Source organism: Aurantimonas sp. 22II-16-19i (assembly GCF_002088275.1).
In the GTDB taxonomy this organism is placed as follows: domain Bacteria; phylum Pseudomonadota; class Alphaproteobacteria; order Rhizobiales; family Rhizobiaceae; genus Jiella.
In genome coordinates this window covers 56672-109632 of the sequence record NZ_AQQS01000019.1, presented here as the reverse complement: position 1 = coordinate 109632, position 52961 = coordinate 56672, and the positions used below count along the sequence as shown (strand labels likewise).

General features: G+C 67.7%; 41 protein-coding genes, 1 tRNA gene, 1 pseudogene and 1 other annotated feature. Of the genes and pseudogenes, 23 read left to right on the top strand and 20 right to left on the bottom strand.

What is annotated here, in order from left to right; translation table 11 throughout:
* The 3 genes from ATO4_RS27775 to ATO4_RS15760 form a co-directional block, all read left to right on the top strand.
* Window positions 1–3037: hypothetical protein (locus ATO4_RS27775; protein WP_083592487.1), on the top strand; the 3037-nt coding region annotated here is incomplete at its 5' end.
* Window positions 3038–3053: 16 nt separating this feature from the next.
* Window positions 3054–4958, top strand: coding sequence for a hypothetical protein (locus ATO4_RS15765; protein ID WP_083592486.1), 1905 nt, complete (start codon window positions 3054–3056; stop codon window positions 4956–4958).
* A gap of 15 nt (window positions 4959–4973) precedes the next feature.
* Window positions 4974–5195: a hypothetical protein gene (locus ATO4_RS15760; RefSeq protein ID WP_083592485.1), complete on the top strand. Its 222-nt coding sequence runs from the start codon at window positions 4974–4976 to the stop codon at window positions 5193–5195.
* 83 nt (window positions 5196–5278) lie between these two features.
* Here the strand turns inward: ATO4_RS15760 and ATO4_RS15755 are convergent, their stop codons facing one another.
* Together ATO4_RS15755 and ATO4_RS15750 are read right to left on the bottom strand one after the other, a co-directional pair.
* On the bottom strand, window positions 5279–6148 hold the full coding sequence (locus tag ATO4_RS15755) for a hypothetical protein (RefSeq protein ID WP_083592484.1): 870 nt from the start codon (window positions 6146–6148) through the stop codon (window positions 5279–5281).
* Window positions 6149–6197: 49 nt separating this feature from the next.
* Window positions 6198–6740: a hypothetical protein gene (locus ATO4_RS15750; RefSeq protein ID WP_083592483.1), complete on the bottom strand. Its 543-nt coding sequence runs from the start codon at window positions 6738–6740 to the stop codon at window positions 6198–6200.
* 286 nt (window positions 6741–7026) lie between these two features.
* Here ATO4_RS15750 and ATO4_RS15745 point away from each other — a divergent pair.
* Together ATO4_RS15745 and ATO4_RS27195 are read left to right on the top strand one after the other, a co-directional pair.
* Window positions 7027–8255: pseudogene (locus ATO4_RS15745) on the top strand (IS3 family transposase).
* Window positions 7308–7424 (top strand) — a sequence feature (AL1L pseudoknot). It overlaps the preceding pseudogene by 117 nt.
* A gap of 885 nt (window positions 8256–9140) precedes the next feature.
* A complete protein-coding gene (locus tag ATO4_RS27195; protein ID WP_139802478.1) occupies window positions 9141–10073 on the top strand; it encodes a hypothetical protein in 933 nt (310 codons plus the stop codon).
* A 102-nt stretch (window positions 10074–10175) separates the two neighbouring features.
* Here the strand turns inward: ATO4_RS27195 and ATO4_RS15740 are convergent, their stop codons facing one another.
* From ATO4_RS15740 to ATO4_RS15730, 3 genes are all read right to left on the bottom strand, one after another.
* Window positions 10176–10862 carry a hypothetical protein gene (locus ATO4_RS15740; protein WP_139802477.1) on the bottom strand — a complete coding sequence of 229 codons (687 nt, stop codon included), beginning with the start codon at window positions 10860–10862 and terminating at the stop codon, window positions 10176–10178.
* Between the two features lie 388 nt (window positions 10863–11250).
* A tRNA-Ser gene (locus tag ATO4_RS15735) sits at window positions 11251–11340 on the bottom strand.
* Window positions 11341–11816: 476 nt separating this feature from the next.
* Entirely contained in the window at window positions 11817–12257 is a 441-nt protein-coding gene (locus tag ATO4_RS15730) for a hypothetical protein (protein ID WP_083592481.1), read from the bottom strand.
* A gap of 229 nt (window positions 12258–12486) precedes the next feature.
* Here ATO4_RS15730 and ATO4_RS15725 point away from each other — a divergent pair, with 229 nt between their 5' ends.
* Together ATO4_RS15725 and ATO4_RS15720 are read left to right on the top strand one after the other, a co-directional pair.
* Entirely contained in the window at window positions 12487–12834 is a 348-nt protein-coding gene (locus tag ATO4_RS15725; protein ID WP_083592480.1) for a DUF952 domain-containing protein, read from the top strand.
* 141 nt (window positions 12835–12975) lie between these two features.
* On the top strand, window positions 12976–14073 hold the full coding sequence (locus ATO4_RS15720) for a quinone-dependent dihydroorotate dehydrogenase (protein WP_083592479.1): 1098 nt from the start codon (window positions 12976–12978) through the stop codon (window positions 14071–14073).
* A gap of 43 nt (window positions 14074–14116) precedes the next feature.
* Here the strand turns inward: ATO4_RS15720 and ATO4_RS15715 are convergent, their stop codons facing one another.
* From ATO4_RS15715 to ATO4_RS15705, 3 genes are all read right to left on the bottom strand, one after another.
* The gene (locus ATO4_RS15715) at window positions 14117–14791 is read right to left on the bottom strand and encodes a ceramidase domain-containing protein (protein WP_083592478.1); all 675 of its coding nucleotides are present in this window, start codon (window positions 14789–14791) and stop codon (window positions 14117–14119) included.
* Window positions 14792–14960: 169 nt separating this feature from the next.
* Window positions 14961–15371 (bottom strand): VOC family protein, encoded by a 411-nt coding sequence (locus tag ATO4_RS15710; protein WP_083592477.1) that lies wholly within the window; start codon window positions 15369–15371, stop codon window positions 14961–14963.
* Window positions 15372–15492: 121 nt separating this feature from the next.
* Complete coding sequence (locus ATO4_RS15705) at window positions 15493–16791, bottom strand: glycerophosphodiester phosphodiesterase family protein (RefSeq protein ID WP_245308776.1); 1299 nt, start codon at window positions 16789–16791, stop codon at window positions 15493–15495.
* 193 nt (window positions 16792–16984) lie between these two features.
* Between ATO4_RS15705 and ATO4_RS15700 the strand changes: the two genes are divergently transcribed.
* The 8 genes from ATO4_RS15700 (at window position 16985) to ATO4_RS15670 (ending at window position 24852) form a co-directional block, all read left to right on the top strand.
* On the top strand, window positions 16985–18541 hold the full coding sequence (locus tag ATO4_RS15700) for an SLC13 family permease (protein ID WP_083592475.1): 1557 nt from the start codon (window positions 16985–16987) through the stop codon (window positions 18539–18541).
* 102 nt (window positions 18542–18643) lie between these two features.
* Window positions 18644–19240 (top strand): DUF2380 domain-containing protein, encoded by a 597-nt coding sequence (locus ATO4_RS15695; protein WP_083592474.1) that lies wholly within the window; start codon window positions 18644–18646, stop codon window positions 19238–19240.
* Window positions 19241–19425: 185 nt separating this feature from the next.
* Window positions 19426–19869, top strand: coding sequence for a DUF2852 domain-containing protein (locus ATO4_RS15690; protein WP_083592497.1), 444 nt, complete (start codon window positions 19426–19428; stop codon window positions 19867–19869).
* 251 nt (window positions 19870–20120) lie between these two features.
* Complete coding sequence (locus ATO4_RS15685) at window positions 20121–20957, top strand: M48 family metallopeptidase (protein WP_083592473.1); 837 nt, start codon at window positions 20121–20123, stop codon at window positions 20955–20957.
* Between the two features lie 52 nt (window positions 20958–21009).
* Window positions 21010–21687 (top strand): phosphoribosylanthranilate isomerase, encoded by a 678-nt coding sequence (locus tag ATO4_RS15680; protein ID WP_083592472.1) that lies wholly within the window; start codon window positions 21010–21012, stop codon window positions 21685–21687.
* Entirely contained in the window at window positions 21684–22931 is a 1248-nt protein-coding gene (trpB, locus tag ATO4_RS15675; protein ID WP_083592471.1) for a tryptophan synthase subunit beta, read from the top strand. The genes ATO4_RS15680 and trpB overlap by 4 nt, the downstream gene beginning before the upstream one ends.
* A 66-nt stretch (window positions 22932–22997) precedes the next feature.
* Window positions 22998–23147 (top strand): hypothetical protein, encoded by a 150-nt coding sequence (locus ATO4_RS27770; RefSeq protein WP_176223015.1) that lies wholly within the window; start codon window positions 22998–23000, stop codon window positions 23145–23147.
* A gap of 316 nt (window positions 23148–23463) precedes the next feature.
* Window positions 23464–24852 carry an MFS transporter gene (locus tag ATO4_RS15670; RefSeq protein WP_083592470.1) on the top strand — a complete coding sequence of 463 codons (1389 nt, stop codon included), beginning with the start codon at window positions 23464–23466 and terminating at the stop codon, window positions 24850–24852.
* 45 nt (window positions 24853–24897) lie between these two features.
* On the opposite strand, the gene ATO4_RS15665 is transcribed toward ATO4_RS15670, so the two are convergent.
* Window positions 24898–25647 (bottom strand): RlmE family RNA methyltransferase, encoded by a 750-nt coding sequence (locus tag ATO4_RS15665; RefSeq protein ID WP_083592469.1) that lies wholly within the window; start codon window positions 25645–25647, stop codon window positions 24898–24900.
* Window positions 25647–26879: a Ppx/GppA phosphatase family protein gene (locus tag ATO4_RS15660; protein WP_245308777.1), complete on the bottom strand. Its 1233-nt coding sequence runs from the start codon at window positions 26877–26879 to the stop codon at window positions 25647–25649. Before ATO4_RS15660 ends, ATO4_RS15665 begins: the two co-directional genes overlap by 1 nt.
* 715 nt (window positions 26880–27594) lie before the next feature.
* Here ATO4_RS15660 and ATO4_RS15655 point away from each other — a divergent pair.
* The 6 genes from ATO4_RS15655 (at window position 27595) to trxA (ending at window position 39302) form a co-directional block, all read left to right on the top strand.
* Window positions 27595–27981, top strand: a complete 387-nt coding sequence (locus tag ATO4_RS15655) for a hypothetical protein (RefSeq protein ID WP_139802476.1) — start codon at window positions 27595–27597, stop codon at window positions 27979–27981.
* An 11-nt stretch (window positions 27982–27992) separates the two neighbouring features.
* Window positions 27993–29825, top strand: coding sequence for a M10 family metallopeptidase C-terminal domain-containing protein (locus ATO4_RS15650; RefSeq protein WP_083592467.1), 1833 nt, complete (start codon window positions 27993–27995; stop codon window positions 29823–29825).
* Between the two features lie 132 nt (window positions 29826–29957).
* A complete protein-coding gene (locus ATO4_RS15645; protein WP_083592466.1) occupies window positions 29958–31847 on the top strand; it encodes a CAP domain-containing protein in 1890 nt (629 codons plus the stop codon).
* A gap of 216 nt (window positions 31848–32063) precedes the next feature.
* On the top strand, window positions 32064–35207 hold the full coding sequence (addB, locus tag ATO4_RS15640) for a double-strand break repair protein AddB (RefSeq protein ID WP_083592465.1): 3144 nt from the start codon (window positions 32064–32066) through the stop codon (window positions 35205–35207).
* Window positions 35204–38896 carry a double-strand break repair helicase AddA gene (addA, locus tag ATO4_RS15635; RefSeq protein WP_083592464.1) on the top strand — a complete coding sequence of 1231 codons (3693 nt, stop codon included), beginning with the start codon at window positions 35204–35206 and terminating at the stop codon, window positions 38894–38896. Before addB ends, addA begins: the two co-directional genes overlap by 4 nt.
* An 88-nt stretch (window positions 38897–38984) precedes the next feature.
* On the top strand, window positions 38985–39302 hold the full coding sequence (trxA, locus tag ATO4_RS15630) for a thioredoxin (RefSeq protein ID WP_083592463.1): 318 nt from the start codon (window positions 38985–38987) through the stop codon (window positions 39300–39302).
* Window positions 39303–39442: 140 nt separating this feature from the next.
* Here trxA and ATO4_RS15625 read toward each other — a convergent pair whose 3' ends face one another.
* Complete coding sequence (locus tag ATO4_RS15625; protein WP_083592462.1) at window positions 39443–41692, bottom strand: mechanosensitive ion channel family protein; 2250 nt, start codon at window positions 41690–41692, stop codon at window positions 39443–39445.
* Window positions 41693–42288: 596 nt separating this feature from the next.
* Between ATO4_RS15625 and ATO4_RS15620 the strand changes: the two genes are divergently transcribed.
* Complete coding sequence (locus ATO4_RS15620) at window positions 42289–42843, top strand: DUF2937 family protein (RefSeq protein ID WP_176223014.1); 555 nt, start codon at window positions 42289–42291, stop codon at window positions 42841–42843.
* Window positions 42844–42874: 31 nt separating this feature from the next.
* Here the strand turns inward: ATO4_RS15620 and ATO4_RS15615 are convergent, their stop codons facing one another.
* The 3 genes from ATO4_RS15615 to trpA form a co-directional block, all read right to left on the bottom strand.
* Complete coding sequence (locus tag ATO4_RS15615) at window positions 42875–44209, bottom strand: folylpolyglutamate synthase/dihydrofolate synthase family protein (protein ID WP_083592460.1); 1335 nt, start codon at window positions 44207–44209, stop codon at window positions 42875–42877.
* A 38-nt stretch (window positions 44210–44247) separates the two neighbouring features.
* Window positions 44248–45198: an acetyl-CoA carboxylase, carboxyltransferase subunit beta gene (accD, locus tag ATO4_RS15610; protein ID WP_083592459.1), complete on the bottom strand. Its 951-nt coding sequence runs from the start codon at window positions 45196–45198 to the stop codon at window positions 44248–44250.
* Between the two features lie 63 nt (window positions 45199–45261).
* Window positions 45262–46092, bottom strand: a complete 831-nt coding sequence (gene trpA, locus ATO4_RS15605) for a tryptophan synthase subunit alpha (RefSeq protein WP_083592458.1) — start codon at window positions 46090–46092, stop codon at window positions 45262–45264.
* A gap of 386 nt (window positions 46093–46478) precedes the next feature.
* Between trpA and ATO4_RS15600 the strand changes: the two genes are divergently transcribed.
* A complete protein-coding gene (locus tag ATO4_RS15600) occupies window positions 46479–47357 on the top strand; it encodes an MBL fold metallo-hydrolase (protein ID WP_245308775.1) in 879 nt (292 codons plus the stop codon).
* Window positions 47358–47403: 46 nt separating this feature from the next.
* On the opposite strand, the gene ATO4_RS15595 is transcribed toward ATO4_RS15600, so the two are convergent.
* The 6 genes from ATO4_RS15595 to ATO4_RS15570 all read right to left on the bottom strand — a co-directional run bounded on the left by ATO4_RS15595 (window position 47404) and on the right by ATO4_RS15570 (window position 52842).
* Complete coding sequence (locus ATO4_RS15595) at window positions 47404–48444, bottom strand: alpha/beta fold hydrolase (RefSeq protein ID WP_083592457.1); 1041 nt, start codon at window positions 48442–48444, stop codon at window positions 47404–47406.
* A gap of 147 nt (window positions 48445–48591) precedes the next feature.
* The gene (locus tag ATO4_RS15590) at window positions 48592–49527 is read right to left on the bottom strand and encodes an ornithine cyclodeaminase (RefSeq protein ID WP_083592456.1); all 936 of its coding nucleotides are present in this window, start codon (window positions 49525–49527) and stop codon (window positions 48592–48594) included.
* Complete coding sequence (locus ATO4_RS15585; RefSeq protein ID WP_083592455.1) at window positions 49524–50072, bottom strand: GNAT family N-acetyltransferase; 549 nt, start codon at window positions 50070–50072, stop codon at window positions 49524–49526. Before ATO4_RS15585 ends, ATO4_RS15590 begins: the two co-directional genes overlap by 4 nt.
* A 5-nt stretch (window positions 50073–50077) precedes the next feature.
* A complete protein-coding gene (gene sseA, locus ATO4_RS15580) occupies window positions 50078–50935 on the bottom strand; it encodes a 3-mercaptopyruvate sulfurtransferase (protein ID WP_083592454.1) in 858 nt (285 codons plus the stop codon).
* 135 nt (window positions 50936–51070) lie between these two features.
* A complete protein-coding gene (locus tag ATO4_RS15575; protein WP_083592453.1) occupies window positions 51071–51802 on the bottom strand; it encodes an alanyl-tRNA editing protein in 732 nt (243 codons plus the stop codon).
* On the bottom strand, window positions 51799–52842 hold the full coding sequence (locus ATO4_RS15570) for a cysteine synthase A (protein WP_083592452.1): 1044 nt from the start codon (window positions 52840–52842) through the stop codon (window positions 51799–51801). Before ATO4_RS15570 ends, ATO4_RS15575 begins: the two co-directional genes overlap by 4 nt.
* Window positions 52843–52961: the final 119 nt, after the last annotated feature.

The following is a 52961-nucleotide window of genomic DNA, read 5'->3' as shown; positions in this document are numbered from 1 at the left end:
CGCCCTGCGCATCATCGCGCAGATCGTCGTCGCGGTCGCCGCCATCGCCATCGCCGGGCCGCTGGCCGGGACGATCGGCACCTTCGGCGCGACGCTCCTGGCGGCTGGCCTCACCTATCTCGGCAATATGCTGATCGGCCTCCTGTTCCCGGTGAAGGCGCCCGACCAGCAGCGCGACAAGGGCGGCTACCGGATCACCGGGCTGCGCAACGAGGCTCGCCCGGGCGCGGCCATCCCCTCGATCTTGGGCGAGATCCGCGTCGCTCCGCAATGGGCGATGAACCCGTACACCGAGGTCGTCGGCAACACGCAGTACATCCGGGCGATCGCCCATCTCGGTTACGGCCCGCTGCTCCTCGACGAGTGGAAGATCGGTGACACGCCGCTCGAGGAATATGACGAGGTCGAGCTGGAGATCCGCGAGGGCTTGCCGGACGACGAGCCGCTGACCCTCGTCACCCGCCAGGTGATCGAGGACAGCTACAACACCGATCTCACCAACTGGCCGCCGGAGGACGACTTCGGCGATCCGATCGAGGACGCGGAAAACGAGATCAAGGAAGTCGTCCGCTACACCGCCTCCGACATCTCGGCCTTCGCGGTGATCTTCGGCTGGCCCTCCGGCTCGGTCAAATACACCGACGAAGGGGACGACAAGCCGGTCACGGTCGAGTTCCGGGTCAGGGCCCGCAAGATCGGCGCTTCGACCGACGCGATCGACACGACGTTCTCCATAACGGAGGAACGCTCGGTCGCCATGTACCGGCAGCGCGAGTTCGAGGTGCCCGAGCGCGGCGCCTACGAGATCGGCGTGACGCGCCTCAATGGCGAGAGCGACAGCGTCCAGGTCCAGGACAAGGTGCAGCTGGCCGCCATCCAGTCGATCCGGCCGGAATATCCAATCGCTGCCAAGGATGCGCTCTGCCTGGTCGCCATCCGGATCAAGGCGACGGCCCAGCTCTCCGGCGGGCTCGATCGGCTGGAATGCCGGGCGCGCCGGGTGATCCCGGACTACGACACGGTGACGGATACCTGGACGCCGCGGCCGACGCGCAACCCCGCATCGGTGATAGTTCACGCCTGCCGCGGCCCGGAGATCCCGGCGGCCGAACGCTGCACCGACGACATGATCGACTGGCCGGCCATGGTTGATTTCCACGCCTTCTGCGTCCTCCATGGCCTCGAATATGACGAGGAGCACCGGGACGCCGTGGCGCTGCCGATACGGCTCGCGGCGATCGCCTCGGCCGGGCGGGCGGCACCGCGCTGGACCGGCACCATGTGGACCGTCGTCATCGACCGTCCGGACAACGCCGTCGTCGATAGCTTCTCGCCGCAGGACGCCTGGGACTTCCGCTGGGAGATCCGCTACCCGAAGCTGCCGGACGGCTACCGCGTGACCTTCGCCGACCGGACCAACGACAACAAGGTCGGCGAACGCGTGATCCCGTTCCCCGGCATCGATCCGGACGACGTCGAGACGGCCGAGGAGCGCGAGCGGCCGGGTAAGACCAATCCCGACGAGGTCTGGCGCGAGACCAGGCGCGAGCAGTACGAGGCGCTCTATCGCAACCGCACGCTCTCCTTCGTCGCCAGGGGGCGAGGCCGCCCCGCGGTGCGCGGCAAGACCGTCGCCGTCTCCTACGACCAGTGGGACCGCACGCTCTTCGCCGTCCGCGTCGACGCCGTCGAAGGCCGCGGCATCGTCCTGTCCGATCCCGTCGAGATGGAGGCGGGCGAGAGCTACGCCGTCCGCTTCTGGCAGCTGCGCGAGGAGGAGGACGGCGAGGATGTCAGCCTCGTGCGCGACGTCGTCACCATGGCGGGCGAGCACCGGCTGATCCTCCTCGAGGGCGAGGGGCCGATGCCGGAGGTGGACCATGTGGTGCATTTCGGGCTGCAGAACCGCGAGAGCATCATCGCCACCGTTCTCGATACCGAGCCCGGTGAGCGCGGCACCACCGTCTACACCGTCCAGCCTGAAGCGCCGCTGGTCGACCAGCTGACGGACGCCGAGGTGCCGCCGGCCTGGGATGGCCGGGTGGGGGCCATCGTCGCGATCGCCGCCGGACCGCCGGCCAAGCCCCGGGTGGCCTTCGTGCTGTCGATCGAGGGCGTCGTGATGGTCGGCCTTCAGGAAGGCACCGGCTCGATCTATCCGCCCGCGACCTTCGTCGTCGAGCATCGCACCGCAGGCACGGCGGATCCCTACCTGGAAGCCAGCGCGCCGGCCTATACGGGCTCGGTCGTGTTGCCCGGCTACGCCGTCGGCGACCAGGTCGAGCTGCGCGCCAATGCGCTGGGCACGAACGGCGATCCGTCGCCCTTTACCGTCTACCGGGTCTTCACCATCGTCGACGAGGCGCCGGCGGCGCTGGCTCCGCCGACTGGGCTGTCCTTCGCCCCGGACGATCCGGTCACCGGGCCCGCCTCGACGACGGCCTTCTGGACCAACGGCAATGACGGCCGCGTCAGTGTCGCGAGGATCTATCGCGCGCCGCTCGGCGGCCTGTTCGAGGATGCCGTTCCCGTCAGCGGCCCGCTTTATGGCGGCCCGCTGCAGAAGCTGCAGCTCGACGACGCGCCGGGCTATGGCGACTGGACGTATTTCGTCGTCAACGAGGGCGCCGGCCTCGTCTCGGAGCCGGTCTCGGCCAATGTCAGGATCCTCGGCCCGCAGCTGAGCCCGAACGTGACCCTCGACAGTGCAACCGGCGTCACCCTCGGTGCGAGCTGGTCGATCTCGGGCGGGACGGCCAAGAAGGCGTCCGCGTCGACGTCGACGATCGCCTGGGCGGTCAGCGTCAGCGCCGGCGTCGAATATCTCCTGACCTATGACCTGATTGCGATCGCCGGCGGCAACGCCCGGCCGCGCCTCGAGGGCAGCTCGCTCGTCCAGGGCGATCTCGTCGGCACGCCGGGCCCGCAGGAGGATCGCCTGACGGCTGCCACCGGCAACACCACCGTCTCGATCCTCGCCGGCGCCGGCGTCACGGTCGAGATCGACAACGTCAGTCTGAGGCGGATTTCGCCATGACGCAGGAGCTGATCTGATGGCCAATCCAGGCACCACCTCCGGGCTTCTCCCGACTGGCGACCTGCCGGAATCGCTCCTCGGCCACGAGCTCGTCGGCGAGCAGCGGGACGTCCGCAACTTCCTCCTCGACGTCATCGCGCTGCGCCTCCTCGCCAGCGGGCCGCTCCACGACATCATCGAAGTGCTGAAGGGCACGACAGGCAACCCCGACCTGGTCGCGAGCTTCACCACTTACATGAACGGGCTGGGCACGCGGCTCAATCAGAGCATTCCGACCGCAGCCATTCTGCGCGCCGCAGGTGACGTCCAGCCTCGAGCCGAGCTGGCGGACGCCGCCGGCGTCGTGAAGACGTTCATCGCGCTGCTCTCCGGCGGCGTCACCACCATGCGCGTCGGTGGCATCTCTGGGACGTCGCCCTCAAGGGACGCACTGCTCGCCAGCACCGCCGGTGCCGTGACGTTCCCCTGGACGCCGATCCATCCGACGCTGGCCGCCACCATGGCGCTGCCGATGGTCCGCCGGCGGCTGTCCGAGCGCCCGGCCTATACCCAGGACATCCTGCCGCTCGAACTGACCGACGGCGCCCGCTACATGGCCTCGTCCGGCGATCGGGACGTGCCGATCGTCGCGCGCTCCGGAACCGTCTTCATCGACTTCTCGCTGCTCGCCCAGGGCAGGAGCGTCGTCGTCGCCACCGCCGGCGGCATCGCCCGCCTCGACGCCGGCAGGCTCGGCGCCACGACCCGGACGTTTCGCGGGACGGGCACGCGGTTCGCCACCATCTCCGATAGCGCCACCGTGCGCGTCCGCCGGCTCCTGACCGACCTTTTGACGATCGAGGAGATCGAAGGCTCGGGGCACGTCTCGTCCGGGACCCAGACGCCCTTCGTTGCCGCCGGCGAGAAGGTCTATCTCGGCCTTGGCCAGAGCTTCGAGCAGCGCGCCCTTGATGGTGACGGAACCGAATCCTTCCTGCGGCAGCTGCGGGCGGGCGGCAACGCGGACCAGTGGCTGATGGTCAACGGCGCCTTCGGCAGTACGGCGATCCTCGAGGTCAACAAGACCTCCGATGCGGCCCAGAACTGGTGGCTCAACACGGACAACACCGCCGGACCGATGTGGACGCGGGCCAAGGGCATCATGACGGCGCTCAAGAACGAGGGGCACCCCGATCCCACCTATGTCGCCCTCATCATCGGCCAGAATGAGATGGACGGCGTCTTCGCCGGACGCTGTACCTTCGCCGATGTCCGCGACGGCTATCTCGCGCTGATCGGCCTCATCCGCGCCGAATATCCAAGCGCCAAGATCATCATCGAGACGATGCCCGGCCGCGACGGCAATGCCTCCGGCCAGCAGGCCCAGCAGGTGGTGCGCGAGGCGCAAATCGCGGTGGTCAAGTCGGGGCTCGCCTACGTCATTCAGGGCGGCGAGCAATATGACCTGGAGCGCGTCGTCGGCGACCTGCATCCGACCGAGGACGGCCAGCGCGAGCAGATGCGCCGGCGGGCGCTCGTCGTCCTGAAGGACATGGGCGCTTCGGTCGGCCTCGGGGCCGTTGTCAAGAGCTGGACTCGTGTCAGCGCCACCAAGACGCGGCTTGTGATCTCCCTGCCGCACGACACGCCGACGGCCAACGAGGGCTGGCGCGACATCGCCATCCTGCCGAACGGCGATCCCACCAAGGACATGGCCGTGGTGAAGCCGATCAAGTGCGATTTCGTCAGCCTCGTCGGAACGGACTTCGACCGGCAGTGGGAGATCACCCACGCCGATGTCACCACCGCCTTCGCCGGCGCCGGCGCCACCGACGGGCGGCTCGTCTACCCCTATGGCTACTGCCTCGACGCCGACCGCGGCGGCGCGATCGGCGACCATGGGACGCTGAACGGCTTGCCGGCCCGCACATCAATCGTCTGATCGAGAGGAACCGACATGCACGTGCATTTCAAGGAAGTGACCGGCGAGGATGGCGTGAAGCGCCTCGTCGTCTCTGACACCGGCCGCAAGGTCCGCCTGCCCGATGGCTATAGCCTCATCGTCATGGATCCGGCTGGCTATGGGTGCCAAGTCGGCACCGCCGAGGACGGGCGCATCCAGCTCCTCTCGACGCAGCCCGGGCTGCCGGCAGATCCCATCCTCGACGACGTGGAATAGGGGCAGACGACGGGCCGGCCGAGGCCGGCTGCGGGGAAAGACTCTAAAGGAATAACCGTTTCATTGAAAAGGAGTGAGCGATATCATTCAAAAAAGCTTCTGTTGTCGACGGTCAGGGCGACATCGTTGCTATGGATCTCTGAAGGTTCAGCCGCGCATGACGTGATGATGGCTCGATAAGGATAGGCATCGTTCCGACGAAAGCCAATGTCATTTCGTACGTCGGAATTCGATCCATACTGCAGTTCGACCTCGACCTCTCCAGTTACTACATAGCAGACCGTGGTGGCGTTCATGAGCTGGACGGCTATGGTGTCGATGGCATGGCCGTTGACTACTGTGTGCGTTGAGAGCTCGTCAAGCTCCTGAATTGTCTCCGAGATCAGATTGTCGAAGACAGCCTCGTGCATCACCTCCGCCAGCGCATGCTTCATGGTCTCGCGGGCCGTCGCCGCGCCCTCCAAGAGATTTACAAGCCCAAACAACACGTTCTGAATCATCTTTCGGACGTCGCGGCCCTTATGGATGATGGTTTCGGCTTGGACGTGGGTAGCCCTGTTCAATTCGTTGATTGCGTCTAGAAGGGGCTGAACTTCTTCTCGAACATCGAGGCTCAGTATGTCCTCTACAAAGGCTTCGGGCAGGCCCGCATGGACGATGTAGTTAGCTCGCTGCCGACGAGTGATGCCTGCTGTATCCTTGGCTTGTTCGAACCAGACACAGCGGCGCACCTCTTGTTCGGGGGCCAGATCGTGGAGCACATGCCCGACAATTTCGCGCAGGCCGCTCGCAGCGAGATTGCCTCTGATCGGGTTGGACTTGTCGCGCGCTACGCGCATGACGCCCTTGAGAAGCTTTGGGAGAAACGGGTCGCCGGGAAAGCGCTCGGCGAGGGCTTTCTTCGTCGCGTTGATCTCACGCCAAGACATCTTGTTCGATTTCGAATTCGCCATATCACCTAATTGGGCGCAGCAGGTTGAGCATCGAGAAACGCTCGGCTCGTCAGTATTTCTCGAAGGTGGGGTTATAGAAGCGATCTGCAAACTCACCGAGGGTCGAGCGGGCCTCACGTAAAGCGCTCAGAGCCAAAGGATTGGCGATATCAGCCAGGCGCGTTTTGTTTTCTGAAATCGTCCCGATGATGCGCAGCAGTGTGGCCATCGATGCGCGGATCATCTCGAGGATTGAAACGTCACAATGAAATTTGCTGAACTCGCGTTTGCGCACTTCGCCTTGCCAGCGCGGGTTCCTTAAGAAGAAAAGTGTAGTCTGCATCTTCAGCGAGACGCCATGCGCGATGTCATGCCGAAGGGAAAACCCGGACCGGGCCGCGTGGCACCAAGTTTCCAGCAAACCACGCACCTTCTCGTCGGCGATGCCGGCGGCGTGGCTGGCGAGCATCGCGATCAGTTCAGAAATTGGCTTGGCATCAGTCGTGGGGCGAATTCCCCTGGGATCAATCTCTTCCAGAACCCATAGAGCGCGTTCGAGATGATATTCGATGTGGGCCGCAAAGACGATTATCGAGGCTAGCTTTCGGGCCACCTCATCGTCCAGTCCCAGCGCCGCATCGAGCTGATCGGCGCGTCCGAACGTATGGCTTGGTTGTCGGTTAATGGGTGCGCCTTTCGTAGCAGGAAATTTGGGCCAGCTCTGAGGCTTTGAATTGGGAAATGCGGCCGATCAAAAAGATGCCGAGAAGATATGCTGTAGTATGAATGGTTGCAACGCCGGCGCACGAGTATGAGCAGTTTCGAACACGGCAGTCTCCTGAGGCAGGATGAAGCGTCCCGGGTTTTCCGGAGGCTCCTGTCTGTGAGAAGGAGCTACGATGAGCAAGACGAGCAAGAAGTTTTCGCCTGAGGTCCGCGATCGTGCGGTCCGGATGGTTGGAGAGCACCGGGCCGATTATGGCTCGGAGTGGGAAACGATCACCTCGATCGCGGCGAAGATTGGATGTACGGCCGAGACTTTGCGCCGGTGGTGCCGCGATGAGGCGGGCCGACGAGCAGGCCCCGCGGCGCAGGCGGCCGACGATCAGGCGCGTTTGCGGCTGCTCGAGCGGGAGGTGAAGGAGCTCCGTCGGGCCAACGAGATCCTGCGCAAGGCATCGGCTTATTTTGCGATGGCGGAGCTCGACCGCCCCGGGAAAGGGTGATGGCGTTCATTGACGCCCATCGCGAGGAACTGGGGGTCGAGCCGATCTGCCGCGAGCTGGCGATCGCCCCATCCTCCTACCGCGAACACGCTGCACGCCTTGCCGATCCCGGCAGGCGTCCGGCCCGTGCCCGTCGCGATGACGAGATCATGGACGAGATCGAGCGCGTCCATGCGAACAGTTTTGGCCTCTATGGCAGCCGCAAGGTCTGGCATCAGTTGCGTCGCGAGGGGATCAAGGTTGCCAAATGCACGGTGGAGCGCCTGATGCGCGCCATGGAGCTGGCCGGCGTGCGCCGGGGAAAGAAGACGATCACCACCGTCAGAGACCCGAAAGCGCCATGTCCGCTGGACAAGGTCAACCGGGAATTCCGCGTCAGTCGTCCCAATGCCCTGTGGGTGGTCGATTTTACCTACGTCCATACCTGGGCGGGGTTCGTCTACGTCGCCTTCGTGATCGATGCCTATGCTCGGCGGATCGTCGGTTGGAAGGTCAGCAACTCGGCGACGGCAGGCTTCGTTCTCGATGCTCTTGAGCAGGCGATCCATGCTCGCAGGCCAAAAGCCGATGACGCGCTCATCCACCATAGCGACAGAGGCGTCCAATATCTCGCCATGAACTACACCCAGCGTCTGGCCGAGGCCGACCTGGTGCCTTCGGTAGGCAGCGTCGGCGACAGCTACGACAACGCCTTGGCCGAGACAATCAACGGCCTCTACTAGGCCGAGGTCATCTGGCGGCAACGGTCATGGCCGAGCGCACCAGCCGTCGAAATGGCGACGTTGCGCTGGGTCCATTGGTTCAATAATCACCGCCTCTTCGGACCCATCGGGCATATCCCGCCCGCCGAGGCCGAAGCCAACTACTATGCTGCCCGCGAGGACCTCGATAAGGCTGCATGACTCAAATGAAACAGCCTCCGGAAAACCCGGGACGCTTCACTTCATGCACGGACCGCTTCGGTTGAATTTCACAGTTTGCTGAAAATTCCTTTGCTCAGCCGTCGTATGTAGGCCTCTCGCCTTTCCTCTATCGCGGATGCTCTTGTCAGGAGCGGAGCGATAACCGCCTCGGCTGCTGGCGTGGGAAAGCCATCTGTGACCAAATTCAATCCCTCTCGCCAGACTGGCACAGCATGCCGCTTGATCAGTGCGTACACGCGTGCCCTCAAGATCATACGCTCTCGAGTTAATCGAATGTATTCCTTCGTACCCGGGAGATCGTCTTGGCAATGAAACCAAGACGGAACGAACGGGTCTGCAACGGGATCCAGTTCAGGTTGTGGATCACGTATGAAAACAACGTTTTTCCCGAGCATCGCAGGGTATGATGGCCCCGTCACGTCATGGAGTTGACCCAGCTCGTCTTGCCATACGGCGTGGTGGAGCAGTTCGATGTAGTGCCCTGGGAAATGTGAGGGGACCCATCCCAACGTAGCCCGCCCTCCATGTTCTGCAATCTGCTGCCGAACGTTTTCGTAGCAGTTACCCACAGGACCACTTTTAATCCTCTCTATGACCACAATCTCGTACTGAGTGAGGAATTGCGTCGCGAGACGCGTAGTCCGCGGGTCATCGGCATCGAGTGCTTCTTGAGGTAGCATGGCAAAACCCGCTCCATTGGTATCAGCGCCGTTTATCGCATTGATGGGAGACGGAAGGGAGCAAAAATTGGAGCGCGTGGATGTTAGTGTCCGGCGATGCTGACGCCCCGTTCGCGACCGAATTACAAAGCGTTCACCAATCTATGTCCTGCGCGACGTGCTCAAAGCATAGGAGCTTCTTCGAATGGCTCGCCATCAACTGACACATGCCGAGTTGGAGGAGCAGCTCCGAGAACAGTTGGGGATGCTGCAGCGAGCGGCTCATGCTTTCGATGCAGGCTATCGTAGCGAGGCAAAGCGGATGGCAGTTAGTCTCCGAAATCTACTGCACTCCGCTCGTAACCCGTCATTGTTGAAGCGACTGGGTCGTAACGAACTGGATTTCGTAGATACTGCAGCACCGCTGGATCCAGAGAACCTCTTATCTCAGCATCGCCTAATCTTATTACAGATAAAAGAAGGAAGGGTCAGCTTCGGCCCGAGGCTGGATGACGGCACGACGGTTGCAAGGCAGGCATTCGATGACTGGTGGTCTACGCCGGTTCTCGGTGATAATGAAAAACGCCAGCTTTCACGGGCCGATGTCGTCCTGTGTATGGCTGATCAGGATGGCGGGGCGCACGTCGATGGCTCACTCCGCACTGATTATGCGGCCTTTAGCCGGTCTAATTCGCTCGGTTGGACAATGACGTCACAGGCCGGTGGACAGCAAGCGTTATCCATTCCCGAGGGCGCAACGATCCGGCAGATCTCTCATGAGGTGCTGCGTACTCTAGTATTTGGATACGCTCGCAGCGTTGAGGACGTCGATCTTCTGCGACAGGAGCCCGAGGTCAACGGAGGATGCGTCAAGTTTCCGCCATGGGGGGATTTTTACGCAGATTGTCATGCTGGAATGCCCCTAATCGCAGGCGCGGCATATTCGGTTAGGTTCGTCCTGGGAGTGATAACTGCCGGAAGCGTTAGACCAGTCGTCGGCGGATCATATGGAGATCCCGTCACAACACCAGGGGAACATCTTCAGACAGTTGTGGCGGGATCCGAACACGGCTGTGGGGTTTACGCTGACTACACGGATGCCGTTCTTAAGGAGTTTAACTGGCGCCGAAGCTATTGAGCGCATCCGGCTTCGCATGGCGCTTGCGCTGCGAAGGATGATCTTGCCCACTCCACAGCCACGTTGATGGTGTCGACGTCATCACTATGGCGGCTGACGCCTTCAATCTTCCGAATGCTCGATGGCCTCTTCACCCGTGCTATCGAGTGCAGAAGTACGACCGAAGAAGAGTGCGGGCGCAATCGGCTCGCCTAGGTTCAGATGCCCAAGCATCATGTATCCTTGGCCAGAGATATCCACCTCAAATGTTTTCAGCAGCCTTGAGGTCAGTGGCACAAAGCGGCGCGCGAACGCTAGGTCGGCATCATAGGTCGCCTCTCCAGCCGCCTTCCATGAGGCATGAAGGATATCTCCGCACTTCACGTAGTACGCTTTCGCCTCTTTTTCGGTTAAATATTCGTCTTCAACATCCGTAAACCTGCCGGCGATGCCTGGCTCATCTGTAGGAACTACGTCGATCGCAACAGGAAAGAAGCGAGGATTTATGGCACGTAGCAGGGCCATCTTCGTCACCGCCTGATACTCATCGCGCAACCGGTGGGATACGGCTTCGCCAGCGTCTTTATGAGCAGACACGGAGAGCAGCATGAGTTCTTCAATGATCATACGAATATGGCCAAAGGCCTGACGAAGTTCGACAATTGAGAAGGGTGAGAAAGACTCCTTCGTTGCGCGATCCATGACCCGTTTCAGGGACTCGAGGTGAGCCCTGATCATCACCAGGTGATCGTAGGCCACCCGCTCGCTAGGTGGTTGAGCCATTCCCTTCGGACGTGCGAATTCCAGCATCGAGCGCAGATTCTCCACCGCATCTAAACCGCTCGCGAGGGTAACACGAATATCTCCACACGCTCAGGCTGCTTCAGCGACAGGCGAGCCGCCGATGACCGCAGCGGATCGGGGCTATCAGCCAACAGGGCAATGTGAGGGGGGAGTTGGTGATCAGCTCGCACCGAAACTGATCTCGTTTGAACCGCCGCGCTGTCTCATTTGAAGCCGCGCTACAGGTGGGGGAACTGCTGATTGAGAGGAAGAGAACTGCCGCCATTTGATGTTGCGCGGGCCGCCATATGATTTTGCGCGCTACACATGGAAACCGATTCGACCCCTTTGGTCTGGTTCCCGAAATTCGATGTTCGTCAGAGGTTTGGCACCCGCGCTTGGGGCGGGCGTTTTGTGGCGGTGAGAGAGGGATTCGAACCCTCGATACGGTTTCCCGTATACACGCGTTCCAGGCGTGCGCCTTCAACCACTCGGCCACCTCACCATCGTCGAATGCCGCCCAGCCTTCGCACCCCATCGAAGCCCGGCAGGGCCGATGACATCGTGGGACGGTCCGGAGGAAGCGCCCGGGCCCGGTTGGCGGCCCGTGTTCGATCGGCGCGGGATATGACAGAATGCCCGCTTCTTCAAGTCCTGATTTCGAAACCGGTCAGGCTGGCGCCAGCGCCGGCGCCGTTTCGCCGTCCCACCGCGGCAGCGATGCGGCGCTTTGGCAGGGGCGCAGCGTGCCTCGACCATCGGCATTCGCTGACGCAATGAGAGCATGATCCCGAAAAGTGGGAACCGGTTTTCGGGAAAGATCATGCGGCAAAAACAGGAGTGAGCCGGATGTCGATCGAAGCTGATCTCATCCCGCTCTAGCGCCGGCACTCGGGCGGGCCGCCATGCTCCGGGCCCGCCGCCGCCGCGGTGCGATCCCGGCGCGGCCGGGGTTGCGGAGGCGGCGCGCGAGAAGGGGCCTCATGTGCGGTTCGGCGATGGCTCCTTCGGACCTTCGCTCGCGCGGTCCTCGTCGAGTTCCTTGACGATGTCGGCAAAGCCGCGGAACAGCTTCTGCATCCGGTCGATGGCGATGTCGGTTTCGTCGCTGCCGGGCTGGGCCGGGCCACCCTCGGCAAGCACGGTCTCGAGCGCTTCGATCCGCGCCTCCAGCGCCCTGATCCGGGCGTCGGAGGCGGCCCGATCCTCTGCGGCGGCGGGCGCGCCGTCGCCGCAGAGGATCGTTTCCCCTTCGACCCGGCAGGAAGCGAGCGACCCCGTGGCGGTGTCGAGGCGGGCGACGGCGCCCGCGATTCGCACGATCTGGTAGCGGCCGGGAGCGGCTTCGCCGTCGATCCGTCCGAGGCCGGACTGGGCGCCGGCCGGCACTGCTGCCCAAAGGAGCGTTGCCAGGGCCATCATTGCCGGCGCTGCTGCCGACCTCGTGCCTCGTCGTTGCATCGTCGTTCCTCTCCTCGGCTGCCGGCTCGGCGATCAGCCGTCATCGTCCAGATCCGGCAGGCCTGCTCGCCCTGCGGCATTTCGCCTCCGGGTAGGCTCGCAGTTTCAGGTGGCCGCGATGTGACGGAAGCGGGCAGAATCTCGCCTGCCGCGAATTGATTTTTCCCCGATTGTTTGGCACCGCTTCCCCATGACCCAGACGATCTACAAGATCCTTCCCCGCACGCTGTGGGAAGCGGCCAAGGACCAGGGCCGCCTCGACGGCGCGCCGGTCGACCTTTCCGACGGCTTCATCCACTTCTCGACCAGCGCCCAGGTGCGCGAGACGGCCGCGCGGCACTTTTCCGGCCAGAGCGACCTGCTGCTCGTCGCCGTCGATCCCGCGCCGCTGGGCGAGGCGCTGCGCTACGAGACGTCCCGCGGCGGCGCGCTGTTTCCGCATCTCTATGGGAGCCTGCCCGTCGAGGCCGTGCTCTGGGTCGAGGACCTGCCGATCGGGCCGGACGGGCACCACCTGTTTCCCGGCTCGATGCGATGACATCCGCGCCGTGACCGCCCCAGTAGTGTTCATTCCCCTTCCGTCGCCCGTTCGTCGAGGTCCCCGCGGAGATCGTGCCGGCCTCGGCAAGGTGCGCCGGCTCGACGCCCGCTCGGCCGCGGCCGCACCGGAAGCACGCCCGTGAGCCTCCTCTACCGGCTGGCCCGGCCGGCGCTGTTTCGCCTCGATGCCGAGCGCGCCCACACCCTGTCGATCGCGGCCCTCAAGCGGGGCCTCGTGCGCGATCTCGACATCCCGGTGGACGGCCGGCTGCATGTCGAGGTGGCGGGCATCCGCTTTCCCAACCCCCTCGGCCTTGCCGCCGGCTACGACAAGAACGCCGAGGTGCCCGATCAGGCCCTGAAGCTGGGGTTCGGCTTCGTCGAGGTGGGCACGCTGACCCCGCAGCCCCAGGAGGGCAATCCGCGCCCGCGGATCTTCCGGCTGCCGAAGGCGCGCGGCGTCATCAACCGGCTCGGCTTCAACAATGACGGCCATGCCGATGCGGCCGAGCGGCTCGCGGCCAGGGCCGGCAAGCCCGGCATCGTCGGGGTGAATGTCGGCGCCAACAAGGATTCGCCCGATCGTCTCGCCGACTATGTCGAAGGGGTGAACGTCTTCGAGAGCTTCGCCGACTACCTGACGATCAACATCTCGTCGCCGAACACGCCGGGGCTGCGGGCCTTCCAGTCCGGCAGCGAGCTCGACCGTCTGCTGAAGGCGGTGGTCGCCGCGCGCAACGGCTATGCGGCGATGACGGCGGGCGGGCAAAAGCCGGTCTTCGTCAAGGTCGCCCCCGATCTCTCCGAGGACCAGATCGAGGAGATCGCCGATGCGGCGCGGCATCGGGCGGTGGACGGGTTGATCGTCTCCAACACGACGCTGTCGCGCGAAGGCGTCGAGGGACAGCCCCACGCGGCCGAGGCCGGCGGCCTCTCCGGCCGGCCGCTGATGCGCCGCTCCACCTGGGTGCTCGCCCGGTTCCGCCGGGCGGTCGGCCCGGACTTCCCGCTGATCGGCGTCGGCGGCGTCGACGACGCGCGCACCGCGATCATGAAGATCGAGGCGGGCGCCGATCTCGTCCAGCTCTATACCGGCCTCGTCTATGGCGGGCCGCACCTGCCGGCGCGGATCCTGAAGGGCATGCTGCGCGTACTCGACATCGGCGACATCGACAATGTCGCCGCGCTGCGGGATCGCCGGGTGGACGATCTTTTGGCTGGGCCGCCGCCGGTCTGAGGCGCGGTTCGGTGGATTCCGGCCTGATCGCCTATCGAAACCGTCAGCCGCGCCGCGTCGAGCTGCTGCGCGGGCGGGCCGGCCGGGCGTCGATCGCGGCGACGAGCAGGAGGGCGAGCGTCGTCGCGTTGAGCACATGCCAGAAGAGATGCGTGCCGTAGGGCCAGTGCTCGCAGAGCGGCCCGTCGAGGGTGCGCAAGGTCAGCGAGACGAGGAAGGTGCCTCCGGCCGACAGGACGAGCCTGCCCGGTTCCCGATCCTGCGCCACCAGGAGGCCGCCGATCGCGAGCATCGCCAGGAGGGCCGGCACGTAGCCTGCCGACGATCCGAACAGCGGATCCAGCATCGGCTCGACGAGAAACGAGGCGGCGAGGAAGCAGAGGGTGGCGAGCCCGGCGGCGGGCAGGGCGAGGCCGAAGAAGCGGACGAGGGCGAGCGCGAAATAGCTGTAGATGAAAACCGCGATCGGCAGGACGTCGGCAAGGCTCGCCCAGCGGGTGGCGAATGTGTGGAACAGGAAGGAGCCCGCGCCGATCACCGCGACCAGCCCGCAGAGTGCGCCGCCGGCCGGGTCCTTGCCGCCGCGCAACGTCCAGAGGCTGAGGCCGATGGCGGCGGCGGCGAAGAAGGCGAGGTTGGACCAGGCATTCAGCGGCTCGGCCCAGAAGGCCGGGCTGGTGCGCTCGCAATAGGCGTCGATCGCGGCGGACCAGTTCATCGGTGCTGCGGCCCGCTTTCACAGCAAGGCTCGGGAGAAAACGGCAAGGAGCCGTCGATCGGTCTGCGGTTCGTCATGCGGCCCCTCGTTTTGGACGACAGATCGAGCGCCCGGCGCCCGGCAGGGGCGATGGCCTCCGGGACCCGGGCTGCCGCCTGCGAATACAGGCTCACTCGCCGACTCGCCAGGGATCGTAGGTGCCGAAGTTCCAGAGATTGCCCTCGGGGTCGTGGCAGGAGAACTCCCGCGAGCCGTAGTCCTTGTCGGAGAGATCCATCACCACGGTCGCACCGGCGGCCTGCACCGCCTCATACAGCCTGTCGATGTCCTCGACGACCACATAGGGGCTCTGGCTGACCTTGGCGCCCGGCGACGCCGGAGCCTGCAGCGCGCCGAACGCATCGTCCCGCGCGTCGCCGATCATCACCATCCCGTCGCCATAGACGAGCTCGGCATGAGCGATGCCGCCCTCCTCGCTCTCGTGGACGGCGCGGCGCTCGAAGCCGACGACCGAGCAGAGCCAGTCGACCATCGCGCGGGCATCGGCGCTGCGGATCGTCGGGATCACGCTCGAACTCATCGAAACCTCCTCAATCAAGGCGAAGCGGCGGCCGGGACTGCAGTCCCGGCCGCCCTGTCATGATAATTGGCGAGACGCGCGGCTTTTTCCATCGCGTCGCGACGGGTCGGCGTCACTTTCCTCAGTTTTGGATCGTCGCCTGGCTCTCGCCGCCGAGGCCGAGGCAATTGGCGAAGAACGTCGTGGTCGCCGGCCAGTCGGAGAACACGCCGATGACGCCGATGTCGCTCGCCAACGTGTCGAGGAGGCGCAGCATGTCGCCGTCGTCATTCACCACGTCGGAAATGCTCTGATAGTACCAGCCGCCGCCACCGGCGAGCGGGCCGGAGCGCTCCAGCGACCAGGTGATGATCTTCAGCCCGGCCTTCTTGGCCTCTTCGGCATAGGGCGACGGCACGATGGCGCCGTTCTCGCCGCTCTTCACCAGCATCCACAGCGGCGGGGCGACGATCTTCACGCCGGCATCGGCCAGTTCCTGCATCGTCGGCTTGTAGGTCTCGGGGTTCATCGCGTCGAAGCCTTCCAGCGTCTCGTCGCGATCATCGAGATAGACGGCTTGCTCACCGAACTCCGGATCGTTCTTGATCCAGAACTTGACGTCGTCGAGCAGGAAGGACTGCGGATAGACGTCGGAGGCCGGCACGCCAGCGGCCTTGTAGTCGGCGATCATCTGCGCCGCATAGGCTTCCTGGGTGTAGTCGCCCTCATAGGGCATGTCGACTTCCGGCGTCTTCAGTTCGGGCGTGAACTTGCGGCCGAGCGACTTGATGAGCGCGATGTAGTCCTTGTGGCTCATCACCGTGCCCGGCGAATAGAGCGTCGTGCGCCAGGTGGCGTTGCCGCCCTGATAGGCCTCGGCGGTGGTCGCCGTCTTGTCGGAGGAATCCATCTTGGCCTTCAGCGACATGAACTCGGCGAGCGTCAGGTCGGAGGTGCAGCACTTGGCGCTCGCCTCCGTGCCCGCCGCCGCGTCGGCGGGCGTGAAGGGCTGGGTGCACTTCGCCGCAAGGTCCGGCCGCGTCAGGATGTCGGTGGTGGTGTGCAGGTCGCACTGGGAATGGCGGCAGACGAGCTCGCGATCCTTGGTGAAGGCGACGTCGCATTCGATGACGCCGGCGCCCTGACGCGCAGCGGCGAGATAGGACTCCCGCGAATGCTCGGGAAACTGCAGCGGAGCCCCGCGATGGCCGATCGACCAGGCATTGGCCGTCATCGGCTGGCCGACGCAGGCGGCGAGCTTCTCCTTCAGCGGGCCGGCTTCCAGCGCGTCGAGAAGCGCCAGCGGGCGCACCCCGATCGCGGCTTGCACAGGGACCGGAGACGCGCCCGGCGCCGCCGTGTCGGCTGCCTTGGCCGCGGTGGTCACGCCGGTCACGGCGAGCGCTGCAAGGAACATGAGGCTGTGGCGAAGGCTTCGCATGGCGGCGTCTCCTGGAGGGCTGGATCTCGCCCGCGAGGCTAACGCCGGCATGCAACGGGGCGACGACAGGCATGATTCGTTTCGGTGTCGGCGTGCGCTGCCGGCGGGCCTGCGGCTTGCCGGCCGGGACGACGCTGCCACATCACACGGTCGGAAGAAGAGGCCGCTGGCCGGTTCGAAGGAGGTCTCGTCGATGGCAGTGAAGGCAGGCGCCGGAGCGCAGCAAGGGGAAGCGGACGGGCAGTCCAGGCGCTCGCTCCGGCCGCGTCCGGCGCTCCTGGGGATGGCGCTGTTTCTTCTCCTCCTGCTGCTTCCGGCCCCAGAGGGGCTGTCCGTCGAGGGATGGCGGGTCGTCGCCGTCGCCTGCCTGATGATCGTCTGGTGGATCACCGAGGCGATCCCGGTCTCGGCGACGGCTCTCGTCCCGCTCGTCCTCTTCCCGCTGGTCGGCGCCGCCGAGATGGACGCCGCCGCCGCGCCCTATGCCGATCCGATCATCTTCCTCTTCATGGGCGGCTTCATGCTCGCCGGCGCCATGGAGAAATGGGAGCTCCACCGGCGCATCGCCCTCAACATCGTCGCCAGGACCGGCTCTCGCCAGCCCATGATCGTCGGCGGATTCATGCTGGCGACCGCGTTCCTTTCGATGTGGGTTTCCAACACCGCCACGACGGTGATGATGCTGCCCATCGCCCTGTCCGTGGCGAAGCTCCTGGAGGGCGAGACCGGCGCGGGCGACACCATCGGCCGCTTTCCTCTCGCCCTGCTCCTCGGCGTCGCCTATGCCGCCTCGATCGGCGGCGTCGCGACCCTGATCGGAACACCGCCCAACGCGCTTCTGGCGGGCAGCCTGTCCCAGCAATATGGCTACGATCTCGGCTTCGGCCGCTGGATGCTGATCGGCCTGCCGGTCGCCCTCGTCATGCTCGTCATCTCCTGGCTGCTCCTGACGCGCCTTCTCATCCGGCTCGATCGCCGCGAGATCGACGGCGCGTCGGAGCTGATCGCCAGGCGGATCGCCGATCTCGGCGGCTGGTCGCGCGGCGAGGTGGTCGTCGGGATCGTCTTCGTCGCCGCGGCGCTGGCGTGGATCTTCCGGACCATCCTCGACGACTACGTGCCGGGGCTCGACGACGCCGGCATCGCGATCGCCGCCGCACTCGTTCTCTTTCTCGTTCCGGGCGGCAAGCAGACGGGGGAGGGCGTCCTCGACTGGAAGACGGCGGCCGCCATTCCCTGGGGGGTGCTCCTGCTCTTCGGCGGCGGGCTGAGCCTTGCCAAGGCGGTCTCGGCCACCGGGCTCGACCAGTGGATCGGCGAGGCGCTGGGCAGCTTCGGCGGCGCGCTGCCCCTGCTCGGACTGGTTCTGCTGGTCGCTCTGGTCATCCTGCTGCTCACCGAGTTCACCTCCAACACGGCGACCGCCGCGACCTTCCTGCCGCTGGTCGCAGCGCTCTCCCAGACCCTCGGCGAAAATCCCCTGATGCTGTCGGTGCCCGCCGCGCTGGCCGCCTCCATGGCCTTCATGCTGCCGGTGGCGACGCCGCCGAACGCGCTGGTCTTCGCCTCCGGCAAGGTGACGATCCCGCAGATGGTCCGCTATGGTGGCTTCCACAATCTGGCGGCGCTGATCGTCATCTCGACCCTCGGCTATCTGCTTTTGACGACGCTGTTCGGCGTGACGGTCGGGGAAATGCCGGCCTGGGCGTCGGGCAGCGAGGGAGGCGGAGCCGCCCCTGCCGCGAACTGACGGTGCCGCTCCGCAGTGGCGGGAGGCCGCGCCCGGCCGACGGAAATTGTCCGGCAGGAACAGGGCCGGCGGGAACGGGGCCGGCGGGAACGGGAGGAGACGATGGCGAGACGTTTCGGAACCGACCGGCTTCTTGCCGGCATCATGGCCGTGCTGCTCGCGGCAAGCTCCGCAGGGGCTGCCGACGAGGGGGGCGCTCGCGGCGCGGGCCGCGAGGCGCCCCGGATCGCGGTCGCGAAGTTCGACTACAAGGACACCTCCGGCGAGGTTCGCGACCAGACGGCCGAGCATGCGGCGAGGCTCGATCTCTTCCGCACGCGGCTCGAAGCCGGGCTGACCGGGGACGTTGGAGCCTATGCGGCCGTGCCCCTCGGTTGCATGGCCCGGGACGCCTGCAGCCTGGAGACCCTGCGGCCGGAACCGATGCTGCGCGCGGCAAGGGCGGCTGGCGCCGACTACCTGGTCTTCGGCGGCGTCCACAAGATGAGCACCCTCGTCGGCTTCGGACGCATCGACGTCCTCGACGTTGCGGCGAACCGGCTGGTCTTCGACCGGGTGATCTCGTTTCGTGGCGATACCGACGAGGCCTTCGCGCGGGCGGCGGATTTCGTCGCCAGGGACATCCTGCGCACCCTGTCAGCCGGCCCGGCCCGTGCGGCGGGTGGCGAGCGGGCAGGGTCCGAACGCGGTATCCGCTGAGCTCCGGGCCGGGGCGGCGTCCGAAACGCCTTCGCGGAAATCGACGGCGCGCCGGTCGAATTTTGCCGTGCGAGCATTGAACGGCGAATTTTCACTCACCATCTCTTGGATATCCGAAACAAATGAGAGGTCACTCTCCCGCGATGCTTGTCGTCGCGGCCATTTTCAAAAGGAACGTGACTGCGATGTCTTCACAAGCCCTGATTCGTCCGGCCTGGACGCCGGTGACGATCGCCGTGATGGTCGGCGGTTTCTTCATCTGGTGGCCGGTCGGCCTTGCCATGCTGGCCTACATTCTGTGGGGCGAGCGCCTCGAAGGCTTCAAACGCGATGTCAACACCACGACGGACAAGTTCATGTTTTCGATGAAGCGGGCTGGCTTCAAGCAGCCCTTCGCCGCCGAGCGCACCGGCAACGTCGCCTTCGACGACTGGCGCGACACCGAGCTTCGCCGGCTCGACGAGGAGCGTCGCCGGCTGAACGAGGCGGCCGCCGAGTTCGAGGCCTATGCCCGCGAGCTGCGCCGCGCCAAGGACCAGGAAGAATTCGACAGGTTCATGCGTGATCGTCGGTCCCGCGACACCGGCCGCGACAATGGCGGCCCGATCGTCGACGGCCACCCGGCCTGAGGCTTGCGGCCAGCGGTCCTGCCGAGAGTGAGGCCGGGCCGCATCCGACCACCTTGCTCCAGCCCGGCTTCCTGTGCCGAGGTGACGAAACTCGTTGATTCTCATGGGCGGCGGTATCCTGCGGGGTGCCGCCGCCTCGTCTTGTCGGCTAGAGTTGGGCTCTGGCGTCAGATTCGCCGGGAGGGCCCGTCGGTGCCGCCCCAGCCGTTCGCCGCCGACACGTTCGCTCCTGCCGGATTTCAGGCGCCCCGATGCCCCAGCTTCTTCGCCGCAAGCCAGAGCCGCCGCTGCCCGATGCGATCGAGATCGCCGGCGGACAGTTGCCCTTGACCGTGCGCCAGAACCCGCGGGCCAAGCGCATGATCATGCGGATCGCGCCGGGGGGCGGCGGCCTCATCGTGACGGTGCCGCGGGGCCTCTCCGCCGGCAAGATCCGCGCCTTTCTCGATCGCCACCGCGGCTGGGTCGAGGAGCGCATCGCGCGGGTGCCCGACCGTGTCGCCATCGCCCCCGGCGCCGTGATCCCGCTGCGCGGCGTGCCGACCCTCCTCACCCATCGCGGCGGACGCCTGGTGACGCGGCTGGCGGCCCTCGCCGGCGAGGCGGGATCCTTTGATCTTGGGCCTGCCGAGTTGGGTCTGCCTGATGACGAGCCGACCGATCTCGGGTCCGCCGTCGTTGCCGTCGGAGCCGTCGGCCAGCAGCTCCTCGTCGGCGGGACGCCGGAGCATTTTTCCCGCCGGGTGCTCGACTATCTGCGCCGGGAGGCGCGCCGGGACCTCGAAGCCGCGGTGAAGATCCATGCCGCCGCCGTCGGCCTCGAGCCCCGCGCCATCACCATCAAGGACACCACCAGCCGCTGGGGCTCCTGCTCGTCGGACCGCCGGCTCGCCTTCTCCTGGCGCATCGTCATGGCCCCGCCTGCCGTCCTCGACTATCTCGCCGCCCACGAGGTGGCGCATTTTCGCGAGATGAACCACGGGCCGGAATTCTGGGCGCTGTGCCGAAAGCTCTGCCCGGACATGGACGCCGGCAAGGCCTGGCTGAAGCGGCATGGGTCGGGGCTGCATGCGGTGGGGGTGGGGTGAAGGGCGGATACGCCTCTCGACACCGCCGCGTTTCGATGCCACTTCCACACCCATGAAACCCGACGTCAAAATCTGTGGCCTGTCCACGCCCGACACCCTCGATGCGGCGCTCGCACGCGGCGCGTCGCATGTCGGCTTCGTGCATTTCGCCAGGAGCCCCCGGCATCTCGCCGTCGAGCCCATGGCGGAGCTGGTGCGCCTCGTCGCCGGCCGGGCCGCCACCGTCATCGTCACCGTCGATCCGGACGATGCGCTGCTTGCCCGCTTTGCCGAGGAGGTCCGGCCGGACTGGCTGCAGCTGCACGGCAAGGAGGCGCCCGAGCGGGCCGCCGAGGTCAAGGCGCGGACCGGGCTGAAGGTGATGAAGGCGCTGCCGGTGGCTGAGGCCGCCGATCTCGGTGCCGTCGCGGCCTATCGCAGCGTCGCCGATCGGATCCTTCTCGATTCCCGGCGCCCCAAGGGTTCGAACCTGCCGGGAGGCAACGGCGTCGCCTTCGACTGGCGGCTGCTCGATGCCCTTGACCCGGATCTGCCCTACATGCTTTCCGGTGGGATCGACGCGGAGAACGTCGCCGAGGCGCTGGCGATCGCGCGACCCTCGGGGATCGACGTCTCCTCCGGCGTCGAAAGCGCGCCGGGCGTGAAAGACGTCGCTCGCATCCACGCATTCTTCGACGCGATCGACCGGCTGACGGCTGCCGGTCGAGCCAGAAAGGCGATAGCCCCGTGAACCAGCAACTGCCCAACTCCTTCCGCGCCGGCCCCGACGAAGAGGGCCGCTTCGGCCTGTTCGGCGGGCGCTTCGTCGCCGAGACGCTGATGCCGCTGATCCTCGACCTGCAGGACGCCTGGAACACCGCCCGGGTCGATCCGGCGTTCAGGGCCGAGCTCGACGGGCTCAACAAGCACTATATCGGCCGGCCTTCGCCGCTCTACTTCGCCGAGCGGCTGACCGAGGAGCTTCGTCAGGTGTCCGAAAGCCAGGGGCTGGCCGGCGGCGCCAAGATCTACTTCAAGCGCGACGAGCTGAACCACACCGGCTCGCACAAGATCAACAACTGCGTCGGTCAGATCCTGCTCGCCCGCAAGATGGGCAAGACCCGCATCATCGCGGAGACCGGCGCCGGCCAGCACGGCGTCGCGACGGCGACGGTCTGCGCGCGGTTCGGCCTGCCCTGCGTCGTCTACATGGGCGCCACCGACGTCGAGCGGCAGGCGCCCAACGTCTTCCGCATGAAGCTCCTCGGCGCCGAGGTGGTGCCCGTCACCGCCGGCCACGGCACCTTGAAGGACGCCATGAACGAGGCGCTGCGGGACTGGGTGACGAATGTCGACTCGACCTACTACCTGATCGGCACCGCCGCCGGCCCGCATCCTTATCCCGAGCTCGTCCGGGAATTCCAGAGCGTCATCGGCAAGGAGACCCGCGAGCAGATGCTTGAGGTCGAGGGCCGGCTGCCGGACATGCTGGTCGCCGCGGTCGGCGGCGGATCCAACGCCATCGGCCTGTTCCACCCCTTCCTCGACGACAAGGACGTCGCCATCGTCGGCGTCGAGGCGGGCGGCAAGGGGCTCGACGGCGAGGAGCACTGCGCCTCGCTCACCGCCGGCTCGCCGGGCGTCCTCCACGGCAACCGCACCTATCTCTTGCAGGACGGCGACGGACAGATCAAGGAAGGCCATTCGATCTCGGCCGGCCTCGACTATCCCGGCATCGGGCCGGAGCATTCCTGGCTGAAGGACACCGGCCGGGTCGAATACGTCCCGATCATGGACACCGAGGCGCTGGCGGCGTTCCAGGTGCTGACCCGCACCGAGGGCATCATCCCGGCGCTGGAGCCCGCCCACGCCCTCGCCGAGGTGATCAAGCGCGCCCCGAAGATGGACCGCGACCAGATCATCGTGATGAACCTCTGCGGCCGCGGCGACAAGGACGTCCACACGGTGGCCAAGCATCTCGGCATGGAGATGTAGGACGTCCTGCTCTGGCGGGGCAATCAGCCTTGCCCTGCCGGATCGTTCAGCAAAGGATGTGCCCGGATGGCGTCGATCGACTTCTCCATCCCGCTCGAACCGGCCGTGAAAGCGGATCTGGAAGCGGAAGCCCGCCTGACCGATCGGACCGCGGCCGGGAGCGGGATGAGATCAGCTTCGATCAAAATCCCGCTCCATCTTATTGTTGCCGCATGATCTTTCCCGAAAGCCGGTTCCCACACTTCGGGATCATGCTCTAAATCGCCGAGACAGATCGCCGGCCACCTTGCCGGTCGCAAGCGGAAGCTCGAAGCCGTGCGTGAAGCTCTGAGCGAGGCGGACGACGGGGTGAGGCCTGAGGCGAACCGGGCCCGCCCTTAAAATCCTGTCCGGACGCGCCTAGACCAGAGCCTGCGTCCCTGTCCGATTCGCGGCAGGCTCGACGACAGGGCCCAACCGGCCGACTGCTCGCCCTTCGCCGCCGCTGCTCCACGCGGCGCCCGAGCGGGCGAGCCCGCAGAGGTTTCAGCGCGTGAACCGCATCGTCCCGATCGTCCTCGCCGTCGCTCTCTTCATGGAGAATATGGATTCGACGGTCATCGCGACGTCGCTGCCGGTGATCGCCGAGGACATCGGCACGAGCCCGATCGCGCTCAAGCTCGCCCTCACCAGCTATTACGTGTCACTGGCGATCTTCATCCCGATTTCCGGCCGGATCGCCGATCGCTACGGCGCCAAGCTGGTCTTTCGCATCGCCATCGGCGTGTTCATCCTCGGTTCGCTCGCCTGCGCCTCCGTCACCTCCCTCGGCGGCTTCGTCGCGGCGCGCTTCCTGCAGGGGATGGGCGGGGCGATGATGACGCCGGTCGGGCGGCTGCTGCTGGTCCGGGCCGTGCCGAAGAAGGATCTCGTCGATGCCATGGCCTGGTTCACCATCCCGGCGCTGATCGGCCCGCTGCTCGGGCCGCCGATCGGCGGGGCGATCGCGACCTATGCCGACTGGCGCTGGATCTTCCTGATCAACCTGCCGATCGGCATTCTCGGCATCGTCCTTGCCGGGCGCTACCTGCCGAAGGTCGAGACGATCCCGAGCATCCGCTTCGACATCCCCGGCTTCTTCCTGTCCGGCTTTGCCTGTGCCGGCCTCGTCTTCGGCCTGTCGGTGGTGTCGCTGCCGGCGCTGCCGCCGGTGGTCGGTGTCGTCATGGCCGCCGCCGGGCTGGCGTCCGGGCTGCTGTTCGTCCTCTATGCGCGGAGGACCCAGGAGCCGCTGCTGCGCCTCGACCTCCTGAAGGTCTCGACGCTGCGGGCGGCGATCGTCGGCGGCACGCTGTTCCGGATCGGCTCGGGCGCGGTGCCGTTCCTCCTGCCGCTGATGCTGCAGCTCGGCTTCGGCTACACGCCGCTGCAATCGGGTTTGACGACCTGCATGTCGATCGGCGGGGCGTTGCTGATGAAGTTTCTTGCCAAGCCCGTTCTCAACCGCTTCGGCTTCCGGCCGACCCTTCTCGCGACGGCGCTGATCGGCGGCGGTATGACCATGCTGATCGGCCTGTTCCGGCCGGAGTGGCCGGTCGTGCTGATCGTCCTGTTGCTGCTCGTCGGCGGCTTCTTCCGCTCGCTGTTCTTCACCTCGATCAACACCCTGGCCTTCGCCGATCTGTCGAAGCGGGAATCCGGCGATGCGACGGCGATGATGGCGGCGGTGCAGCAGGTCTCGATCGCCACCGGCGTCGCACTCGCCGGCGGCGTCCTCGAACTCGGCATGACGCTGGGCGGCCGGCAGGTCGTCGGCGTCCCCGACTTCACGGTGGCGTTCCTGGTGGTCGGCGCGGTCACCGCCGCGGCGGTCCTCGCCTTCGTCAGGCTGCCGGCCGACGCCGGCGACGAGGTGGCGGGGCGCCGGGTTGCCGCCGAATAGCGCCAGTTCCCGGGGAGACCCGCGCCGAAGGCCGTGGCCCGGCCCTCAGCCGAGCGGACCGGCCTCGTCGTCCTCTTCGGCCCCGTCCTCATGGCGATCGTCCCGCGCCGCGGCGCCGCGGCTCTTGAACCCCTTGGCGAGGATGAAGAGCTCGACGGAGCCATCGCGCGAGGCCGGCGGCTTGACGTGCTGGACGGTGGCGAAGTTCTGCTTCAGGAGCGTCAGGAGGTCGTTTTCGGTGCCGCCCTGGAAGGTCTTGGAGAGGAAATGGCCGCCGGGCCGCAGCGTCCGGATGGCGAAGTCGGCCGCCACCTCGCACAGATGCATCGTGCGCAGGTGGTCCGTCCGCCGGTGCCCGGTGGTCGGCGCGGCCATGTCGGAGAGGACGATGTCCGGTGCCCGGCCGAGCGTGTCGAGCAACAGCTGCGGCGCTCCCTCGTCGAGGAAGTCCATTTCGAGGATCGTCGCGCCGGCGACGGGCTCGACCACGAGATAGTCGATGCCGACGACGGCGATCGCGTCCATGGTCGACTTCACCCGGTCCACCGCGACCTGGCTCCAGCCGCCGGGGGCGGCACCGAGATCCACCACCGCCTGGCCGGGCCTCAGGAGCCTGTAGCGATCGTCGATCTCGAGCAGCTTGTAGGCCGCCCGCGAGCGATAGCCGTCGGCTTTCGCCCGCCGCACATAGGGGTCGTTCAGCTGGCGCTCCAGCCAGCGGCGCGACGAGGCCTTGACGCCGCGCTTCTTCTTGACCCGGACCGCCATGCCGCGGTCGTCGCCCCGTCCCACCATCAGTTGCCTCGTCTCGTCTCGCGTCGGCGCCAGACGCCGTCGGCGACCATCATTTCGGTCAACAGGCCTTCCCGCAGGCCGCGATCGGCGACGCGCAGGGCCCTGGCCGGCCACACCCTGCGGATCGCCTCGAAGATCGCGCATCCCGCCAGCACCAGATCGGCCCGATCCGAACCGATGCAAGGGTTGGCCACGCGTTCCTCGAAGCTCCAGCCGGCGATGCGCTTGACCAGCGTGTCGGCTTCCTCCGCCGTCAGCCACAGCCCGTCGACCTGGCGCCGGTCGTAGCGCTCGAGGCCGAGATGGACGCCAGCGAGCGTCGTCACCGTGCCGGAGGTGCCGAGGAGGTGGAAGTTCTCGGTGTCGACGAGGTCCCGCAGCTTGTCGCGTTCGGGAAACTGCGCGATCAGATCCACCGTCTCGGCGACCATCTGCTCGAACAGCTCCGGCGTCACGTTGCGCCCGCCATGGCGTTCGGCGAGGCTCACGACGCCGATCGGCAGCGACGTCCAGGCGACGATGCGGCTGGCGAGCCGGCGGGTATAGGGGCCGCGAAGATCGAGCAGCGCGATCTCCGAGGAGCCGCCGCCGATGTCGAACAGCACCGCGCCGCGGGCCTTGCGGTCGACCAGCGAGCCGCAGCCCGACACCGCCAGCCGCGCCTCGGTCTCGCGCGACACGATCTCCAGCTCGAGGCCGGTGCGTTCCGTCACCTCCTCGATGAATTCGGCGCCGTTGGCCGCTGCCCGGCAGGCTTCCGTGGCGATCAGCCGGCAGCGGACGACGTCGCGCGCCGAGATCTTCTGGGCACAGACGGCGAGGGCCGCGGTGGCGCGATCCATGGCGCCGCGCGACAGGCTTCCCGTCCGGCCCAGGCCTTCGCCGAGCCGGACGATGCGCGAGAAGGCGTCGATCACCCGGAACTGGCCGGGCCGGGTCGGCACGGCGATCAGGAGGCGGCAGTTGTTGGTGCCGAGATCCAGCGCGGCGTAGATCGGCGGCTTGTCGGCGTCGCTCCCGATCCGGCCCGCCGGCGAAGCCGGGCGAGCACGATCGGCGGGCGCGGCCCGCTCGCCGCCTGGCTTGCCTCGAAGCGACGGCGCGCCGCCTTCGAACGCGACGGCCCTGTCTCCGGCCCGATCCCCTGCCTTGGCTCCGGATCGCTCGCCGGCCCGGTCCCCAGAGGCATCGCCGCGTCGCGGCCGGCCGTATTTGCGCGCACCACGAGGCATTCCCGCCGGACCGCCGGCGGGTTTGGCCTTGTCTGTTGGAGCGGCGGGAGCCACACCCGGCGTCTTCCTGCTCTTGCGACGCCGCCGCCGCTGACGCTTGGTCAGCCGCGAATCGTCCTCGGCGGAAGTCGTCGTCTCCAGCCCGGCGTCGCGCGGCGAGACGCCCCCTTCCGCATCTTGCGGACGAGGGGCAACCTTCGCGCGATCGCTCTTGCCCTCGCGCCGCTCGTCGGCGTCGAAGGCGAAGGTGTCACGAGCTATCTGCGGCTGATGCCGATGTCTCCCCGAATCATCATGGTCACTCACACGATCTCTCCGGCGCGGAACTGCGGGTGAGCGCGTCCCCGGCGCCTTTCGTTACTGCGTCGAAACGAGTGTAACAGCCAGTAGGGGAAGCACAAGGGCAGCGCGGCAGAGGCGGGTGGCGAGCGGAAGGGCGGAGAGAAAGCGGGTGAGGTCGGCGACAACCTGCCGCCGGGCTGCACGCCGATGCGACAGAAGGCGCCTCCGACAGTGTCGGATCCGTTCCTCGTCTCGCGCGCCACAGGTCCGCTATTTTTCGCGCCGTCGGCATCGTTTCGTTGCCAGATTGCGGATTCCCTCATAAGCAAAGATGATCATACGGAGCGCGCGTTCGGGGAGTGCCGTGTTCAGTCCGTCGCAGAGATCGCGGGTCGCATGGCTCCTGTGCGGCCTCGCATTCGCAGGTTCCGCGGTGACGTCCGGGGCTGTCGGCGCGATCCTCTCCCTCGACATGCTGACGGACCGATCGAAACAGGCCCTCGTCGAACTCTATCGCAAGCAGTACCCGGCTGCGACGGTCACCTGCCGGAGCGCCCGCCTCGACGGCAGCGCCGGGCAGCTCGGCATCGCCTGCGTCATCGATGGCGCCTCGGCTCGCCCGCTCGTCTGGCTGGCGGCAACCCGTGGCGGCGAGACCGTGACGCTCGCCCCGCTCAGCCCGGCCGCCATGCGCTCGGCCGCTTCGACCGGTGAAGCGCCCGCCGAGGAGCCGGGGCCGAGGCGCGTGATCTTCACGACCCTGTCCGAGACAGAACGGGCGCAGCTTCTGGCGCGCGCCGAAGAAGCCCTCAGCAACTGACCGATCAGAGGATGACGAACACCATGACTGGGCTCTCAGCACCGGCGAACGCCAACCGTGCCATGTCCGCAGGGGCCGAGACCGCTCCGACGACGGGCGTTTCCGATCCGGGCGAGATCTGGAAGGGCGTCATCGCCGGCGACCGCTGGGCCGTGGCCGATCTCGACTTCAGCTTCCCGACCAGCGCGTCGTTCTACTCGGAGGGATACGGCAGCTACGACGAGCCCGACTACGGGTTCGCCGCCTTGAGCGCGACGCAGATCGAGGCCGTCCGCACGCTGCTGGGCCAGATCCAGGAATTCACCGGTCTCACCTTCACGGAGACGACGGAGACCGCCACCGATCACGCCCTGATGCGCTTCGCGCTCACCGATACCATCGTCACGGCGCTTGGCTACTTTCCCGCAGGCACCGAGGAAGGCGGCGACAGCTGGTACAATTCGACCGGCTACGGCGACCCGGTTCTCGGCAGCTATGCCTATAACGAAGGCTTCATGCACGAGATCGGCCACACGCTCGGCCTGGCGCATGGCCACGACACCGGCAACGTCTATGGCGCCCTGCCGACCGAGCGGGACTCCAACGAGTTCTCGGTGATGACCTATCGCGATCACGTCGGCGACGAGCTCGACTACAACGAGAACGAGACCTGGGGCAACCCGCAGAGCTACATGATGTACGACATCGCGGCCCTGCAATTCATGTATGGCGCCGACTTCTCCGACACCGGCAATGTCTGGAGTGGCGATTCCGTCTACACCTTCAGCACCACCACCGGCGAGATGTTCATCAACGGGGCCGGCCAGGGGACCCCGGGCGGCAACCGGATCTTCCGCACGATCTGGGACGGACATGGCGAGGACACCTACGACCTTGCCAACTACACCACCGATCTGTCGATCGATCTGCAGCCAGGGGAGTGGTCGACCTTTTCGGTGGATCAGCTTGCCGATCTCGACGAGGGAAGCCGCGACACGAATCTTTCCCGCGGCAACGTCGCCAATGCCCTTCTGTACGAGGATGACCTGCGCTCCCTGATCGAGAACGCGGTGGGTGGTTCGGGCGACGACGCGATCGTCGGTAACGTCGGCGCGAACGTCCTGCGCGGCAATGCCGGCGCCGACAGGCTCGATGGCATGGGCGGAGACGACACGCTCTTCGGGGGAGACGGTCGCGACACTCTCTCGGATGGCGCCGGCGCCGACAGCCTGTTCGTCGAAGCCGACGACGACGTCGTCGTCGCGGCTGCCGACGCCGCCGCGGACGACTTCGACGGCGGCGCGGGTGTCGACGACCTCATCTATTCGGCCGCGAGCTCGAACCTCATCATCGATCTGAGGCTCGGAACCGCCAGCGGCACCGACGTCGGCAACGATCGCGTCGCCGGCTTCGAACGAGTGGTCGGCGGCTCCGGCAACGACCGGATGATCGGCGACGCCCCGACACGGCTGCTCGGGGGCGGTACCGGGAACGACACGCTTCTCGGCGGCATGGGCAACAACGCCCTGTGGGGCGGTGCCGGCAACGACAATCTGAGGGGCTTCGCCGGCTTCGACTGGCTGAATGGCGGGGTCGGGGACGACCGGCTCGAAGGCGGCTTCAACGCCGACACCTTCGTCTTCGGCAACGGCTTCGGCCACGACATCATCGTCGACTTCGACGCCTTCAATCCCAAGGAGAGGGTCGACCTCTCCGCCGTAACCGCCATCACCAGCTTTGCCGATCTCGCCGCCGATCACCTGAGCCAGGTCGGGGCCAATGCGGTCATCACCGACGGGTCGAACACGATCACGCTCACCGGCGTGAACATCGCCGATCTTAACGCCGGCGACTTCCTGTTCTGAGGGCAGTCTCCAGCGACGTTGTTTCCGCGCAGGCAGTCTCGGCCGATCCGACCCGGCGCGATGCCGCCGGAAGTGATTTGACCATACGGAAAGAAGCTGTAGACTTCCGCGCAATTTCAGGGGGACGCCACATTGATCACGGCCGCCGAGCAATATCTGATCGAGCTCATCAACCGCGCCCGTCTCGACCCGCAGGGCGAGGCCGACCGCTATCTCGGCGGCAATCTCGATGCCAACAATGGCGGTGATGCCTTCGGCGCCCATTCGCGCCAGCCGCTGGCGGGCAACGATGCGCTGAACAGCGCTGCGGCCGCCCATTCGCTGCACATGCTGGCGGTCGACCAGTTCGCCCATGAGGGGATCGGCGACGGGACGGCGACGGAGCGCATGGTCAATGCCGGCTATCCGATCACCGGGTTCTGGGGCACCGGCGAGAACATCTCGGTGCGCGGGACGACCGGAACCATCAACCTCGATCAGGCCATCGAGGACCATCATTCCGGCCTCTTCGTCAGCATCGGCCATCGCACCAACATCCTGAACGGCGATTTCCGCGAGCTCGGCGTCGGCCAGGAGCAGGGCGCCTTTTCCGGCTTCGGCGACGGCGTCACCTATGATTCCTCGATGCTGACGGAGAAGTTCGCCTATTCGGGATCGCGCTATTTTCTGACGGGCGTCGTCTACGCCGACACCGACAATGACGACTTCTACTCGATCGGCGAGGGCGTCGGCGGGCGAATCATCTCGATCGAGAGCGGTGGCGCGACGACGAGCGCCACTGCCGGCGGCTACGACATCGCAATCAATTCCTCCGGCGTCTGGGCGAACATAACAAGCGAATCGATGCGGCTTGCCCTCCTGATGACCGGCCAGAACGTCAAGCTTGACTTCATCGGCTCCAATGCCATCGCAAGTTCGGCAAGCATCAACCTCCGTGCGGGTGGCAGCATCGTCGAAGTTCTTCTTCTTGGCACCGACAATCTCATCGCTGCCGGCACCAACGGCAATGAAACGCTGATCGGCAATGCCGGCAACAATGTTTTGAGGGGAGGATTCGGTGCCGACCACCTCGACGGCGGAGCCGGCTTTGATCGGGCCGATTACGACGGCTCCAACGCCGGCATCCTTGTCAATCTGGGCAACGGCACCGGACGATTCGGCCACGCTGACGGCGATACCCTGACGAGCATCGAGGCCGTCAGGGGAACGAGTCATGCTGACACGCTACTCGGCAGCAGTGCGGCCAATACATTCTGGGGCTTGGGCTCAGCAGACATCCTGCGCGGCTACGCCGGCAACGACCGGCTCGAGGGCGGTGATGGCAATGACCAACTGTTCGGGGACTTCAACGCCGACACGCTTCTCGGCGGTGCCGGCGACGACACGCTGGCCGGCGGTGCCGGCGGCGACTACCTCGACGGCGGCGTCGGCAACGACACGATCACCGGCGATGCCGACGGCGCCCGGGACATCTTCGGCGGCGGCGCGGGCATCGACACCCTCGACTACAGCGCCGTCACCTCGGCGATCACCGTCGATCTCGTGGCGGGGCTCGCCACCGGCGCGGCCATCGGTACCGACCGGCTGTTCGGGATCGAACGGGTACTGGGCGGTTCGGGCGACGACCAGCTGACCGGCAACGGCTTCACCACCCTCCTCGGCGGCGGCGGCGGCAACAACAGCCTGTGGGGCGGGACCGGCAACGACAACATCCGCGGCTATGCCGGTTTCGACGTCCTCAACGGCGGCGCCGGCAACGACCGGCTGCAGGGCGACGCCAATGCCGATACCTTCGTCTTCGGCAACGGCTTCGGCAAGGACATCATCGCCGACTTCGAGGCGACGAACGCGGCCGAAAAGATCGACCTCTCTGCGGTGACGGCCATCACCTCCTTCGCCGACCTCGCCGCCAACCACCTCACCCAGGTCGGCGGCAACGCCGTGATCACCGACGGCTTCAACACGATCACCCTCAACGGGGTGAACATCGCCGACCTCGACGCGACCGACTTCATCTTCTGAAGGCCGGGACCCGTGCCCCGAAGCAGTGACGGGCTTCCGGGGCAGAGCCCGGCATCGCATCGGGGCGCCCTTGCGGGCCGGTGAGGGAGGACGACGGGCGCTGCGAGGCCGTGCGGCAAGTCCGAGCGATGCCGTACCGGGCCATGCCCGCCCGTGTCGGGCCGCTTGGAATGACCGCCCGGTGCGAATCGAGCCGGATCGGCCTAGATTGCCGGCATGGTTGCAAACGTCCTGTCGATCCCGCCCGGAAAGCCCTTCCTGAGGACCCTCGCCGAGGCGCTCCTGTCGGGGCGGATCGTCGAGGGTTTCCGCCATGACGGCGACCCGCTGTCCCTGGCCGACGTCACGCTCTACGTGCCGAGCCGGCGCGCGGCGCGCAGCCTTGCGGCGGCCTTCGCGGCGGTGCTCGGCGAGACCCATGGCAGCCGCTCGGCGATCCTGCCGCGCATCCGCCCGCTCGGCGAAGGCGACGAGGCGACGATCTTCGCGGCAAGCGGCGAGGGCGGCGCCAGCCTGCTGCCGGCGATGCCGGAGCTCGAGCGCCGGCTCAACCTCGCCCGCCTCGCCAGGGCCTGGCGCCATCTGGCCGACCGGGTTCCCGGCGAGGAGCTGCCGGAGGGGACGCCCGAGCGCGTCACCTCGGCCTCCGAGGCGCTCTGGCTCGCCGGCGACCTCGGCGTCCTTCTCGACGAGATCGAGACCGAGGGGACATCCTTCGTCAAGCTCGCCGGCCTCGCCCCGGATGCGCTCGCCGCCTGGTGGCAGACGACGCTCTCCTTCCTCGAGATCGTCACCGACCACTGGCCGAAGCTGCTCGAAAGCCGCGGCGTCACCAGCGAGGCGGCGGCGAAGAACGCCTGGCTGAGGAGCGAGACCGCCCGGCTTCTGGCCGGCGGCGCGAAGGGTCCGGTGATCGTCGCCGGCTCGACCGCCACGTCGCCCGCGACCCTCGATCTCATGCATGCCGTCGCCCATCTGCCGAACGGCGCGCTGGTGCTGCCGGGGCTCGACCGGCACATTGGCTCGCAAGGCTTCGCGGCGATCGACCGGGAGGTGGCGATCGCCGCGCCCGGCCATCCGCAATACGGCCTGAAACGCATCCTCACCCGCTTCGCGCTGGCGCCGGAGGCGGTGCCGCATCTGGACGAGGATCTCTCCCCGACGCTCGCCCGGCGCGAGACGTTTCTGTCGAGCGCGCTGCGCCCGGCCGAGACGACGGCGCATTGGGCCGAGGAAGCCCAGGCCTTCGGGCCCGACGCGCTGGACGGCGTGGCGCTGGTCGAGGCGGCCGACCCGCGCATCGAGGCGCTGGCCATCGCCGTCGCCATGCGGGATGCGCTGGAGGCGCCGGGGGCCACCGCCGCGCTGATCACGCCGGACCGGCGGCTGGCCCGGCGCGTCCTCGCCGAACTCGAACGCTTCGGCATCACCGCCAACGATTCTGCCGGCAAGCCGCTTTCCAACACCGCGCCGGGGACCCTCCTCGGCGCGGCCCTCACCGTCGCCCTGGAGCCGGGCGATCCCGTCGCCCTGCTCGGCCTTCTGAAGCATCCGCTCTGCCGGCTCGGCCGCCCGGCGATCGCGGCGCGGAACGCCGCGCGGGCGATCGAGCTGATCGCCATCCGTGGCACGGTGGACGTCGCCGACGGGGCACGGCTCGGCGAGATCGTTGGGCGCCGCATCGACCAGATCGAAGCCCTGCCGGCGGGCGAGATCGGCCGACTGCTCACCCGCCCGGCCCGCAACGTCAGGCGCAACGAATACGAGGCGGCCCGGCTGTTCGCGCAGGACTTCGCGGCTGCCCTGCAACCTCTGGCAACCTTACGCGGCACCGAGCCGCGGGAGATCGCCGACTACGCCGTCGCCGTCACCAACGCCCTGGAGATGCTGGCGCGGGACGAGACGGGCGCGCCGACCGAGCTCTATGCCGGCGAGAACGGCGCGGCGCTGGCCGCCTTCCTGTCCGAACTCGTCGCCGCCCCGCAGACGGGATTTGCGTTTCCCGCCGAGGAGCTGCCCGATGCGATGGAGGCGCTCGGTGCCGGCGTCACGGTGAAGCCGCGCGGCGGGCTGTCTGCCCGGGCCTTCGTCCTCGGCACGCTGGAGGCGCGGCTCGAAGGCATCGACACGGCGATCCTCGGCTCGCTCAACGAAGGCGTCTGGCCGGCCGGCGCCAAGAGCGGGGCCTTCCTGTCGCGGCTGATGCGCCGGGAGATCGCCCTCGACCCGCCGGAGCGGCGGATCGGGCTTGCCGCCCACGACTTCTGGATGGCGATGGGCGCAAGGCGGGTGGTGCTGACCCGCTCGCGCCGCATGGACGGCGCCCCGACCATCGCCTCGCGCTGGCTGCAGCGGCTGACGACGCTGGCCGGGCCGGAGGCGAGCGCCGAGCTCGCGGCGCGCGGGCAGGCCTATGTCGACGCCGCCGAAGGGCTGGAGACCGCGGCGGACGCCCCGCGCATTCCCCGGCCGATGCCGCGGCCACCGGTCGAGGTTCGACCCCGCCGCTATTCCGTCACCGAGGTCGAGACGCTGATCCGCGATCCCTATGCGGTGCACGCCCGGCGCATCCTGAAGCTCGAGGCGCTGCCGCCGCTGATGCGGGCGCCGCACGCCCGCGAGCGCGGCGAGCTGATCCACGCCATCGTCGCCGACTTCGTCATCAAGGGCATCGATCCTAAGGAAGCGGACGCCGCCGATGAGCTGGCGCTGATCGCGCGCGAGCAGTTCGAGCGGGCGGCGCTGCCGGGCGAGATCGCCGCCGTCTGGTGGCCGCGCATCGAGCGGATGACGCAGGAGTTTCTTTCCTGGGAACGGACCCGCGACGAGACGATCCGCGAACGCCTCGCCGAGCGGTCGGGGGCGAGCGAGTTTCCCGGCATCGGGGTGACGCTCTCCGGCCGCTCCGACCGGATCGATCGGCTGACGGACGGCCGCATCGTCATTCTCGACTTCAAGACCGGCTCGAAGCCCTCGGTGAAGCAGGCGCGCACGCTCCTGTCGCCGCAGCTGGCGCTGGAAGGCGGCATGGCGATGCGCGGCGACTTCGAGGGAACGAGCCCCGGCGAGACCATCGCCGACCTCGTCTATGTCCGGTTGAAGGAGCGCGAACTGAAGGAGGAGGGGCTGGAGACGGGGGGCACGAAGACCGTCCAACCCTGCGATCCGACCGCCCTGTCCGACACCGCGATGCGCCGCTTCGAAGGGCTCGCGGCGCTCTATCTGAAGGCCGAGACGGCGTTCGGCTCGCGGCTGCGGCCGGTGCTCGCGGGAGACTTCTCCGGTGACTACGACCATCTGGCGCGGGTGAAGGAGTGGTCGGTCGCAGGCGCCGACGACGTCGAGGGAGACGGCGAATGAGCGGCATCACCGGCAGCACCGACACCGCCTTCTTCGTCGATCCGGATACGAAGCGGCGCCAGAGGGTGGCGTCCGATCCGCGCCGGTCGGTCTTCGTCTCGGCCAATGCCGGCTCGGGCAAGACCCATGTCCTCACCGAGCGCGTCGTGCGTCTCTTGCTGGCGGGCGTCGATCCCTCCAAGGTGCTCTGCCTGACCTTCACCAAGGCGGCGGCGGCCGAGATGTCGGCCCGCGTCTTCGCAAGGCTCGGGGCATGGGCGACGATGCCGGACGAGGCTCTGGAGGCGGCCCTTGCGAGCCTCGAAGAGGGGCGGCGCCCGGATGCGGCCAAGCTCGAACAGGCCCGCCAGCTCTTCGCGCGGGCGCTGGAGACGCCGGGCGGGCTGAAGATCCAGACCATCCACGCCTTCTGCGAGGCGATCCTCCACCAGTTCCCGCTGGAGGCGGACGTTCCCGGCCATTTCGAGGTGATGGAGGAGGCCGAGACCGCGCGGCTCCTCGCCGAGACCCGCAAGCGCCTCCTCACCGGCACGGCCCGGATGCCGCGGGCCGAGGCGAAGCGGCTGGCCGGCGGCTTTGCCGACGCGCTGCAGATCGCCGGCGAATGGGGCCTCGACAAGCTCCTGTCCGACATCGCCTTCAAGCGCGACGATCTCTCGAGGCACCTGGAGGAGGCGGGCGGCCTCGACCGGGCGATCGCCCTCCTGGCCGGCGCGCTCGGCGTTGGCGAGGGGGAGGACGAGGCGGCGATCCTCGACGAGCTGCTGCCCTGCCGGCATCTCGACCCGGAGACCTGCGAGATGCTGCGGATCGCGGCGCTCGCCTCGACATCGCCCTCCGACGGCAAGTTCGCCGAGCGGCTGGTGCAGCTGCTCGACGCGGCGGCCGCGCCGGAAGCCCGCTTTGCCGCCTATCGGGGGATCGGCCTCGATTCCAAGGGCGAGATCCGCGGCTCGCTGCGCGGCCTCGCGACCAAGGGCGTCGCCGAATGCGTTCCGGATTTCCTGCAGCGGGTGCAGGCGGCCGGCGAGCGGGCGAGGGCCGTCGAGGACCGGCTCGCGACGCTGCGGCTCTTTCGCGCCAGCCGCGCGGCGCTCACCATCGCCAATGCCTTCGAGCGCGACTATGGCGCCCTGAAGCGGCGCCGCGGCCGGCTCGACTTCACCGATCTCATCGCCCACACCGCCGACCTGCTGCTGCGCTCGGAAGCGGCGAGCTGGGTGCACTACAAGCTCGACCAGGGCATCGACCACATCCTCATCGACGAGGCGCAGGACACCAGCCCGCGGCAATGGCAGGTGATGCGCGAGCTGGCCGGCGAGTTCTTCGCCGGACAGGGAAGCCACAACCGCACCCGCACCCTCTTCGCCGTCGGCGACGAAAAGCAGTCGATCTATTCGTTCCAGGGCGCCTCGCCCCATATGTTCGACGAGGAGCGCCGGCAGGTGGAGCGGCGCGCCGGCGAGGCCGGGCTCGCCTTCGAGGCGATCCAGCTGAACCGCTCCTTCCGCACGGTGGAGACGGTGCTCGGCGCCGTCGACCGGGTGTTTTCCGATCCCGACAACCGCAAGGGCCTCGCCTCCGGCAACGAGGCGCCGGTGCATTCGGCCGCCCGCCGCGACGGGCCGGGGCTGGTCGAGCTCTGGCCGGCCTTCCAGGCCGAGGCGAGAGAGGAGCCGGACGACTGGACGCAGCCGCTGGACGTCGAGCCGCAGAGCTCGCCCACCCATCGCCTCGCCACGCGCATCGCCGACCAGATCGCCGCCTGGATCGGCGATCCGATCCTGGTGAAGGGCGAGCGGCGCCCGCTCGGCCCCGGCGACGTCATGGTGCTGGTGCGCAAGCGCTCGGGCTTCGGCGCGGCCCTGGCAGCGGCGCTCAGGGACCGCCACATCGCCGTCGCCGGCACCGACCGGCTGGTCATCACCGATCACATCGCCATCGAGGACCTGATGGCGCTCGGCCGGGTGGTGGCGAATTTCGACGACGACCTGTCGCTCGCCGCCGTCCTGAAGAGCCCGCTCTTCGGCTTTTCCGACGACGAGCTGATGGCGCTGGCCCTGTCGCGCGAGGGCGCGATCCCGTTGTCCTACGGGCTGCGGCTCCTCGGGGGCGAGGACGGGCTCGCCCATCTGCCGGCATTTGCACCGGACGGCGAGGCCGCGACGGCGCTGGTGGCCAAGGCGGGGCACGCCATCGCCCGGCTCGACGAGCTGCGCGACCGGGCGGGCTTCCAGGGCGTGTTCGAGTTCTACGCCCGCATCCTCGGGCCGGAGGGCGGGCGAAGGGCGCTCGTCGCCCGGCTCGGCCGCGACGCCGGCGAGGTGATCGACGCGTTTCTCGATCTGGCGCTGGCCAAGGAGGAGACGGGCGTCGCCGGGCTCGACGCCTTCCTTGCCGAATTGTCCGAAAGCCCGCCGACCCTGAAGCGCGAACTCGGCCATGGCCGCGGCGAGGTGCGCATCCTGACCGTCCACGCCTCGAAGGGGCTGGAGGCGCCGGTGGTCTTTCTGGTCGATCCGGGCTCGGCGCCGTTCTCCGCCTCCCACGGCGACAGCCTGATGGCCTGGGACGCCATGCCTGGCCTCCATCACGGCGCGGCACCCGGCTTTCTCTGGTGTCCGACGAAGGAGCTGAAAAACGCCGCGGTCGACGAGCTGAAGGCCGGCGAGAAGGAGCGCGCCGAGGAGGAATATCGCCGGCTTCTTTATGTCGGGATGACCCGGGCGGCCGACCGGCTGGTGCTTTGCGGCCTGGCGCCGCAGCGCGGACCCAACGAGGCGACCTGGCTGCAGCGGGCGGGACGGGCCCTGGCGGAGGTGGCGGAGACGGTGACGAACGCAGCCGGCGAGACGGTCGCCCTGCGGATCGGCGCGGCGCCCGGCGGCGACAAGCTCGACCCCGAGCGGCCGGCGACGCGGCCGGTGCCGGAGCTGCCCCTGTCGAAGCTCGAACCGGAAGTCCTGCCGCCGCGGCCGCTCTCGCCCTCGCTCGCCGGCGCCGCCGCCGAGATCATGCCCGAGACTGAGGCGGGACCGGCGGTCGATGACGCAGCCGGCGCCGGCGATTCGGCCGGCGACGGGGCGGCGCCGGCAGCGCCCGCGCCCTCGCCGGTGCTGTCCGCTGCCGCGACGCCGTCCTTCGCCATCCGCCGCGGCCTCGCCGCCCACCGCATGCTGGAGCTTCTGCCGGACATTGCGCCGGAGGAGCGGGCCGGGCAGGCGGCGCTGATTCTGGCCGCCCTCGCTCACGACCTGCCGGAGAGCGAATGCGCCAAGCTGACGGCTTCGGTGCTGGCGGTGATGGCCGACCCGGCTTTCGCGCCGATCTTCGCCGCCGGCAGCCGGCCGGAGGTGGCGGTCACCGGCGAGGTGACGCTGCGCGGCCGCAGCTTCAGCGTCAACGGCACGATCGACCGCCTCGCCGTCACCGCCGACCGGGTGCTGATCGCCGACTTCAAGACCAACCGCCCGCCGCCGCGCGAACTGTCCGAGGTGCCCCAGGCCTATGTCGTCCAGCTCGCGCTCTACCGGGCGCTGGTCGCCCCGCTCTATCCGGGCCGGACCGTCGAGGCGGCACTGGTCTTCACCGAGGCACCGCGGCTGATCGCCGTGCCGCCCGAGCGGCTCGACGCGGCACTCGCCGGGCGGGACGCCGGAGCGAAGCGGGCGCCATCGTCTCCAGCCTGACGACGCCGCGTTCGCAGAGCGGCGCGTTGCTTGAATTGACCTGCCGCGAGGTCTACCTAGTCAACGAAACGTCAAACAGGAGCCAACCATGGCCACCAAGAAGGTCGATACCCAGAGTTTCAAGACCGACGTCCTCGACAGCCAGAAGCCGGTCGTCGTCGACTTCTGGGCCGAGTGGTGCGGTCCTTGCAAGATGATCGCGCCGAGCCTCGAGGAGATCTCCGAGGAGATGACCGACATCGAGGTCGCCAAGGTCAACATCGACGAGAATCCGGATCTCGCTGCCCAGTTCGGCGTGCGCTCCATCCCGACCCTGCTGCTGTTCAAGAACGGCGAGCCAGCCTCGGTGCAGGTCGGCGCCCAGTCGAAGTCGAAGCTGGTCGACTGGATCAAGGGCGCTGCATAAGCAGCGCCGCATCTCGGATGAGAGAGACAAGGCTCGCGCCACCGGCGCGGGCTTTTTTTCGGTCTGCGGTTTTCGGAAAAAGATCATGCGGCAAGAAAAGGATAGAGTGGGATGTCGATCGAAGCTGATCGCATCCCACTCTAGCGCGGCTTGGCCGGCATCTCCGCATCGAGAATCGATTCCACCGAGCCGAGCGCGGCGCGGGTTGCCGGGTCGAGACCGTCATCGCCCGTACGGCCGTTGACGGTCTCGACGCGCACCGTCACCTGACGGTTGGCGAAAGCGATGTGTTCGGCGTCGAAGAGCATGTGGATGCGCGTGAAGACCACGCGGCGCAGGATGAACTGGTCGCCCGGCCGCGCCATGAACTTCACCCGGAGGATCATCGCGGAATCCTCCATCTGGACGACCCCTTGCGATTTCAGCGGTTCGAGGAAGAGCGGACCGACCTCGGGATCCTCCGCCAGTTCGGCGCCCAGCTTCTTGATCAGCTTGCGCACCCTTTCGATGTCGGTGCCGTAGACCAGCCGCAGATTGAGCTTCATGATCACCCAGTCACGCGAATAGTTGGTCAGCTGCTTGATCTCGCCGAAGGGGATCGTGTTCAGCGGGCCATTGTGGTGGCGAAGCTGAAAGGAGCGCACGGAGATCTTCTCGACGGTGCCCTTGGCGCTGCCGACATCGATGTATTCGCCATGGCGAAACGCATCGTCGAGCAGAAAGAACGCCCCCGAAAAGATGTCGCGGATCAGCGTCTGCGCGCCGAAGCCGACCGCCAGCCCGACGACGCCCGCACCGGCGAAGAGGGGCGCCACCGAAATGCCGAGGCCGGTGAGCAGCAGCATCGCCCCGATGCAGACGATGGCGGCGATCAGGATCTTGCGCAGGAGAGGCAGAAGGGTGGCGAGGCGCGAGGAGCCCTTGCCGATTTCCTTGGCCTCGTGATCGCCCGTCTCGGGAACATGGCCCGCCTCGTCGGCGATCTGGCCGTCGATCCAGACGCGCACGGCGCTGTAGAGCATATAGGTCGCAAACAGGACGCTGGTCACAGTCAGCCAGTGGCGGGCGGTTTCGGCGCGCCCCAGCAGCCCCCAGACGGCGAGGAGCACGGCAGCCGCGACAACGGCGGCGAAGATGGCGGCCACATGCAGCCAGTATCGACGCCAGCGCTCCGGCCACGGGCTCACATGATCGGTGACCGTGACGATGTCCCTTTCGTCGGGGCGATCGCTGCCGGCTTCGATTTCGCTCCCCACGGGGTCACCGTCCCGGCGTTCGCCCGGCGCGCGCCGCAGGCGGAATTGTCGCTCGATGAAGAGCGCGGCCAGCGCCAGCACCAGCGAGCCGGCAAGGGCCGCTGCGACGGGGCCGAGGATCGGCCCGGGCTGAAAGGTCGAGCTCATGAGGACATGGGCGATCGAGAAGGCGGTGGCGGCCAGCAGATAGGCGATGGCGATCAGATGCCATGTCGCGGCAAGCGTGCCACGCCAACGGCTAGGGCGCCGGGAAGGTCCGGCAATCAGCCGTGCCACCATCTCCCGCCGGACGATGACGCAGACGATCATCCCCACGCACAACGCGCAATAGGCGATGACCTGCAGGAGATCGACATGGGGTTCTTCAAGGCCGAGACCCTCGAGCCAGCCGGAGAGCCCGAAGATGCTGGAGGTCACGGCAAGCACCGCCAGAAACGGGCCGGACAGACGGCGGGTCTGCGCATCGTCCAGACCGGTCAGGCGGGCTTGCGGCGTGCGCTGGGAGAGAATGCCGAGCACGAAGTCGCGCTGCAGGAGAAAGGCGCTCAGGGACGCGAGCGTGATCACCGAGGTCCAGCGTGCCGGCGTCGCTTCCGGCGAGAGGACGACCGTCGTCGTCAGGCCGGCGAAGAACAGCGCCAGAAGTGTCAGGAGCGAGGTGGATATCCGCGTCAGGACGAAGGCGATCCGGGCGGCCCTGTCGGCATCGGGGGCCGGATGGGCGGCCTGTCTCAATCGCGCCGCCCAGCGATCGATTCCGAAGGCCGCAAGAGCGCCGACCGCCAGCGAAAGGCCCGTGAGCAGGAGAGCCCGCCAGATCCAGCCGGCCTGCGCGCCCTGAGCCGGGTTCTCCAGCGTCGCGACGATCGCCGCCGGCGCGGCGGGCGCCGCCTGCAGCGTCAGCCAGAGCCGGTTGCGGATGCTCACCATGCCTTCCAGCGCCTCCGTCGGCGCCATCATCATCCCGGAATCGGCCTCCGCCTGCTCCGGGGTTGCGACGGCCGGGCCGGTGCCGGCCTGCGCAATCGACAGCGGATCCTGCGCCAGCGAGGAACCGGCGGGCATGCAGACCAGGACGAGAACCGTCACCGCTGCGATCAGCATCGCAACGACCGGCGAGTGCCGTCGCATCATCGTAGCCCTTCCAAAGCGGGATGAGATCAGGTCGGCTCGCATCTGAGCTCTTGCTCTCTGTCTGCGCATCATCTTATCGGAAACCGGTTTCCACTTTTCCCGATCATGCTCGTTTTGCCTCGATCAGGGGCAGCCCCGGCCAAAGTCTTCGAACGCCGCGTCGTTCGGCGATCATTCGTCGCAGGCACGCCGTGGAGCCGAGATTATCGGGAAGTCCCCGCGACCGGAACTACTCCTTCGTGTCGGCGGACCCGCATTCGAAACGGCGGCGGGTTCTGCCTCACGGCGCCCGGTTCTCCGGCGTGCAAGCTCCCGCGGCGACCGGTCGACGAGAAAGGCGCGGGGATGACGAAGATGCCGATGAGAGCCGTGGCGATCATTTCGTCGAACACGGCGCACGCCGACGCGGCCGATCCTTCATCGCGACCGGCGGATTGTCACGAAAGCTGGCCCTGAGGCAGCACCGCGATAGATTGATCTTGTCGTGGCGCGTTCGATCGGGATGAGATCGGGTCCGATGAGGTCGCCGCTTCGGCTCTTTGTCTGCGGATGATCTTGTCGGAGAGCCGGTTTCCGCTTTTCCCGATCATGATCGAGTGGAGGAAGACCATCTGAGTGCATTCCTGGCCCGGGTCCTCGCCGCACTCTTCGGCGGGCTGCTGTTCAGCCAGTCGGCCGAATTCACCCAGCAATATCTGCAGCGCCTCGGCGGCGCGGCGGACGAGATGCGCGCCGTCGTCGAGCGCTTCGAGGAGAGCGCCCGGGTTCTCGCCCTGACGCCCGACGAGGCGATCGAGCGGCTGAAGCGGAACGCCGACGACCTCGCCGCGCGGCAGGGTAGCGACGCGGAGGAAAGCCGCCTGCGCTACCAGGCCCTCGAGCAGCGCTACCGCTCGCTGGTTGCGACCGCCCCGCTGTTCCGGCCCTTCGAGCTTGCCGCCGATCCGGACTGGTCGATCGCCGAGCGCGCCGCCGGCGACTACCGGCCGGCGATCCCGGCGACGGGCGACGGTGTGCTCCTGGCGCTGGCGGGCTTTCTTCTCGGCTGGGCGCTGGGCGGCGGCACCCACGGGGCCGTCGCCATGCGCAAGCGCCGCCGGGCGCGGCGCGCCATGGCGCCAGCAGGGACCGGCGGCGACATTCCCCAGTGACGGGGACGGAGATGGCGACGAGGGCGCGAGGCTACTGCGGCGCCATGCCGTTCCGGCCGAGGACGTCCCCGACCAGATAGAGCGAGCCGCAGATCAGGAACCGCGGCGCCGGCACCGCCTGCCAGTTGGTGGAGACGAGGCGGATCGCCTCCTCGACGGAATTGGCAGGCTCCGCATCGAGGCCGGCTTCGATCGCGGCATCGGCAAGTTCGTCCGGGTCGAGCCCGGCCTCGCTCATGGTGACGGGCACGGTGAACACCCGGCGCGCCATGCCGGAAAAGGCCGAGAAGAAGCCCACCGGCTCCTTGGTGTTGATCATCCCGGTGATCAGGAAGAGCGGCCGCTGCACGCGCTCCTCCATGTCGGCGAGGGTTTCGGCGATGGCGATCCCGGCGCCGGGATTGTGGCCGCCGTCGATCCAGATCTCGGCGCCCGGGGCGGCGATGTCGAGCAGTGGGCCGGCGGTGATGCGCTGCATGCGGCCGAACCACTCGACCCGCCCCATGCCCGCCTCGACCGCTGCGTCGGAGGGCGGGAACGGCCCGTGGCGCAGCGTGGCGATCGCCGTCGCGGCGTTGACGATCTGGTGGCGACCGGGCAGCCGCGGCAGCGGCAGGTCGATGAGGCCGCGGTCGTCCTGGTAGACCATCCGGCCATGCTCCTCATAGGCGAAGAAGTCCTCGCCATAGACGCAGAGCGGCGCGCCGACCCGGTCGGCGATCGAGGTCAGCACCTCCAGCGCCACCTGCTCGGTCTGCTGGCCGATGACGACGGGCACCCCCGGCTTGATGATGCCGCCCTTTTCCGCCGCGATCAGCTCCACCCGGTCGCCGAGGAACGACTGGTGATCCAGCGAGATCGACGTGATCACGCTGACGGCGGGCTGCGGGATGACGTTGGTCGCGTCGAACCGGCCGCCGAGCCCCACCTCGACCACCGCCGCGTCGGCCGGATACTCGGCGAACAGCATGAAGGTGACGGCGGTCAGGATCTCGAAGACGGTGATCGGCCGGCCTTCATTGGCATTCGCCGCGCGCCTGACGGCCTCGGCGAGCGCCGTGTCGTCGACGAGGCGGGAGGTGCCGGCGCCGCTGGCGAGCCGGTAGCGCTCGTGCCAGTTGACGAGATGCGGGGAGGTGTGGGTGTGGACGGCCCGCCTGTCGGCCTCGAGGATCGCCCGCAGGAAGGCGGTGACGGAGCCCTTGCCGTTGGTGCCGGCGACGTGGATCGTCGGCGGCAGTCGCAGATGCGGATCCCCCAGCGCCGTGAGCAGCCGGAGAATGCGCTCCAGTGACAGGTCGAAGCCCTTGGGATGGCGGCCGAGAAGGGCGTCGATTTCGGCGGCGGCGCGTGAGGTCGTTGTCATCGCGGCGTGTTACGCCAGACCTTGGAAGGATGCAAAATCTATGCGTGGACGGCGGCCTGCGTCTCGCTGTCGCCATGCGCGTCGGCTGCCTCGCCCGGCTCCGCCGGCTCGGCTGCGATGAGGCCTGCGATCGGCTCGGCCGGCGCCTTGGTCAGGAGCCGCAAGAGCGTCGCGATGCGGCTCTTCAGCTGGTGGCGCGGCACGACCATGTCGACCATGCCGTGCTCCATCAGATATTCGGCGCGCTGGAAGCCGTCGGGCAGCTTCTCGCGGATCGTCTGCTCGATCACCCGGGCGCCGGCAAAGCCGATCACCGCGCCGGGCTCGGCGATGTGGACGTCGCCCAGCATCGCGTAGGAGGCCGAGACGCCGCCGGCGGTCGGATTGGTCAGGACGACGATGTAGGGCAGGCCCGCTTCCTTCAGCATCTCCACCGCGACGGTGGTGCGCGGCAGCTGCATCAGCGACAGGATCCCCTCCTGCATGCGCGCTCCGCCCGAGGCCGAGAACAGCACCAGCGGCCGTCTCTCCGCGATCGCGGTCTCGAAGCCCTTGATGATCGCCTCGCCGGCCGCCATGCCGAGCGAGCCGCCCATGAAGGCGAAATCCTGCACCGTCGCGACGATGTCGAGGCCCTCGATGGCGCCCTTGGCGACGATCACGGCATCGTCCGTCTCGGCCTTGGCGCGGTTTTCCTTCAGCCGGTCGACATAGCGCTTCTGGTCGCGGAACTTCAACGGATCGACGGCGACCGACGGCAGGTCGACGAGGTCGTAGGCGCCGTCGTCGAAGAAGTGGCCGAGCCGGTCCTTCGCCCGGATCCGCATGTGGAAACCGGAGGAGGGCACCACCCACTGGTTGGCCTCGAGGTCCTTGTGGAAGACCATCTCGCCGGTCTCGGGGCATTTGATCCAGAGATTGTCCGGCACCTGCCGGGTGGCGAGAAGGCTCGAGATCTTCGGGCGGACGTAGTTGGTGATCCAGTTCACGGGAGATCCGTCTTTCGCGTTTCTTTACGGGCCGGGGCTTTGCCCGAGGAGATGGCGGTCCGGTCAGGCCTTGGCAAGGCGGGCGGTCCTGACGCCCTGCGCGAGCTGCGCGACGATGTCGGTGACGGCCTTCACCACCGCATCGCCGCCGCCGTCGCGGGAAGCGGCCTCGATCGCCGAAACCAGCGCCGAGCCGACGACGACGCCGTCGGCGCCGCGGCCGATCTCCGCCGCCTGCTCGGCGGTGCGCACGCCGAAGCCGACGCAGACCGGCAGGTCGGTGTGGCGCTTGATCCGCGACACCGCGGCGGCGACCTTGTCCGCATCCGGCGCGGCGGAGCCGGTGATGCCGGTGATCGAGACGTAGTAGACGAAGCCGGAGGTGTTCTTCAGCACCGCGGGCAGGCGCTTGTCGTCGGTGGTGGGCGTCGCCAGCCGGATGAAGTTCAGCCCGGCCTTCAGTGCCGGCAGGCAGAGTTCCTCGTCCATCTCGGGCGGCAGGTCGACGACGATCAGCCCGTCGACGCCGGCTTCGATCGCGTCCTTCACGAAGCCTTCGACGCCGTAGATGTAGACCGGGTTGAAGTAGCCCATCAGGATGATCGGCGTCTCGTCGTCGCCGCGCCGGAAGTCCCTGACCAGCGACAGCGTCTTCTTCAGCGTCTCGCCGTTCTTCAAGGCCCGCAGGCCGGCCCGCTGGATCGCCGGCCCGTCGGCCATCGGATCGGAGAACGGCATGCCGAGCTCGATGAGGTCGGCGCCGGCCGCGGGAAGTGCCTCGGCGATCTTCAGCGCCGTCTCGTGGTCCGGATCGCCCGCCATGACGAAGGTGACGAGGGCGGGACGGTTCTCTTCCTTCAGACGAGAGAATCGGGCTTCGATGCGGGTGGTCATGGCGGGCTTTCGATCGGGGCGAGCCGGCGGCGGAGGTTCGCGGGATCGCCGGGACTTTGAAGGATTTGCGACGGATGCTCGCCGGGTTCCTTACGCCATCCGGCAAGGCCCTGCCAAGCGCCAAGCCGGAACCGGACGGGACGTTCCGTGCCGATGGCGCCCGGCGGCGGGTTGCCTTCGGGCGGTGCGGCGATCATGGATGCCGGGCGGCGGGCCGGGCGAGGCTCCCCGCGTTGCGCCGGGGCTGGGGCGGCGCCACCGACGCAACCGGCATGCGGGGCCGGACGTTCACCGCTTCGTCGCGCCGATCGGCGAAGGCCACGAACGGGCTTCCGGCGCCGTCCAGACATCCAGCGTCCAGACATCCATCGAAAAAGGCGACACTCATGACACCAGGCTGGCAACGCTTTGCCCTTGGCGATGCGCGCATCACCACCATCCTCGACGGGACCCGCCATGCCGACGGGCCGCACCCGACCTTCGGCAAGGACCGGAGCCAGGCGGAGATGGCCGCCCTGATGCGGGCGAACTTCCTGCCGGAGACCCGCTTCGTCAACGGCTTCACGCCGACCCTCGTGGAACTTGGCGGCGAGCTGATTCTCTTCGATACCGGTTTCGGCGAGAGCGGCAAGGCGAATGGCTACGGCAAGCTCGTCGAGCGGATGGCCGCCGCCGGCTACCAGCCGGAGGCCGTCACCCTCGTCGTCCTCACCCATCTTCATCCCGATCACATCCTCGGCTTGATGACCGGCGGCCAGCCGACCTTTCCGAAGGCCCGCTATGCCACCGGCGCAGCCGAGTTCGAATGGTGGACGTCGCCGGAGGCGAAGACCGGCGCGCGGGCCGAAATGGCGAAGACGGTCGAGAGCCTCGTCGTCCCCTTGCGGGACAGGATGACGCTGCTGCGGGACGGCGACCGCGTCGCTCCCGGCATCACCGCCCTCGATGCCCCCGGCCACACGCCCGGCCACATGGTGTTCGAGCTGGAATCGGCCGGCCAGCGGCTGATGCTGACGGCCGATACCGCCAACCATTTCGTCGCCTCGCTGCAGAAGCCGGACTGGGTGGTGGGCTTCGACATGGATCCGCAGAGGGCAATCGAAACCCGCAAGCGGGTCTTCGACAGGATCGCCGCCGAACGCATCCCGTTCATCGGCTACCACATGCCGTTCCCGGCCATCGGCTATGCCGAGAAGCTCGAGGACGGCGGCTACCGCTTCGTGCCGGAGAGCTACCAGCTGGCGATCGCCGGCGAGAAGGGCTGATGCGACCCGTGCGCCGCTTGCGGGGGCAGGCGGCGCGGGGGGGCGGCTACCGGCCTGTTGTCGCAGAGGGTCCTGCCATCGCCGGCAGGGCCTCGACCCAGCGGGTGATCTGGGCGGCGATCTCGCTGGTCGTCTGCGGCGACAGGATGTCGCCGGCGAGCGTGTGATGGGAGGGATCGCCGGTGACCGGGACGGCGACCGCCTCGGTCGGCCCCGGCCACTTCGCCGCGAAGGCCTCCGTCGCATCGGGATCGACGACCGTGTCCTCCTGGGAAAAGAACACCAGCAGCGGCAGCGGCCGCGCCTTCGACAGGTCCATGCGGCGCACCGCCCGCACCAGCGCCGCCATCGGCGCCAGCGCGCCGATCGGATAGGCCGTCGTCCAGTGTTCGGCCTGGCCGGCATTGACCGGCTCGAAGCTGCGCGTCTCGCCGCCGAGGAGGGGCAAGAGATCGCGGGCAAAGGGCATGTCGAGGAGGAAGGCCCAGCGGCTGTTGATGGCGAAGTTCGGGGAGATGAAGACGAGGCCGGCGACCCCGTCCATGACGTGAGGCGTGACCCTGTGCGGCGCCATCGGCGGCGAGATGGTCGTGCCGAGGGCGCTGAGCGTCGCCCCGGTCGAGGAGGCGATGACGACGACCCGGGTGCCGAGCTGGCGCCCGATCGCCACGGCCTCGGCAAGGTCGTTCACCCAGTCGTTGACGCTCGCCTGCTCCATCGCCGCGCCGTCGCGGCCGTGGCCGGTGAGGCGGGTGTAGAAGAGATTGGCGCCGAGCGCCTTCGCCACCTCGTCGGCGAGCGGCCGCGTCTCGGCCTTGTCGGCGGAAAATCCGTGGATGTAGACGATCGAGAGCGGCGTCTTCGCCCGTGAGGCGGGATAGGCCCAGACGATCTCCTTGGTCGACTGCGGCCGCAGATTGGGAATGTCGGCTTCCTCTTTCTGCAGATAGGTGTCGGGATCGCTGCCGATCGCCGCCGGGTCGAAGCTGACCGTCGTGTGGACCGGCTCGCGCGGCCCGAAGAGCCAGAGCCCGAGGAGCGCGACCGCGATCAGGAGGAGAAGGGCGAGGACGATACGAAGGATCAAGGGTCAGGTCCGCTTGGCATGCTGTCGGCAAGCCATAGCGCGTCTGAGGGGACGGCGAAACCTGTCCTCCCGTCGCCGGCCACGTGTCGCGTCGCTCCGACGTTCCGGTTCGTATCCCCCGACGCGGCGGAGGGCCGGGCCGGGATGCTATCCCTCGCCCAGCACCCGTGCGATCAGATCCGCCACCATCAGGTCGAGATGGGCGCCGCCACCGTTCTTGAAGACGGTGATCGCCGCCTCGCCGCTGCGGCCGGCCGTGCCGGCGACGAGATCCAGGAGCTCGCCGCGGATGTCGCCGGCAACGATCGTGCCGGCGTCGAGCGGGATCTGGATCTCGCCGATGTGGCCGAGGGTGGTCTTGCGCGAATCGACGAAGATCTCGCCGCGCGTCAGGACGTCGTCCTCCGCCTCGCGCATCTGCGGCGTGTAGGCGCCGATGAGATCGACATGGCAGCCGGGCCGCAGCCATTCGCCCTTCAGGAAGGGCTGCGTGGCCATGGTGGCGGTGGAGACGATGTCCGCCTGCGCCGCCGCGCCGGGAAGATCGAGGGCGACGCAGACGGTCGCCTCGCCGCCTCCGGCCGATGCCGCGAGCGCGTCGGCGCGGGCCGTCGTCCGGTTCCAGATCAGCACCGTCTTCAGGGAGGGAAACAGCGCCTGGTAGCCCTCGACGAGATGTCCCGCGACGGCTCCGGCGCCGCAGACGAGCAGCGTCTTCGGCTCCGGATTGGCGAGGAGCGTCGCCCCGAGCAGCGAATCGGCGACGGTCTTCCACTTGGTGACGAGGCCGCCATCGATGACCGCGCTCGGCGCCCCGGTCTGCGGATCGAAGAGGAGGACGCCGCCCTGGACGGAGGGGCGCGGCGGGTCGGCGCGGGGATTGTCCGGAAAGATGGTGACGGATTTCAGCGCGATGCCGAGCCCGTCGATCCAGGCGGCGCGGCTGAGCAGCCTGTTGTCGCCGCTGCCGATCAGGAGGTCGCCGATCTCGGGAGCGGCGCGGCGATGGCCCGCCGCCAGCGCCTCGACCACCATCGGCCAGGTCAGCTTGCCGTCCGCCTCGGTAAAGCCGATGACTCTCACGACAGCGCCCGCACCGGCTCGCGCATCGTCTCGATCGCCGGCGTCTGCACGTCGCGCAGCGCGTAAGGGCGGAAGCCGTGCTTCTGGTAGAGGGCGAGAGCGGCGGGATGGTCGAGGGTGTTGGTCTCGATGGTCACCCGGCCGGGATCGCCGGCAAAGGCGCAGACGATCGCCCGCGACAGCATGACATGGGCAAGGCCCCGGCCGCGATGCTCCGGCAGGATGCCGAAATGGACGATCCGCACCTCGTTGACGGCGCGGCGGATGTCGAGCTCGAACCAGCCGGCCCTGCGGCCGTCGACGGTCATGACGAAGATCTTGGTGTCGCCGTCGTGGATCTCGCGCTTCAGCCGTTCGTCGCTGAGGAGACGCGAGGTCCAGTGGTGGGCCTCGCCCACCTTGCGGTAGAGCGCCCGGTACTCGGCGAGCGGCATCGACGGGACCTCGGTGATCGCCACCGTCCCGGCGGCGAAGGGGATCGGCGCGAGGACCGTCGGGCGAGCCTTCATCTCGAGGCTGGTGACACGGGTTCGAAGAAGTCGCATGGCGGTCAGGTCTTCGCGCCCCGGCCGGTCTCCACCGGCGTGTCGGCGGCCGAGCCCCATTCGGTCCAGGACCCGTCATAGAGCCTGGAGGACCGGTTGCCGACACTTTCGAGGGCGAGATTGATCACCGCCGCCGTCACGCCCGAGCCGCAGCTCGTCACCGACGGCCGGTCGGGATCGACCCCGGCCTCGGCGAAGGCTCGGCGCAGTTCCTCCGGCGTCTTCAGCCGGCCGCCTTCGGTGAGCTGCAGGAAGGGCAGGCTGCGGGCGCCCGGCATGTGCCCGGCCCGCACCCCCTGGCGCGGCTCCGGCGCCTCGCCGGCGAAGCGATCGGCCGGGCGCGCGTCGAGGATCTGCAGGGAACCGGCGGCGACGATGTCCTTCATCTGCGGCAGGAACACCGCGGCGCCTTCGTCGAGCCGCGCCTCGAAGGCGGCGGGCCGGCTTTCGGGGGCCGTCGTCTCGACCGGCAGGCTCGCCGCCTGCCAGGCCGGAAAGCCGCCGTTGAGAACCCGCACGTCCTTCGCCCCGAAGGTTCGGAACAGCCACCAGACCCGGGGCGCCGAGAACAGCCCCATGCCGTCATAGACGACGATGGTGTCCCTGTCCGAGATGCCGAGCGCGCCGACCTTTTCGGCGAAGACGTCCGCCGGCGGCAGGGTGTGCGGCAGGCTCGAGGCCGGATCGACGATGTCGTCCTGGTCGAAGAACACGGCGCCCGGGACGTGGCCGGCGTCGTATTCGGCTTTGGCGAAGCGGTTCTGCGCCGGCAGGTACCAGGAGGCGTCGACGATCGAGACGCCGTCGCGGCCGATGACGGCGGCGAGATCCTGCGGCGAGATGAGGAAGGGGTTCTGGGTCATGACGGTGCAATATGGAGGACGGGGCGGATCAAGGCCATAGGGGTGGGAGGGTGATATCGGCGAAGAACCGTCGGGTTCGCCGGGACAGGCCCAATGGCGGAAGCGGGGCGGGGCCGGCGTAATTCGCCGTCGGTCCTAATCCGGCATCGCCCCGAACCGCAGCCTGAACCTCCGGTTCTCCCTGCCCTTCTTCTCGATCCTGGAGACGTGGATTTCGCCGACCTCCTGGGTCTCCGAGACATGGGTGCCGCCGCAGGGCTGGGTGTCGACCGCGCCGTCCGCGCCGATGCACACGAGGCGGATGCGGCCGAGGCCGCGCGGCGGGCGGACATTGGCGGATTTGACGAGGCCCGGATTTTCGTCGAGCTCGGCGTCGGTGATCCAGCGGGTGAAGACGGGGTGGTTGGCCGAGACGATCGCCATCATCTTCTCCGTCACCTCCGCCTTGTCGGCCGACGCTTCGGTCAGATCGAAATCGACCCGGCTCTCCTCCTCGCCGACCGAGGCGCCGGTGATGGGATAGGGCAGGACGACGGACAGGATGTGGCAGGCCGTGTGCATGCGCATCAGCCGGTAGCGCCGCTTCCAGTCGATGTGGAGGACGAGGCTCTCGCCGATCGCCGGGACCGGCTGGCCGGCCTCGGGGAGGTGGACGATCACCTCCTTGGTCTCGCCGGTGATGGTGGCGCCGATCCTGATGAGCGAGCCGTCGGCGCGCTCGAAATGCCCGGTGTCGCCCGGCTGGCCGCCGGAGGTGGCGTAGAACACCGTCCGGTCGAGGAGAATGCCGCCGTCCTCGCGGATGCCGGTCACCGCCGCCTCGACGGTCGAGAGGTAGGCATCCTCGCGAAACAGGGGGATGGTCATCCCACGCTCTCGAACGGGATGTCGAACTCCGGCGTTCGGCCGATCCATTCGGGCACCGGCAGGCCCTTTTCGGCGAGGAAGGCCGGGTTGAACAGCTTCGACTGGTAGCGGTTGCCGTAGTCGCAGAGGATCGTCACGATGGTATGGCCGGGGCCGAGCTCCCGCGCCATGCGGATGGCGCCGGCGATGTTGATGCCGGAGGAGCCGCCGAGGCAGAGGCCTTCCTCCTGGACGAGGTCGAAGACGATGCGCAGCGCCTCGTCGTCCGGGATCTGATAGGCGAAGTCCGGCTCGAAGCCTTCCAGATTGGCGGTGATGCGCCCCTGGCCGATGCCCTCGGTGATCGACGAGCCTTCGGATTTCAGCTCGCCATGGGCGTAATAATTGTAGAGGGCGGCGCCCATCGGGTCGGCGATGCCGATCTTGATGCGGCCGGAATGCCGCTTCAGCCCCATCGCGGTGCCGGCCAGCGTGCCGCCGGTGCCGACGGCGCAGATGAAGCCGTCGACGTCGCCGCCGCTCTGGTGCCAGATCTCCTCGGCGGTGGTGACGACATGGCCGTCGCGATTGGCGAGGTTGTCGAACTGGTTGGCCCAGATGGCGCCGGCCGGATGGGTCTTCGCCAGCTGCGCGGCGAGCCGGCCGGACAGCTTCACGTAGTTGTTGGGGTTCTTGTAGGGAACCGCCGGCACCTCGATCAGCTCGGCGCCCATCAGGCGCAGCGCGTCCTTCTTTTCCTCGCTCTGGGTCTCGGGGATGACGATGACCGTCTGGTAGCCGAGCGCCTTGGCGACCAGCGACAGGCCGATGCCGGTGTTGCCGGCGGTTCCCTCGACGATCAGCCCGCCGGGTTCGAGCAGCCCCTTCTCCTCGGCGTCGCGGATGATGAAGAGGCCGGCCCGGTCCTTCACCGACTGGCCGGGATTCATGAACTCGGCCTTGCCGTAGATCTCGCAGCCGGTCACCTCCGAGGCCTTGTTGAGCCGGATCAGCGGCGTGTTGCCGATGGCGTCGAGAACGGAATTGAGGCGCAGGGTCATGGAATCGGATCGCATGGTGGAGGGCACATGCCGGCAAGTTATGGGCGCCCCCGGGGGAAGGCAAGGACGACGGCGCCGCAAGGCCCGGTGACGGACCCGCACGGCGGCAACTTCGCCCC

Bases quoted from the DNA above. Each gene is read 5' to 3' on its own strand.
- addB (WP_083592465.1), top strand. From the start codon at position 32,064: ATGGTTGCAAACGTCCTGTCGATCCCGCCCGGAAAGCCCTTCCTGAGG.
- trxA (WP_083592463.1), top strand. From the start codon at position 38,985: ATGGCCACCAAGAAGGTCGATACCCAGAGTTTCAAGACCGACGTCCTC.
- ATO4_RS15600 (WP_245308775.1), top strand. From the start codon at position 46,479: ATGACACCAGGCTGGCAACGCTTTGCCCTTGGCGATGCGCGCATCACC.
- ATO4_RS15570 (WP_083592452.1), bottom strand. From the start codon at position 52,842: ATGACCCTGCGCCTCAATTCCGTTCTCGACGCCATCGGCAACACGCCG.
- ATO4_RS15760 (WP_083592485.1), top strand. From the start codon at position 4,974: ATGCACGTGCATTTCAAGGAAGTGACCGGCGAGGATGGCGTGAAGCGC.
- ATO4_RS15705 (WP_245308776.1), bottom strand. From the start codon at position 16,791: ATGCGAAGCCTTCGCCACAGCCTCATGTTCCTTGCAGCGCTCGCCGTG.
- ATO4_RS15575 (WP_083592453.1), bottom strand. From the start codon at position 51,802: ATGACCATCCCCCTGTTTCGCGAGGATGCCTACCTCTCGACCGTCGAG.
- ATO4_RS27770 (WP_176223015.1), top strand. From the start codon at position 22,998: ATGGCGTCGATCGACTTCTCCATCCCGCTCGAACCGGCCGTGAAAGCG.
- ATO4_RS15755 (WP_083592484.1), bottom strand. From the start codon at position 6,148: ATGGCGAATTCGAAATCGAACAAGATGTCTTGGCGTGAGATCAACGCG.
- ATO4_RS15585 (WP_083592455.1), bottom strand. From the start codon at position 50,072: ATGCGACTTCTTCGAACCCGTGTCACCAGCCTCGAGATGAAGGCTCGC.
- ATO4_RS15650 (WP_083592467.1), top strand. From the start codon at position 27,993: ATGACGAACACCATGACTGGGCTCTCAGCACCGGCGAACGCCAACCGT.
- ATO4_RS15690 (WP_083592497.1), top strand. From the start codon at position 19,426: ATGTCTTCACAAGCCCTGATTCGTCCGGCCTGGACGCCGGTGACGATC.
- ATO4_RS15665 (WP_083592469.1), bottom strand. From the start codon at position 25,647: ATGGTGGGACGGGGCGACGACCGCGGCATGGCGGTCCGGGTCAAGAAG.
- addA (WP_083592464.1), top strand. From the start codon at position 35,204: ATGAGCGGCATCACCGGCAGCACCGACACCGCCTTCTTCGTCGATCCG.
- ATO4_RS15765 (WP_083592486.1), top strand. From the start codon at position 3,054: ATGGCCAATCCAGGCACCACCTCCGGGCTTCTCCCGACTGGCGACCTG.
- ATO4_RS15730 (WP_083592481.1), bottom strand. From the start codon at position 12,257: ATGATGGCCCTGGCAACGCTCCTTTGGGCAGCAGTGCCGGCCGGCGCC.
- ATO4_RS15710 (WP_083592477.1), bottom strand. From the start codon at position 15,371: ATGAGTTCGAGCGTGATCCCGACGATCCGCAGCGCCGATGCCCGCGCG.
- ATO4_RS15625 (WP_083592462.1), bottom strand. From the start codon at position 41,692: ATGATGCGACGGCACTCGCCGGTCGTTGCGATGCTGATCGCAGCGGTG.
- trpA (WP_083592458.1), bottom strand. From the start codon at position 46,092: ATGACCACCCGCATCGAAGCCCGATTCTCTCGTCTGAAGGAAGAGAAC.
- ATO4_RS15685 (WP_083592473.1), top strand. From the start codon at position 20,121: ATGCCCCAGCTTCTTCGCCGCAAGCCAGAGCCGCCGCTGCCCGATGCG.
- ATO4_RS15680 (WP_083592472.1), top strand. From the start codon at position 21,010: ATGAAACCCGACGTCAAAATCTGTGGCCTGTCCACGCCCGACACCCTC.
- sseA (WP_083592454.1), bottom strand. From the start codon at position 50,935: ATGACCCAGAACCCCTTCCTCATCTCGCCGCAGGATCTCGCCGCCGTC.
- ATO4_RS15715 (WP_083592478.1), bottom strand. From the start codon at position 14,791: ATGAACTGGTCCGCCGCGATCGACGCCTATTGCGAGCGCACCAGCCCG.
- ATO4_RS15615 (WP_083592460.1), bottom strand. From the start codon at position 44,209: ATGACAACGACCTCACGCGCCGCCGCCGAAATCGACGCCCTTCTCGGC.
- ATO4_RS15660 (WP_245308777.1), bottom strand. From the start codon at position 26,879: ATGCCTCGTGGTGCGCGCAAATACGGCCGGCCGCGACGCGGCGATGCC.
- ATO4_RS15740 (WP_139802477.1), bottom strand. From the start codon at position 10,862: ATGCTGGAATTCGCACGTCCGAAGGGAATGGCTCAACCACCTAGCGAG.
- ATO4_RS15695 (WP_083592474.1), top strand. From the start codon at position 18,644: ATGGCGAGACGTTTCGGAACCGACCGGCTTCTTGCCGGCATCATGGCC.
- ATO4_RS15725 (WP_083592480.1), top strand. From the start codon at position 12,487: ATGACCCAGACGATCTACAAGATCCTTCCCCGCACGCTGTGGGAAGCG.
- ATO4_RS27195 (WP_139802478.1), top strand. From the start codon at position 9,141: ATGGCTCGCCATCAACTGACACATGCCGAGTTGGAGGAGCAGCTCCGA.
- ATO4_RS15700 (WP_083592475.1), top strand. From the start codon at position 16,985: ATGGCAGTGAAGGCAGGCGCCGGAGCGCAGCAAGGGGAAGCGGACGGG.